This is a genomic window from Paenibacillus chungangensis, assembly GCF_042675905.1.
GTDB lineage: Bacteria > Bacillota > Bacilli > Paenibacillales > Paenibacillaceae > Pristimantibacillus > Pristimantibacillus chungangensis.
Genome location: NZ_JBHTJZ010000005.1, coordinates 862,030 through 909,140 on the forward strand (window position 1 = coordinate 862,030; position 47,111 = coordinate 909,140).

44 protein-coding genes and 3 pseudogenes (1 of these 47 running past the window's edge) are annotated in these 47,111 nt (G+C 47.6%); 19 read left to right on the top strand and 28 right to left on the bottom strand.

Features of this window, described 5'->3' with window-relative positions; genetic code table 11:
• The 4 genes and pseudogenes from ACFQ2I_RS06565 to ACFQ2I_RS06580 all read left to right on the top strand — a co-directional run.
• Positions 1-416, top strand: partial view of an ABC transporter permease gene (locus ACFQ2I_RS06565; protein WP_377562893.1) — the 3' end only. It extends 481 nt beyond the left edge of the window; only the last 416 of its 897 coding nucleotides appear in the window; its start codon lies off the left edge, out of view; the stop codon is at positions 414-416.
• Positions 417-434: 18 nt separating this feature from the next.
• Positions 435-1,316, top strand: coding sequence for a carbohydrate ABC transporter permease (locus tag ACFQ2I_RS06570; protein ID WP_377562894.1), 882 nt, complete (start codon positions 435-437; stop codon positions 1,314-1,316).
• Between the two features lie 346 nt (positions 1,317-1,662).
• Positions 1,663-1,989, top strand: coding sequence for a hypothetical protein (locus tag ACFQ2I_RS06575; protein WP_377562895.1), 327 nt, complete (start codon positions 1,663-1,665; stop codon positions 1,987-1,989).
• A gap of 209 nt (positions 1,990-2,198) precedes the next feature.
• Positions 2,199-2,291: pseudogene (locus ACFQ2I_RS06580) on the top strand (phosphotransferase); the annotation flags it as partial.
• Between the two features lie 165 nt (positions 2,292-2,456).
• On the opposite strand, the gene ACFQ2I_RS06585 reads toward ACFQ2I_RS06580, so the two are convergent.
• The 4 genes from ACFQ2I_RS06585 to ACFQ2I_RS06600 all read right to left on the bottom strand — a co-directional run bounded on the left by ACFQ2I_RS06585 (position 2,457) and on the right by ACFQ2I_RS06600 (position 8,413).
• Positions 2,457-3,317, bottom strand: a complete 861-nt coding sequence (locus ACFQ2I_RS06585) for a carbohydrate ABC transporter permease (protein WP_377562897.1) — start codon at positions 3,315-3,317, stop codon at positions 2,457-2,459.
• A gap of 13 nt (positions 3,318-3,330) precedes the next feature.
• On the bottom strand, positions 3,331-4,248 hold the full coding sequence (locus ACFQ2I_RS06590) for an ABC transporter permease (RefSeq protein WP_377562898.1): 918 nt from the start codon (positions 4,246-4,248) through the stop codon (positions 3,331-3,333).
• 55 nt (positions 4,249-4,303) lie between these two features.
• A complete protein-coding gene (locus tag ACFQ2I_RS06595; protein WP_377562900.1) occupies positions 4,304-5,938 on the bottom strand; it encodes an extracellular solute-binding protein in 1,635 nt (544 codons plus the stop codon).
• A gap of 159 nt (positions 5,939-6,097) precedes the next feature.
• Complete coding sequence (locus ACFQ2I_RS06600; RefSeq protein ID WP_377562901.1) at positions 6,098-8,413, bottom strand: helix-turn-helix domain-containing protein; 2,316 nt, start codon at positions 8,411-8,413, stop codon at positions 6,098-6,100.
• 612 nt (positions 8,414-9,025) lie between these two features.
• Between ACFQ2I_RS06600 and ACFQ2I_RS06605 the strand changes: the two genes are divergently transcribed.
• The 10 genes from ACFQ2I_RS06605 to ACFQ2I_RS06650 all read left to right on the top strand — a co-directional run bounded on the left by ACFQ2I_RS06605 (position 9,026) and on the right by ACFQ2I_RS06650 (position 16,256).
• A complete protein-coding gene (locus ACFQ2I_RS06605) occupies positions 9,026-9,427 on the top strand; it encodes a GNAT family N-acetyltransferase (RefSeq protein WP_377562903.1) in 402 nt (133 codons plus the stop codon).
• Positions 9,428-9,493: 66 nt separating this feature from the next.
• Positions 9,494-9,814, top strand: coding sequence for a hypothetical protein (locus ACFQ2I_RS06610; protein WP_377562904.1), 321 nt, complete (start codon positions 9,494-9,496; stop codon positions 9,812-9,814).
• A gap of 184 nt (positions 9,815-9,998) precedes the next feature.
• Positions 9,999-11,231 (top strand): MFS transporter, encoded by a 1,233-nt coding sequence (locus ACFQ2I_RS06615; protein ID WP_377562906.1) that lies wholly within the window; start codon positions 9,999-10,001, stop codon positions 11,229-11,231.
• Entirely contained in the window at positions 11,197-12,009 is an 813-nt protein-coding gene (locus tag ACFQ2I_RS06620; protein ID WP_377562908.1) for a GNAT family N-acetyltransferase, read from the top strand. The genes ACFQ2I_RS06615 and ACFQ2I_RS06620 overlap by 35 nt, the downstream gene beginning before the upstream one ends.
• Positions 12,010-12,115: 106 nt before the next feature.
• Positions 12,116-12,913 (top strand): PhzF family phenazine biosynthesis protein, encoded by a 798-nt coding sequence (locus ACFQ2I_RS06625; protein ID WP_377562909.1) that lies wholly within the window; start codon positions 12,116-12,118, stop codon positions 12,911-12,913.
• A 261-nt stretch (positions 12,914-13,174) separates the two neighbouring features.
• The gene (locus ACFQ2I_RS06630) at positions 13,175-13,510 is read left to right on the top strand and encodes a hypothetical protein (RefSeq protein ID WP_377562910.1); all 336 of its coding nucleotides are present in this window, start codon (positions 13,175-13,177) and stop codon (positions 13,508-13,510) included.
• Positions 13,511-13,603: 93 nt separating this feature from the next.
• Positions 13,604-14,371 (top strand): DUF3891 family protein, encoded by a 768-nt coding sequence (locus tag ACFQ2I_RS06635; protein WP_377562911.1) that lies wholly within the window; start codon positions 13,604-13,606, stop codon positions 14,369-14,371.
• 56 nt (positions 14,372-14,427) lie between these two features.
• Positions 14,428-14,901: a GNAT family N-acetyltransferase gene (locus tag ACFQ2I_RS06640; protein WP_377562912.1), complete on the top strand. Its 474-nt coding sequence runs from the start codon at positions 14,428-14,430 to the stop codon at positions 14,899-14,901.
• Between the two features lie 90 nt (positions 14,902-14,991).
• The gene (locus tag ACFQ2I_RS06645; protein WP_377562913.1) at positions 14,992-15,714 is read left to right on the top strand and encodes a YebC/PmpR family DNA-binding transcriptional regulator; all 723 of its coding nucleotides are present in this window, start codon (positions 14,992-14,994) and stop codon (positions 15,712-15,714) included.
• Positions 15,715-15,977: 263 nt separating this feature from the next.
• Positions 15,978-16,256 carry a zinc-binding dehydrogenase gene (locus ACFQ2I_RS06650; RefSeq protein ID WP_377562914.1) on the top strand — a complete coding sequence of 93 codons (279 nt, stop codon included), beginning with the start codon at positions 15,978-15,980 and terminating at the stop codon, positions 16,254-16,256.
• Between the two features lies 1 nt (position 16,257).
• Here ACFQ2I_RS06650 and ACFQ2I_RS06655 read toward each other — a convergent pair whose 3' ends face one another.
• Complete coding sequence (locus tag ACFQ2I_RS06655) at positions 16,258-17,193, bottom strand: NAD(P)/FAD-dependent oxidoreductase (RefSeq protein WP_377562915.1); 936 nt, start codon at positions 17,191-17,193, stop codon at positions 16,258-16,260.
• Between the two features lie 116 nt (positions 17,194-17,309).
• Here ACFQ2I_RS06655 and ACFQ2I_RS06660 point away from each other — a divergent pair, with 116 nt between their 5' ends.
• A complete protein-coding gene (locus ACFQ2I_RS06660; RefSeq protein WP_377562916.1) occupies positions 17,310-17,876 on the top strand; it encodes a YhcN/YlaJ family sporulation lipoprotein in 567 nt (188 codons plus the stop codon).
• 103 nt (positions 17,877-17,979) lie between these two features.
• Positions 17,980-18,267: a hypothetical protein gene (locus ACFQ2I_RS06665; protein WP_377562917.1), complete on the top strand. Its 288-nt coding sequence runs from the start codon at positions 17,980-17,982 to the stop codon at positions 18,265-18,267.
• A gap of 69 nt (positions 18,268-18,336) precedes the next feature.
• On the opposite strand, the gene ACFQ2I_RS06670 is transcribed toward ACFQ2I_RS06665, so the two are convergent.
• The gene (locus ACFQ2I_RS06670; RefSeq protein ID WP_377562918.1) at positions 18,337-19,464 is read right to left on the bottom strand and encodes an SGNH/GDSL hydrolase family protein; all 1,128 of its coding nucleotides are present in this window, start codon (positions 19,462-19,464) and stop codon (positions 18,337-18,339) included.
• A gap of 298 nt (positions 19,465-19,762) precedes the next feature.
• Here ACFQ2I_RS06670 and ACFQ2I_RS06675 point away from each other — a divergent pair, with 298 nt between their 5' ends.
• A complete protein-coding gene (locus ACFQ2I_RS06675) occupies positions 19,763-19,960 on the top strand; it encodes a GapA-binding peptide SR1P (RefSeq protein ID WP_377562919.1) in 198 nt (65 codons plus the stop codon).
• A gap of 197 nt (positions 19,961-20,157) precedes the next feature.
• Here the strand turns inward: ACFQ2I_RS06675 and ACFQ2I_RS06680 are convergent, their stop codons facing one another.
• From ACFQ2I_RS06680 to ACFQ2I_RS06725, 10 genes are all read right to left on the bottom strand, one after another.
• Entirely contained in the window at positions 20,158-20,295 is a 138-nt protein-coding gene (locus ACFQ2I_RS06680; protein WP_377562921.1) for a hypothetical protein, read from the bottom strand.
• An 832-nt stretch (positions 20,296-21,127) separates the two neighbouring features.
• Complete coding sequence (locus ACFQ2I_RS06685) at positions 21,128-22,177, bottom strand: NAD(P)-dependent alcohol dehydrogenase (protein ID WP_377562922.1); 1,050 nt, start codon at positions 22,175-22,177, stop codon at positions 21,128-21,130.
• A gap of 214 nt (positions 22,178-22,391) precedes the next feature.
• Entirely contained in the window at positions 22,392-23,387 is a 996-nt protein-coding gene (locus ACFQ2I_RS06690; RefSeq protein WP_377562923.1) for an HD domain-containing protein, read from the bottom strand.
• A 148-nt stretch (positions 23,388-23,535) separates the two neighbouring features.
• Complete coding sequence (locus ACFQ2I_RS06695) at positions 23,536-25,023, bottom strand: serine hydrolase domain-containing protein (protein ID WP_377562924.1); 1,488 nt, start codon at positions 25,021-25,023, stop codon at positions 23,536-23,538.
• A 270-nt stretch (positions 25,024-25,293) separates the two neighbouring features.
• On the bottom strand, positions 25,294-26,232 hold the full coding sequence (locus ACFQ2I_RS06700; RefSeq protein WP_377562925.1) for a hypothetical protein: 939 nt from the start codon (positions 26,230-26,232) through the stop codon (positions 25,294-25,296).
• 309 nt (positions 26,233-26,541) lie between these two features.
• Entirely contained in the window at positions 26,542-27,252 is a 711-nt protein-coding gene (locus ACFQ2I_RS06705) for an FAD-dependent oxidoreductase (protein WP_377562926.1), read from the bottom strand.
• Between the two features lie 11 nt (positions 27,253-27,263).
• Complete coding sequence (locus ACFQ2I_RS06710; RefSeq protein WP_377562927.1) at positions 27,264-29,516, bottom strand: ATP-binding cassette domain-containing protein; 2,253 nt, start codon at positions 29,514-29,516, stop codon at positions 27,264-27,266.
• Between the two features lie 39 nt (positions 29,517-29,555).
• Entirely contained in the window at positions 29,556-29,954 is a 399-nt protein-coding gene (locus ACFQ2I_RS06715; protein WP_377562929.1) for an SRPBCC family protein, read from the bottom strand.
• Complete coding sequence (locus ACFQ2I_RS06720; protein WP_377562930.1) at positions 29,951-30,280, bottom strand: ArsR/SmtB family transcription factor; 330 nt, start codon at positions 30,278-30,280, stop codon at positions 29,951-29,953. The genes ACFQ2I_RS06715 and ACFQ2I_RS06720 overlap by 4 nt, the downstream gene beginning before the upstream one ends.
• A gap of 230 nt (positions 30,281-30,510) precedes the next feature.
• Positions 30,511-31,383 (bottom strand): SDR family oxidoreductase, encoded by an 873-nt coding sequence (locus ACFQ2I_RS06725; RefSeq protein ID WP_377562932.1) that lies wholly within the window; start codon positions 31,381-31,383, stop codon positions 30,511-30,513.
• A 1-nt stretch (position 31,384) separates the two neighbouring features.
• Here ACFQ2I_RS06725 and ACFQ2I_RS06730 point away from each other — a divergent pair, with 1 nt between their 5' ends.
• Positions 31,385-31,780, top strand: a complete 396-nt coding sequence (locus tag ACFQ2I_RS06730; RefSeq protein WP_377562933.1) for a MerR family transcriptional regulator — start codon at positions 31,385-31,387, stop codon at positions 31,778-31,780.
• On the top strand, positions 31,777-31,944 hold the full coding sequence (locus tag ACFQ2I_RS06735; protein WP_377562935.1) for a hypothetical protein: 168 nt from the start codon (positions 31,777-31,779) through the stop codon (positions 31,942-31,944). Before ACFQ2I_RS06730 ends, ACFQ2I_RS06735 begins: the two co-directional genes overlap by 4 nt.
• 37 nt (positions 31,945-31,981) lie before the next feature.
• Here the strand turns inward: ACFQ2I_RS06735 and ACFQ2I_RS06740 are convergent, their stop codons facing one another.
• From ACFQ2I_RS06740 to ACFQ2I_RS06795, 12 genes and pseudogenes are all read right to left on the bottom strand, one after another.
• Positions 31,982-32,218 (bottom strand): hypothetical protein, encoded by a 237-nt coding sequence (locus ACFQ2I_RS06740; protein WP_377562936.1) that lies wholly within the window; start codon positions 32,216-32,218, stop codon positions 31,982-31,984.
• Between the two features lie 236 nt (positions 32,219-32,454).
• Entirely contained in the window at positions 32,455-33,216 is a 762-nt protein-coding gene (locus tag ACFQ2I_RS06745; RefSeq protein ID WP_377562938.1) for a GNAT family N-acetyltransferase, read from the bottom strand.
• Between the two features lie 56 nt (positions 33,217-33,272).
• Positions 33,273-33,600 (bottom strand): annotated as a pseudogene (locus ACFQ2I_RS06750) (NUDIX hydrolase).
• Positions 33,601-33,679: 79 nt separating this feature from the next.
• Positions 33,680-35,428, bottom strand: coding sequence for a Rieske (2Fe-2S) protein (locus tag ACFQ2I_RS06755; protein ID WP_377562939.1), 1,749 nt, complete (start codon positions 35,426-35,428; stop codon positions 33,680-33,682).
• Positions 35,429-35,573: 145 nt separating this feature from the next.
• A complete protein-coding gene (locus tag ACFQ2I_RS06760) occupies positions 35,574-36,374 on the bottom strand; it encodes an inositol monophosphatase family protein (protein WP_377562940.1) in 801 nt (266 codons plus the stop codon).
• 498 nt (positions 36,375-36,872) lie between these two features.
• Positions 36,873-37,457: a class I SAM-dependent methyltransferase gene (locus ACFQ2I_RS06765; RefSeq protein WP_377562942.1), complete on the bottom strand. Its 585-nt coding sequence runs from the start codon at positions 37,455-37,457 to the stop codon at positions 36,873-36,875.
• Positions 37,458-37,516: 59 nt separating this feature from the next.
• Positions 37,517-38,056 (bottom strand): HAD-IIIA family hydrolase, encoded by a 540-nt coding sequence (locus tag ACFQ2I_RS06770; protein WP_377562943.1) that lies wholly within the window; start codon positions 38,054-38,056, stop codon positions 37,517-37,519.
• A gap of 23 nt (positions 38,057-38,079) precedes the next feature.
• Positions 38,080-38,820, bottom strand: coding sequence for a UMP kinase (gene pyrH / locus ACFQ2I_RS06775; RefSeq protein ID WP_377562944.1), 741 nt, complete (start codon positions 38,818-38,820; stop codon positions 38,080-38,082).
• Between the two features lie 201 nt (positions 38,821-39,021).
• Entirely contained in the window at positions 39,022-40,407 is a 1,386-nt protein-coding gene (locus tag ACFQ2I_RS06780; RefSeq protein WP_377562945.1) for an extracellular solute-binding protein, read from the bottom strand.
• Positions 40,408-40,545: 138 nt separating this feature from the next.
• Entirely contained in the window at positions 40,546-41,550 is a 1,005-nt protein-coding gene (locus ACFQ2I_RS06785; RefSeq protein ID WP_377562996.1) for a zinc-dependent alcohol dehydrogenase, read from the bottom strand.
• 33 nt (positions 41,551-41,583) lie between these two features.
• Positions 41,584-46,266: a hypothetical protein gene (locus ACFQ2I_RS06790; RefSeq protein ID WP_377562946.1), complete on the bottom strand. Its 4,683-nt coding sequence runs from the start codon at positions 46,264-46,266 to the stop codon at positions 41,584-41,586.
• A 297-nt stretch (positions 46,267-46,563) separates the two neighbouring features.
• Positions 46,564-47,062 (bottom strand): annotated as a pseudogene (locus ACFQ2I_RS06795) (ArsB/NhaD family transporter); the annotation flags it as partial.
• Between the last annotated feature and the right edge of the window lie 49 nt (positions 47,063-47,111).

Sequence of the window (47,111 nt, forward strand, 5' to 3'; positions counted from 1 at the left end):
CACTCGTTATCTCGAATGAATGGAAGGAGTTCGGCTTCAGCACAATTGTCTATTTAGCGGCGCTGACTGGAATCAATCCCGCTTTGTATGAGGCAGCTGTTATGGACGGCGCTGGTCATTGGAAGAGAATGTGGCATATTACCTTGCCGGGCATGCTGCCGATTATCATTCTGATGGCTACGCTCAGTCTAGGTCAAATATTGAATGCAGGATTCGAACAAGTGTTCGTTCTTTACAGTCCGCAAGTTTATGAGAGCGGAGACATTATCGACACGATGGTATATCGCATGGGCCTTGTCAGTGCGCAGTACAGCTTTGCTACAGCTATAGGCTTGTTCAAATCCGTCATATCGTTGTTGTTGATCAGTATTTCCTATTGGATGGCATATCGATATGCGAACTACCGCATTTTCTAGAGAAGGGAGGACGGGACAATGGTGGAATCGATGCTATGGAGCCGTAAGCTGTTCGTTGTCTTGAATTATATGCTATTGTCCATGCTTGCCTTTCTCTGCTTGTTTCCTATCCTGCACGTACTGGCTATATCTTTCAGCTCGAGTACGGCAGCTAGCAGCGGCGAAGTCGTCCTATGGCCTGTCGATTTCAATACGGCTGCCTATCAATATGTGCTCGACAACGATGCTTTCATGCAATCCATGGGAGTATCCCTGAAGCGTATCGTTGTAGGCTCGGCCATTCAAATGTTATTAATCGTCCTGACGGCTTTTCCATTGTCCAAGGAAGCTCGCGTTTTTAAGTGGCGTACGCTTTATGTTTGGTATTTTTTCGTCACACTGCTGTTCAGCGGCGGACTTATCCCCACCTACATGGTGGTCAAGGATACAGGACTGATGGACTCCATCTGGGCGCTGGTTCTACCTATAGCCGTGCCCGTGTTCAGCGTCGTTCTGCTCTTGAATTTTTTCCGGGCGCTGCCGAAGGAGCTGGAGGAGTCCGCGTTCATTGACGGGGCAGGGTATATGGTAACGCTGTGGCATATTTTCGTCCCCTTGTCCAAGCCGGCTATGGCCACACTATTGTTATTCTCGCTAGTGAGCCATTGGAACGCCTGGTTCGATGGTCTGATCTACATGAATTCACCCGAGAACTACCCGCTTCAGAGTTATCTGCAGACGGTTGTCATTCAGCATGATCCGGCTCTAACTGATGTAGACGAGAACTTGATGTCTCAATTGTCGGACCGGACGCTGAAATCTGCTCAAATCTTTATTGGAGCGCTTCCGATCTTGCTTGTGTATCCATTCTTGCAAAAGTACTTTATGAAAGGCATTGTCATGGGCAGCGTGAAGGAATAGCGAATCAATGAGAATAGCATAATTTGAAATCCCTGAAGCCGCCCAATTGGGCGGTTTTTTCATTTGTTCATAGAACGACTGGAAAAAGATGATATAATAGGGGATTATAAAATCAGAATTGTGGGAGGGCAAGCAGCTTTTCTAAGTAATCTGAAATGAGGATATGGTATGCATCAAATCATTGAAATGTTTTATTCATTTATGATCGCCTTGTTTTTATGCGCTCATTCGATGTAGATGATCTTATTCTGAACACTGTCGGATTTTTCTTTGGCTATGTTATAAGGGAGTGTATAGAGAGAGTGTTTTCTAAGAGCAGGGAGATTGTGCGGAAGGAGATGTGACAATGGTTATTACAGGTGTGATTATCGGGATTGTAATTGCATACGTTTCTTTCATGATTCTGGGTGAATACGGCGTATTCATCATGCTTGCCATTCTATTCGGAATGTTTCTAAGCATCTATCTGAAAACGAAACAAAATTACGAAGACCTTCAGCTTATTAAGAAACACTTGGGGATTAAAGCTGAAGAAGAGCGTATTGAAGGGCAGGAAGAGGACTATGCCAACTTGGAGAAGCTGGAAAATGACAATGCGGTAATGACAAAGTTCAATAAAAAAATTGATGAAGAATTGAAAAAGTACACTTCCAAAACAGAAAATAAGAATTAAAAGGATACCGGGAGGATCAACTTTACTTGCAGCACTATTTGGCAGGTTGGCGCTTAAACAAGGTGGTTGAGGGGGCTGTGATTCAGTGGGAAATAGGAGAGTCAATGCAGCTTCCTATTCATGAAGTCCATTGTGAGAGCTCGCTGGAACGCCCGTTCTTCAGCAGATTGTGAACGATCCGTCGAATATTGAACGCGGAGAAGGATGCTGTGCTGGGTCATCTAAAATGCTTGCCGGACGGGCTGCAGCTGTGTCACGGCGATTATCATCCTGGCAACGTGATTACTGGACGAGTGTCTTGGGTAATCGATTGGATGTCGGGCAGAAAGACCCTATGGGGGAAGGACGTGGAGATTGATCACAGGCTGAAGGTGATCATCACGCATGACAATCCCTCGCAGCCTAATCAGACCGTATGGGTGAATGAGACCGGCATCGTGGAAGCCGACGAGTCGGTCTCTTGCAGCCTATCCCTTCACGGAACCAAGCATCGCGCCTTGAACGAAATACTTCTGCACGAACGGGTACAGGCAGATGATGGGCAGAATGGCGACGTATACGGTCGCATACTTGATATTCAAGCTCATAACGGCCAGCTCTTCCGCTCCTGTTGTCGTCGTCTGAGCAGCCATGTCGCCCTGTATCACGATGTTGCGGAGAATAATCTGCAGCGGGTACAGGGCTTTCTCGTTCAGATAGATTAGAGCGGGGAAGAAGCTGTTCCAATGAGCGACGGCATAGAACAGGAACATGGTGGCCATCACCGGCAAGGATAACGGCAGCACGATTCGGATCAAGGTGCGGAATTCGCCCGCTCCGTCAACAGTCGCCGACTCATGCAGTGAATCCGGAATGTTCTGGAAGAAGGTGCGCATCAGAATCATATTGAATACATTAATGGCCGTCGGGATCAGAATCGCCCATACCGAGTTCACCAGGCCCAGTGAGTGGACGACCATATAGCGTGGGATAAGACCGCTGTCGAAGAACATCGTCAGCACGACGAACAGCGAGATCAGGGAGCGGCCGTACATATACCCCCGCGATAACGGGTATGCGCATAGCGCAGTCATGATTAAGTTAATCGCGACGCCGCCGGCTGTATACATAAGTGTATTGGCGTAAGAACGCAAGATAGAGGGATCAGCCAGAATGACATCGTAAGCTTGCAAGGTAATATCCTTGGGCAAGAAGTAAACCTCGCCGCGCGAGACGGCATCCCCGGCGCTGATCGAGACGATTCCCATGTAATAGAGCGGATAGAGCGTAATTAGAATGAGGAAGAGCATCAATAGAACGTTGCAAATATCGAATATTCGGCCGCGCATGGAATTCCCTCCCTTAGAACAGCTTCGTGCCGCTAATTTTCTTGGCGAACTGGTTCGCCGAGACGACGAGTGCGAATGCGATCACGGACTGAAAGATGCCGACTGCGGCGGCATAGCTGAAGTCGCTGTCGATAAGCCCCCTGCGGTAGATGAACGTCTGGATAACGTCCGCCGTCTCATAGGTCGGTCCGCTATACAATAAGATGATCTTCTCGAACCCGACGGACAGCATATTGCCCAACGTGAGCAGCAGCATGATCGTTACGACGGTAGAGATGCCGGGCAGCGTAATATGCAGCATTTTTCGCCAGCGGCTTGCTCCGTCCATCGTGGCCGCTTCGTACAGCTGCGGGTCGATGGACGTCAACGCAGCCAGATAGATGATGGAATTCCAACCCATGCCTTGCCATATCTCGGAGCTGATGAAGATGGTCCTGAACCATTGCGGCATGGACAGGAAGGTCAGAGCCTCGCCTCCGAGCCATTTGATCAGACTGTTGATCAGTCCGTCAATGGACAAGAAATTCACGAGCATACCTGCAACCACGACGACTGACAAAAAATGCGGCACATAGGTGACCGTTTGAATAAACCGCTTAAACAGCTGCAAGCGAAGCTCATTCAGCAGTAAGGCGAAGATGATAGAGGAAGGAAAGAAAAACAAGAGCGAATACAGATTGATCAGCAGCGTATTGCGGAACACCTTCCAAAAGTACGGATCGCCGATAAATTGCCCAAAATACTTGAAGCCTGCCCAAGGGCTCTTGAAGAAGCCTTTCACAATGGAGTAATCTTGAAACGCCATCAAATTGCCTACCATCGGAGCATAGTGAAATGTGAGAAAGTAGATGATGGGCAAGGAGATCATCACATAAAGAGCCTTGCTTTTATTGAGCTTTTTCTTTATTTCTACCGCAGAGAGCATACCCATCGACCTCGCTTTCCTAGCCGGGAGAAAACGGCGAACGTCTTCCCCCGGCCAAAGCCTATTTTACGCGATCCAACGCCGCGTTATAGATACTGACGAGCTCATCGGAGCCCTTCTTCTTCAGCTCCGCGACGAAGCCTTCCCAATCCTTCATTGAGCCTTCTATCATAATGAACTTATCCATGTTCTGTGTCAGATAAGCATCCAGTTGCGAACGTAGCTGTTTCAGCCGTTCCCGCTCCTCCATCGTGAACGGAGGATCGCTGACGAAGCGGATATTCTCGCCCGCTTGCTCAGCTTTAGCTGCCTTATCATCCCAACGGATGGATTCTTCGGTCTGCCAGGTCATGCCCATGCGATTGTCCTCATACAACCCGAAGCCGAGGTAGCCGAGACCTAGCGCGGAGGCAAGCGAGTAGTAGGGGCTTTGCTCATCTTTATACTTGTTGTATACGTCATCCGACATCTTGTACTCGCCGTTCGTGAGCGTATAATCCTTGCCTTCAATGCCGAGACTGGTCAGGCTGGAGCCTTCCTCGGAATACAACCAATCTATGAATGCAATGGCTTTCTCCGGATTTTTCAGCTTGGCGTTCAGGACATAAGACTCTGACAGATGCCCCTTCGGATAGATGAGATTCCGCTTGGCGCCGCTTGGCGCGGTCAATGTGTCCAGCATATCGAATTGATACTCCGGGTTCACCTTCTTCAATGTGACGTTGAAGGAGCCGGCGAAGCCATGATTATCCTGGAAGTAGAACGATTTACCGGAGCTGAGCTTCTCTTGCCAGATCTGAGAGGTGGCTGTTGAATAGTCGGGGTCCAGCAGCTTCTCTTTATAGAGCATATGGAGCCATTCTACCGCTTGCTTAAATTCCGGTGATTCCGGTCCGAACTGATATTTCCCCGTCTCGGGCTCATAATAGACCTTGGAGCCGTTGAAGGTGGTGTAACCGCTTCCAAATCCAAAGGTAATCGGATTGAGCAAATTCTCCGTGCCCGTCAATCCGTTCGCTGCGCGGGCTGTGAAGGGAAAGGAGTCCGGATTAGCTTCCTTCATTTTTTTCAGCACCTGGTAGAGCTCATCATAGGTTGAGGGCTGATTTAACTCCAAATTCTCCAGCACATCGATCCGCATCATCGGCAGTTGTCCGCCCGATCCGGATTTTTTGGCTGCGAGCGGGAATCCGTACAGCTTTCCGTCGATTTTGTTCTTGTTAATGTCAGGCTGCTCTTCGATTACTTTCTTGAAGTTGGGCATATTGTCCAGGTGTGGTGTCAGGTCAAGGAAGATGCCCGAATCCGCGAAGTTCTGAATATCGTCCTGCTTCACCAGCAAGACATCCGGCATCGTGTTAGTTGCGATCAATGTTTTTTTCTTATCATCGTAGTTGCTTTGGGGCACGCCTTGCACGTTCAGCTTCACATTTTGCCGCTTCAGAAATTCTTGTACAGCAACGGAATCGGACAGCAGTGCTTGCGAAGGATGCTCATACCTCATCCACGTCAATTCAAGCGGCTTGTCGTCTTTACCGGCTTCCTCTTTCTTGCCGCTGTCGGCCTTGGCCGTTGGTGACGGGCTTGATCCGCCCGATTCGGTATTGTTGTTGTTCCCGCTGCAGCCCGCCAGCAAGCTGAGTACCATTGCTATACAACATACCCACAACCAGCCTGTTCTACTTTTTCGGTGCATAGTAATAACCCTCCTCAGCAATCCTCTATTTTCTTTCACTCTCCACGATAGCACTGGGCCACTCGCATATGTAGAGCCAAAAAGGAACGATATGCACCGATATCCCTTCTTTCTGGAAATGTTTCACTTTTCCACCATGCGCTAAAAAGGCGCCGACGACTATATGCTTTGCTTGCGTGCGTGAAGCTGACGATAGTCAAGCGGTGATAGACTCTCATGCTTCTTGAACAGGCGAAGGAAGGTTGTACGGCTAGTAATTCCGATGCGCTCCGATATTTCACTCACCTTCAAATCCGTTTGCGCCAGCAGTTCCTTGGCTTTGGATATACGGACGAGACTAATGTACTGAGTAATGCTCGTACCGGTCGTCTCCTTGAACAAGCGGGACACATATTTGGGAGACAGGCCAATCTCATCGGCAATCGTCTCCAAGTAAATGTTATCGGTATAGTGCTGTTCTATATATCGGGTGATATCCGAGACGACGGAACCTGACTTGCTCACGCCTATTGCCATTGTTCTCGATACGATTCTCCGGTAGAAGTCCAGCAGCTGCACTGTCCGCTCATGCAGCTCTCCGGGGGACAGGCTGGGTCTGACAAGCACCGCATATTGATCATCGCTCAGCAGAGGGGGAAGCGGCAGCTGGCGATCGTGCACGAAGCGAACGCCTGTGTGCATCAGATCCGTCAGCAAGGCGCCCAGATAAGTGTAGGATACGCCAATGTTCTTATTCGCTTGAAGCAACTGTTCTACTTCAGCGCGCAGCAGCTCCATATTACCCGCTTTCAGACCGTTGACGATTTTGTTCTCGTCCAGGAAGGAATAGTAATAGGTCTGCTCAATTGCAAGATCAGCAGCATCCGTCATCGTTACGCTGGATGAGCTTTTGTCATTAACGATGGCAGTGATCGCATCGCTGTACGATTTCACCATATCGCCCGGCTTGTCATAGAGCTTGCCGATTCCGATGGACATCCTGCAGTAGATCATGTCATATTCGAAGGTTGTCTTAATCTGTTCCAGCGCTTCATCGAACTGCACCCGATCCCGCATCTGCTTCAGGTTGATGATGCCGGCATACAGATTAGGCTCCGCTTCCAGCACATAACAGGATACGTATCGGCGCAGCAGTCCCCATATGACATTCTTCATTTTATCCTCAATCATTATCCGATCAGATTCCTGCACTTCCTCGTAGAATCTCTCCTTGTACTGAAAGTGGAAGCAGCAGCATATATAATAGCCGTCCTGGAACCTTAATTCATCCAATATTCGGCTAGGCGGTTCTTGCTGTGCCCACACGCTTCCTTTCATCATATTGGTGAAAAACTGGTCCAGCAGCTCGCTGGAATATTCATTCAGCTTGATCGAAGCGTCGCGGTTATGCTGGACCAGCTGGCGAATCATGCTGCCGATCGCCGTCAATTCATCATGCTGATCCTGCGTGCTGCCGTTCACCATTTCTTGCTCGCTGCGCAGCAGAATGTTCTTAATGTTGCGAATGGGATTATACAGATTAACACTGAAGATGAAGGAGAAGACAATCCCGATCAAGATAAGGCTGATGCAAATCCAGATGACGAGGCCCAAGATGCTGGCCGCTTCTCCGCTGAAAGCGGATAGGGGCGTAATGGAGATATAATTCCAGCCGAAAGCATTAGACGGAATACTGACAATAAGAGCGTCAATGCCGCCAACCTTCATCATTCGGCTGGACTGGCGATTGGAAAGCCCATTCAGCATGGAAGAGATGGCTTCGGGCTTCAACTCACTGCTAGTTAGAATAAGGTCGCCATTGCTGTCGGTGATGAGGTAAGCAGTAGAAGGGTAGAGCGCGTTGTTTTTAAGCGCAGAAGCGATAGCGGGAACGGAAAGTGTCGTGACAAGCGTTACTCGGTTGCCATTCACGTATTGTGTCGAAATGCCGATGACTTCAGTGGCTTTACCCTTCATATGGCTGCTCGCTTGGGTGGGGCCAAGTAATTGAAAAACGCTTGTTGCATGAAGTCTCTCTTCCCAATAACGCTTGTCATAACCGTTGAGGGAGTAGAATTTATCGAAGAACGTATTAAACTCGACAAGGCCTTCGTTGGAGAATACACGTTCGTTGTCTGCGTAGAGGAAGATATGATCAATGAAGGAGCTGATTTCATTTCGCTTTTGTGCGATCGCCCTTATTATGAGCTGCAGCTTGACCCGTTCCGGATCGGTTAATTGGGGATAAGGCGTCAAATGCTGCTGGATTACATCGCTTAGCAATAAATTATTGTTCATCGTATGCGCCATGCCCAGATAAATGTCAATTGTACCCGACGAGAACTTTAAATTGGCCGAGAGCTTATGCGAGACGTCGCGCTTGGCCATATGATCCACGTTCAAATAGACAATGCATCCGATGACGATGATAGGGATGAGCAGAGAGAGGAAGTACAGGAGTATTTTCAAATAGAGTTTATTTTGCAGCATGTACATATCCGAAGTCACGCTCCTTTTTTATCTCCATTTGGGACACTCTACCTTGCAACAGAGTTTTTATTCTCTTGGATGCTAATCCTGCTCATCCGGTTAGATAATTACATTAGAAGTCAGTATTCTCCTTTTCACTTCTATTTCCTGCAGATACACTTCAAATTTAAGCGGTGTACCATGCACCGGCCATAGATGGATATCGGAGTGAATCCCTGCGGTCGATAGCTGCGGAAAATGATACGAGCATCAGAATCATCTTATGCAGTGCATAAGCCGAACAGTATGCCTGATTATGTGGAGAAAAATCTCCCTGACGCACCTTCTTCATATGTGGTAAACTTCACCATATACGATTCCATATACATGAAAGTGAAGAAAGGGCGTATGGAGGCTAACTAAATCGACCAGTGAAACAGAAGGAAGGAGTGGCCAATACACATGGTACTAATCCTCGTCATTTTGCTCGTTATCAATTTAATATTATTATTCATTATTAATAGCAAGCTTCCTCCTCGTCCTCCTCGTGACTATGTGAAAGAAGCCTTGCAGCGGGATAAAGAGAGAAGGTCGAGTGAACGGCTTCATTAAGGTGAAATGAATAGGGAGAGATTGCAAATGTCCAATATTGTGTATAGGGAAAATGCACAAGTTACGCCGGATAAGCTCGCTCAAGTATTCAAAAATTCGGGAATTCGGAGACCTACTGATGACATTGTCAGGCTTCATTTGATGATTCAGCATGCTGACTTGCTCGTTACAGCATGGGATGGAGAAAGGCTTGTCGGAGTGGCAAGAGCGCTGACAGACTACAGCTATTGCTGCTATTTATCAGACTTGGCTGTAGATCGCGCCTACCAGAAGCATGGGATCGGAAAGAAGTTGGTTGCCATCGTGCAGGAGCGCATTGGCGAATCTTGTTCCTTTGTGCTCTTAGCAGCGCCGGAAGCGGTGGACTATTACCCAAGACTGGGATTCGAGCGAGCAGATAAAGCTTATTTGATCAAACGAAAGAGATAAAGTGTAGCAGTAAATGAAGGTAAATCATCCATGATCGACAAATGACATGAAAAGGAATGGAATACGATGCGCAAAAAAACAATAATCATTACATTGACCGCAGGCTTGCTGTTCGCAGCGATGTTCATCCCCATATCTGTTGCGCCTTCGGATGAAATCAGAATTGTTGTGGATCATACTAACGAATACTTTATCGCTCCACCATGTTTTGAGCAAGCGAAAGGCTTGACTAACCATCTGTCCGACACGACATTAAAAGAAGCTCTAGCGAGCGGTTACAAGCCGGAATCTGCTTGTACAGCTGAGAAGGTGAATGAGAAAACGAAAACAGTTGGCTACTGGATCGGTCACCAGTTGGGACTGGTTTCTGGCGATTGGGATTGGTAGGAGATTGTCATCAATAACTCATTAGCCCCATAAGTCATTAACTTCATTAATTAAATAGAATGGCGAATCGATTAATGGCATTAATCGAATTAGTTGATCTACTATGGAACGCTCATATTCATAGTCAACATCCCATGATCACTGCTCGTTATCACATACTATCGTTACCGGAGGAGAGATTGGTTTGAGCATTTGGTCTGACATGAGGACTTTCAGCACCGTGCCGGGTGCACGCAGATTGCTAGGCGCACTGTTTTTCTATGGTATTGGACTTGGCATTCTGGCGCCAATGAATTCCATTTATTTGAGTGACAGTATTGGTCTTGTGAAAGGAGAAATCGTCTCGATATTCTCCATATCGGCCTTGCTGAATATGATCGTTACTATCACCGTAGGAGCTTACAGCGACCGTATGAAGCATAAGAAGCCCATTGCGCTGACTGCAGCTGTCATTTGCATGATAGGCTTGCTTGTTTATATGAGGGCGGATGATTATACAGGAGCTTTAATCGGCATGTGTATTGCCGCAGCGCCATCTGGACTTATCATGGGGCAGCTATTCGCCATCTCGCGACATCATTTCACTCAGCTTGCGCCTTCTCTTGTGGAGATGGCGCAAATTTGGCTGAGATCGTCGCTTAGCGTCGGTTTTTTCAGCGGCTTGCTGATTGGAGCTAATCTATACGTGCTAGCTACTTTCCAAGGTGTGCTGTGGGGGAATATAGGGGGCTATGCCGCTTTGGTGCTTCTGCTGACGCTTCATCGCGAGTTGGATTCCACGACGAAGAAGGAGAACAGCTCGTCGAATAGCGTGACAGGAGAACCATTCTCGCTACTTATGCTTCTTGCTATCCTACTGATTGCTTGTGCGGATTCCATTCGCGGATTGTACTTGCCGCTTGTCGTGAAGGAGCTGTTCGGCAGAGCTGAGATTGCCTCCTATATTTGGAGTGTGCAAGCAATATTTGAGCTATTGTTAATGACTGTATCGGGCTATTGGGCAGCAAGGTATGGAACGAAGCCTATCCTTATTATAGGCGGCGTCAGCGCTATCATTTGTTACGCCGTGTATGTCTGGTCTCCTCCGCTCCTGCTGTTCTTTCTGGTTCAACCGCTGTATTCCTTGTTCGTTTCGATCAAATTCGGCGTAGCAATGGGGTATGTGCAGCGCATGTTCCTCGCCCGCAGCGGCTTCGGAGCCAGCTTGTACGAGTGCATCATTCTTATGGCGACGCTTGTCGGCTACGTGCTTCCATTAATCATAGACGGCTATCATCCATTCCTGTTCTATATACCTATGAGTATTGTTGTAGCGGCTTTGCTTATGATCGGTTGGACCATGATGACGGAGAAGCGGAATAATCTGGTTAGGAGGAAGCGGGATGATGCATCTACCTTCAGAGCAGCTGGTTCATGAGATCGAATCGTCCGAAATACAATATATGTTGGACAGAATGACGGCTATTCAGAGCAAGGCAGGCAATCCGGAAGGAATTGAAATGAAACATTTTGGCAGTACGCTGTGTTTATATAGTGAGCGTATGCCATGGGCCATGTTTAATACCGTGAAAGGAATGTCGAGCGCAGATGCAGAGTACATAGATGACATCATCGCATTCTACGAAGCCAGAGGGAGAGCGGTACAATTCGAGCTTGTGCCGTCACGCGCAGATCACAAGCTGTTGAAGCAACTGGCAAAACGGGGACTGTACCAATCCGGATTTCATAATTCCTTATATGTGGATTCCTTACAAGCTGATATGGCGCATATTCCGAATTCCATTACGATCCAAGAGCTGCAGGAAGACGAATTTCAGCTTTACGCAGCTATTCACTGCAAGGGAACGGGATTGCCGGACAACGGAGTTCCTTACATAGCGGCCAACAATGAGATTATGTACCACCGGCCGGGCTGGAAGTACTTCCTCGCTTATGACGATCAAGTGCCTGCGGCGGTAGGGGTCATGTTCATACAAGGTGCAGTTGCTTCACTCACGTTCGCAGCGACACTTCCGGAATATCGGGGGCGAGGGTTGCAGCAAGCATTGCTCAAGCGAAGGATATGGGAAGCTATGGAACGCGGTTGCAGACTCGTAGTGGGTCAATGCGCTTACCTGTCCCAAAGCCATCGCAATATGGAGAGAGTCGGCATGAAGCTTGGATATATAAGAACGACTTGGAGCAAGCAGGATTAGCCTGCATGAGGAGGGTTACAAACTAACTGACTTCAGGCTTATGCGCAAGAATTGATTAACATAAATATAGTTATGTAAACTAGTGTGGCGTCAAGGAGAGAAGAAGATGAACATATACATAGTGGACGCTTTCTCGAACGAGCCCTTTCGGGGCAATCCCGCTGCTGTATGCTTGCTTGAGGAAGAGAAATCGGAGCAATGGATGCAGCAGGTCGCCTGTGAAATGAACTTATCGGAGACGGCGTTCGTATTGCGAAGAACTGAAGGAGACGGCTTCAAGTTAAGATGGTTCACACCAGTGGCTGAAGTTGAGCTATGCGGACATGCAACCTTGGCAAGCGCGCATGTCCTGTGGGAGCAACTGGCGCTAGACGAACAGCGGTTATCCTTCCATACGAAGAGCGGAATGCTTCACGCAACAAGACAAGGAGATTGGATTCAACTGAATTTCCCCTTGGAACAGGAAGAAGAATGCGTTCCTCCACCGCAGCTTATCGTAGGATTGGGAGAGAGATTTCATTATATCGGCCGGAATCGAATGGACTATCTTATCGAAGTGGAGGACGAGGGCGTGCTAAGAGCGCTGAAGCCCAACTTTCAGGAATGGTCGACGGTGAAAGCCAGAGGCATCATCGTAACCTGCAGAGCGAAGCGGCCTGATGTTGATTTCGTATCCCGCTGCTTCTATCCCGTCATTGGGGTTAATGAAGATCCTGTAACCGGATCAGCCCATTGCTGTCTTGCCCCTTATTGGCAGAAGAGGCTCGACAAGAACAGCTTTACGGCTGTACAGCTGTCGAAGCGGGAAGGATTGCTTATGCTGCGCATTGAGAATGACCGGATTCTCATGTCTGGCCAAGCGATTACAACGTTAGCGGGCAAGCTGCTCAATATGCCATCATAATTCATCGCTTACGGAGCTTGGCAAGAATCAGGCTGTCTGGCACGGAGAAGCGCTGCAGGGAGATACTTCCCACTATCGAGATTGAGACGAATAAAGATATTTCGATATGAACGGATTGGGGGAGTGTTCGTGCGGAAGGACCTATCAACTCTATTTTCTTTAGTGACTTTATGTCTCTTCTTAAGCTCTTGCTCAGTGCTTGATCACAAAAGCATCAAAGAACCTTCCCCGCCTTATCCCTTTCCAGTGGAGTTACATGCTTTGCTGAAGGTGTCGGAAGTCAGTCCAGAAGCAGAGTCCGCCACATTGCTATTAATGAATAAAGTCCAGCGGAACTCCGAATTGTACGACACCGTTACGTTAGATTACGAAGTTTATCTGTACGAGAACGAACGCAGTACGCGATTGATAGACAAACGACTGCTAGATCAAAATATAACACTGTATGAGAAGAAAATCGTGAATGAAGCGATTAGGCTTGACAAGTATGGTGAATATACTATTAAGACGGAAGCCTACTACGGTTCCTCGGGACAGCAGCATCAATTCGTCATCAGCTTCGGTTCCGATGGAATCAGCGTGGAAAGATTGCAGTAAGTCTAGCGACGATATAGACAAGCAACAGGAATTGAAGCTAATACTGACGAATTATTGTAAGGGATGGTACGTAACACGTGAGGAGGGACATTCATGATTATTCGGGAAGAAGCGCAGCACTTCATTATGATTGCTCAGCATGATCATGGTCGCTTGTCCGGAGACATCGCCAGTTCTATCAAGTCATCCTATTTCATTGATGAGATGATGAGAGATACAGTGATTCAAACCATCTACGAGCACGACCGTGGTTGGATCAAGCTGGATGAGACGCCGATCTGGCACGATGCCGCAAGTCGCCCTTTCACATTTGAAGATTATCCGATCGCTCCCAAGCTGCACTTTTACGGATTAGGCATAGATGAGGTCGAAGAGATGAGTCCTTACGGCGGTCTTCTTTGTTGTATGCATTTTTCATCCTTTGAACTGCTCCGCCAAACGGATCAGGAGGATTGTGTTGCTTTTTGTGCACGGGAGGACGAGAGACAAGTTCGATTAAGGGAGCAGTTGGGCAGTTTGAACGAGGAAGCGCTTACGGCTCATTTTAAAATTCTTCAGTTTTGCGACGATTTATCCTTGTATGTATGTTTGAATGATGCCGGAGCGACCAAGGAAGAGGAGCATCCGTGGTTCAGCGGCGGCTTCAAGCACGCTGACTATTTCACCGGCAGATCGGATGGCGTTCTTCTGGCTCGATGGCTGAATGAAGAAGAGATTAGGGTAACTCCGGAAGTGTTCGCAAGTTCCTTCCAGACTACGCTGCCGTATAAGCGAGTAGCGAAGGAAGATATAGAGCGGAGCGGCATTCACGACGCTTACTACCAGTCGCCAATGTTAGAGCAGAGGGTGAAGTTCGCTTGAGCGATGAGGGAATGTTAAAATCCTTTGTAATGGCCTTGAAAAAGGAGGAAATCCTTATGGAGTATGCGGAAATCTTACGAGTGGAACAACTGGCAGTGGGTGATGAACCTCCTTACGAGCTGTTATTGTTGGCCGACCCTTCGAAAGCGTTGGTCGACACCTATCTCCAGAGAGGAATTTGTTGCCTGGCTTATCTTGGAGACAAGTTGGTGGGGCAATACCTATTGCTGGAGAGTGAGCCCGGCGTGATGGAGATTGTGAATATAGCGGTCGATGAGTCCTATCAAGGCAAGGGGATAGGCAAGCTGCTGATTCATCATGCGATTCAGGAAGCTGCGCGCATGAAAGCTGCCGTACTGGAGATTGGGACAGGTAATTCCAGCATCAATCAATTGTTGCTCTATCAAAAGTGCGGTTTCCGTCTCCATCGCATCGACCACGATTTTTTCGTTCGCCATTATGAGGAAGAGATCATCGAGAATGGAATCCGCTGCAGAGATATGATAAGATTGCGCATGCCGTTGGACTAACGAGCGTATTTCATACGAACGCATTGCAAGAACGTTTTTATTTCGTGTATGATAGTGGATATGATTTGATAGAAGGAAGTGAGAGTCAGCATGGGACGCAAGTGGAATAATATTAAGGAAAAGAAGGCTTCGAAGGACGCGAACACGAGCCGTATCTACGCCAAGTTCGGTGTTGAAATTTATGTGGCCGCTAAGAAAGGCGAGCCGGACCCGGAATCCAACCGCGCATTGAAGGTCGTCTTGGAGCGAGCCAAAACGTACAACGTGCCGAAGGCAATAATCGACCGTGCGCTGGATAAAGCGAAGGGCTCTGGAGACGAGACTTATGTCGAGCAACGATATGAAGGCTTCGGCCCGAACGGTTCCATGGTCATTGTGGACGCGCTCACGAACAACGTCAATCGCACGGCGCCGGCGGTGCGAGCCGCATTCAACAAGAATGGCGGAAGCATGGGCGTTACAGGTTCCGTGTCTTACATGTTCGATGCGACAGCTGTGTTCGGCGTGACAGGCAAGTCGCTGGATGAAGTGATGGAGATGATGCTGGAAGCAGATGCCGACGTGCGTGACATTATTGAAGAGGATGACGTCGTCATTGTCTATGCGGAGCCGGATCAATTCCATAATGTGCAGGAAGCGTTCAAGTCCTCCGGGATTGAAGAATTCTCCGTTGCCGAGTTGACCATGCTGCCGCAGAATGAGGTATCGCTGCCTGATGAGGATGTCCAGGCACAATTCGAGAAGCTGGTGGATGCCTTGGAAGACTTGGAGGATGTGCAACAAGTCTTCCATAACGTCGATTTAGGCGAATAATGCCAATAAGACCTTCATTTATCGCATCTATTATTGCGGCAAATGAGGGTTTTTATTTTAGTCATCGAACCTGATAGCAAGCTGCGCCTATTCGGCCTGCTAGGACCAGATACGATAGAAGAGGTGACAACGATGAAAGCGATCTTTCACGATCAAAATGTCCTATATATTAGTGATGCGGCGGAGCCGTCTATCGAAGACCGTGCATGCAATCAATTACAAGGAGGGACCATTCGAGCCTCGAATCCGTAAGATCACTGACGGTGCTGGCGTACACTTTGTGCTGGATTTCATCGGCGCACTTTATTGGGATCAGAATATCGCGTCGCTTGCAGGTGATTGGCACGACGCTGCGCTCATTGCCATTGGATCGGAAAGCTGCTCTGACAGCTGCCTTCATTAGGTATGCATGGCCTCGATTCACGGATGGACGGCTTATGCCTGTGATCGATTCCGTCTGGAACTGGGAACAAGCGGATGAGGCGCATGCATATATGGAAAGCAATCGAAGTATCGGCAAAATTGTTCTGCGCGTTACATAGCTTAATGCAACCCGCTCTTCTTCCATTCCTGTTCAAGCAGGTCGTTGTTAATGATCTCTCCGACAATGTATCCGTCGTTCGCCGCTCCGACTAGGCCGGAAAATATCGTTCTCGCGTCTCCGATAATGTAAAGGCCCTTCACTTCGGTTTGACCATGGTGTTCCGTCTCATAATGTCCCGCAGCCGTAAGTGCGATACCTAATTTTTCCGGTATGTTTGTCGCCTGCCGTTCATTCGTATCCAGCAGAAATCCGCCAGTCCGGGCGATATTATCGCCGTCACGCATATTGACATGTGTCAGTTGCCCGTCTGCTGTGTGCTGCAATTGACTAATCTTCCCTTCCTCTAAACCGATTCCGCGAATTTGCAGTGCTAGCTTTTGCTCTTCATTCAATTTGGCAGTCCCATCAGTGAATACAATCAAATCTTTGCTCCAGCTATAGATCTTCCTGGTAAAAGCATAAAGATTGTTGCCATTGCCGAATACGGCTAACGGCTCGTCGCGCCGTTCCCATCCGTCGCAATAAGGACATAAAAATACAGACTTACCATATACCTGTACCATTCCTTGCCATGGCGGCAAGTTATCCTTCACTCCTGCCGCAATTATGATATTCCGACTATACAGCTTGCATCCCCCGTAGGTGCTGACCAGAAAGCGGTTCTGTTCCTTAAAGGCTTCCGTTACAACATCTTCTATTCTCCATACCGAGTCGTACTGCGCTAATTCTTCATACGCCGCATGTCTGAAGGCAGCAGGTGAAATTCCGTCTCGAGTCAGATACCCATGGGCTTGCTTCGTAACGCTGTGGCGTGGCTTCCCTTCGTCGATTAAAGCAACCGATCTGCGGGATCTGCCCAGTATAAGGGCTGCACTTAGCCCAGCAGGCCCTCCGCCTACTATAACAACATCCCACAGCTGATCATATCGCATCATAAGCGCCACCTTACACACCTTTCGCATTCAGGGTTACGAATGTAGTGTGCACAACTATGCGGATATAAAACAAAACAATCGGCATACTAAGAAAAAATGCAAAGGGGTGTATTAGATTGAAAAGAAGCTCAGTCTTGCTACTGTGCCTTGTCGCGTGCCTGCTTATTGTTGCACCGGCTTGCACCATGAAAACGAAAAATAACAACGGTGTCAACGATAATGGGATGGAGGCCCAAAATTATCGCAACAATGCCATTAATAAGCGTGGGTACGACAAGGGAATGCGTGGGTATGACGGCAACCGCGATTACATGAATGAGAATTATACAGGAAAAAATAACAATTCAATGAATGAACGCGTCGATATAGCGGAAAAAGCGGCAGACAGCATCACTACCATTAACGGTGTGAAAAGCGCAAATGTATTCGTGACACGCAACAATGCTTATGTAGCGGCCTTGATGGATACCGGGAAGGATCTGTCGAAGGATATGGAGAAGCAGATTGCGGACAAAGTAAGAGAGACAGACGCCAATATTCACAACGTATATGTGTCTACAAATCCAGAACTGATGGACCGCATGAATACGTACATGAAGGACGTTCGCGAAGGTAGACCGGTATCGGGATTCGTTCAAGAGTTCAATGACATGATTATGCGCATATTCCCGAACGCTGAATAATCAGTACAATAAAGCCGATGCTTCAAGCGTTATGCTTGGGTATCGGCTTTTTTATTGTATTTTTTTCCATTAGCCATTAGGATAGTGGAGAGGAGGCTGTAAGATGACATGGAATAAACATTATTTTATCGAAGCTGTTGTATTTGCTCTACTTGTTCTCGTCCTTTGCCTGACATGGCAGGTTGCACAGGGCATGGTCCTTACGGCCGACTATGTGCCAGCTATCATCGAGAGCTATGAATCGGTCGAGCAGCTGGATAAATCCGTCACGGTTGGTCACACGGCAAGCGAACTCTGGGGTTGGTCTACAGTAGCCGCTTTTGCGGTATTTGTGGGATTGGCAGCAGGCTATTACATGATTCGTTATCACATGAGAAACAAAAAAGCCTAATCAGTATGTGATGAGCAGCCCCTGCCGAATGGGGTCTGCTTATCGTTCGGCATGGCATCCCGCTTATGCTTACTCTAACTCTCTACTGAGCAATTGTTGGAAAGTGGGAGTTAAGGCATCTGCCATCCGTAGAAAACCTAGGTCAGTGGGATGTGAGCCATCGACGGTACATTCGTGGGCATCATCACCGCCGAACATATCGCTGCCGTCGAAGAAGTGGATGTTGTGATCGCCTTGTTGCTTATATTTCCCCACGACATCGATCGCGATCTGTCTCATGCGGAGCCGGCGCTGCAGCGCCTCTGGATTGAAATTCTCCAGCGCGTATCGGAATTTCGATACGACCAATATGGGTACTTCGGGATGCGCTTCCCGATAGATTCGGATGAATTCCGGCAGCGTCTGACTATACAATTCATGACTGACTGCATTCGCTTCGTAATCCAATACCAGTAAGGCGGGATCTTGAATTTCACTAATGATCCCTGCGACTTCGGGTTCGCCGCGGCCATTGCCGGAGAAGCCTAGATTAATGAACTGCATAGGTATTCTGCGACTTATAATGTTCGGATAAGCCATCCCCGGACGGTTGGCACAGCCGCCTTGCAGGATGGAAGTGCCATATAATACCACTTTCTTATTGCTGGCATATGGAGTTGGGGGGAGCACTTCGCTGGCGCTCTCCAGTCCTATGGATACCGACTTCACACCTTGATAGAGCGGGAAGTTCAATGTGACCTCACGCATAGTGCTCTCCGGCAATTCGAATAATATACACTCATAGGATTGCTCACGATGGTCATATCGGGAAGTTGCAATGTAGCGATGCTCTCCCGGCGTTCCAATATAAGCGTCGAAGCCGCATTGTCCGGTCGCCGGCATATGGTACATATCCGCAGCCGCTACGAGTTCTACGGAGACCGCAAGCCTAGGCGAATTCGTACGGAAGCTGATCTGTCCGCCTGCGGTGCAGTTCGCCAGATAGTCGACCGCTTGAGGCAGCTTGCCGCTATCATTAACAGGCATGCGGCGGAACAAGCGCTCTTGATCATACCAGGCGAATCCCGACAGTCGGAATGGTGCTTCGACAGGGGAATGCCAGAGAAGTCCGAGTGGCCCCTTTTCCTCCAGTTTCATGTTCTCATCCAATGACTGTACATTTATTGTTGTGCTTCCACGTGCAGTTGCTTCTGACATGGCACAAGACCTCCTCACATGATTGGAAACGCTTAACATCGATTTTATCACATCTTGTATAGAAGTCGCTTGCTTTTCTAAGCTTAAAGACTTTTATGTTTACATAACATTTATTATGTATAGTTTTGAGGTGTAAGAAATATACAACGACGCATACATGAATTGAATTAAAACATCATATTATGAAAGAGGACGACATAACCTTTCCATTGAGGCACATTATATCGTAATATAGTGTACATAATAAGTTATTAAATGTATACTTAATTCAGATTCAAACACGAAAGGTGTGTATCATATGACAGATAAAGCGTTGGATTTGGGAGTCATTATTTGCAAGCATTGCATGACCGTAATCGACACACTGCCTACAGAGCGAGTATTGCGTTACTATTCGGATTGCCAGGAGCTGGATTGTCTTATGACCAGAGTGAAGGAAGAGCAGTCATCTTATGCAGCATCTCCTCATACGCTTGCAGCAAGTAGACAATCCTAAAGTGATTTTGAAGCAGCCGGTCGGCTGCTTTTTATCTGTATAAAGAACGAATTTACAACTGACTGATGAAGGAGTCACAATCCGATGATGCCAACGAGAGGTTGTTGATGTGGATGGGGGAGCGCTATAAGCGGGCTGCTTGTTCCATGTAACATCAACGCATTACGAGCAGCCGAATATCGACTGCTCGTAACCGATTAACAGCTAGACTTGTCTGCGTTCCCTTTCCGGGAAGCTTTCTTGTTGTCATGGGCGAACTTGTCTCCGAATTGCTCCAGCCGCGAAGGGCTTGAAGCCGGGCCGTTATTCTTTGGCTTGCTGTTGCGTCCTGACATCGCTATCACCTCCAACCGTCATAGGATAAGCCAGGAGGACGGAATTATGCATACTGCAGCTTTTTATAAGGGTTGGGTTGGATTTGTTTGTATACAATAATGTAAAAAGATATTATTGAAGTCATAGTATTGCCAGTCAATTGTCTCAAACAAATAGACCAAACATTCGTCTGCAAAGCTGTAGAAAAAATAAGTAAGAAGGAGTTCGGAATAACGTTTGATCCCAGTTTATAAAGTTAATTTGATCTTAAAGTCATCGCTAAAAACTAGATACAATCATCTAATCATAAATGAAATAGCCTGTAACAAAATCCCGCCAAATCATGAAGGTGATTGTGGAATTTTTATGTTTGGAAACAAAGTGAGGTCTGAAGTGGAAACAAACAAATGATGCTATTGAATGATTTTGAAGGATAAGCATATAAATTCGGAAGAAAACGGAATTCGCCTATTCGCGTTCCGTATACTTTTACACAAAACTCGTATTTTGTACATAAGTCAATCGCTTATAGTGGCGAAGATCTCGATCACTTAAAATCCATAGATTGACACAAACATACCCCATTCGTTAAATGGATTGGAATATGTTTGTGTCAAATGAAGCCAATTAGTGCAACCATCATAATCCAGATGCCCTTCTTAATCATCGCGTTCCCACCCTTCTATACCTTTAACGATACGAAGTGGGAAAATGTTGTAACCGGCAAACAACTTTGATTTAACACATTCAGCTTTAAGGGGGAGTTGCCAACATTTATTACCTACATTTTCATTCCATTTAAATCAAGATTTCTTGAATACTGATCATACGATTTACCTGCAAGTCTAAGTCTTATGCATTATTCATAGTACTAATGTCAATTACAAATCTGTACCGTACATCTGAAGCCAGCACACGATTCCAGGCCTCATCAATCCCATTAGCGGGAATAATCTCGATCTCCGGAGCAATGTGATGTTCAGCGCAAAAATCAAGCATTTCCTGCGTTTCGCGAATACCTCCAATCATCGATCCGGCAAACGACCTTCGATGGGGAATAAGCGAGAACACTTGAACAGGCAAGGGCTCTGATGGTGCGCCGACATTGACCAATGTGCCATCGAGCGCCAGCAACGATAGATATGCGTTAATATCAATCTTTGCACTCACAGTATTCACGATAAGATCAAACGAGCCCGCCAATTTCGTAAACGTATCGGAATCGTTCGTGGCATAATAGTGTGCAGCCCCAAGCCGTAAGCCATCTTCTTTCTTCTTCAATGACTGCGAAAGGACAGTAACTTCCGCCCCCATGGCATGAGCAAGCTTCACAGCCATATGTCCCAGCCCGCCTAATCCAATAATAGCGATCTTCTTGCCGGGAGCGGCTCTCCAATGCCGTAATGGTGAGTAGGTTGTGATACCTGCGCATAATAACGGTGCAGCAACGTCAAGCTCCATTTCATCAGGAATTCGAACTACAAAGTCCTCAGTGACTACGATGTGAGTGGAATAGCCACCCTGCGTATATTGCCCGTACCTGTCAATAGCACCATAAGTACCTGTATTCCCGTTGCTACAGTACTGTTCCTCTCCCCTATTGCAGTTATTGCATTCCCTACATGAATCAACCATGCAGCCTACTCCCACTCGATCCCCTACGTCGAATTTAGTAACTGCCGAACCAACTTGAGTCACTATACCAGCGATCTCGTGACCTGGCACGAGAGGATAGTTAACCGGTCCCCAATCGCCTCGAGCGGTGTGAATGTCAGAGTGGCAAATACCGGCGTATTTTATCTCGATGAGAACGTCATGATCTTGCAGTTCCCTGCGCTCAATGGTAGTTAATTCGAACGGACCTTCCGGACTAAAGGTGGCTCGTGCATGTACTCTAATCATCTAACTCCTCCTATTCAAAGGTACGATACCATGATAGTGCTATATGCTTCAGCTCTATCTCATTCAATTGTAATCGATTAAGAATAGGAATACCATGCTTCCTATCGTTGGCTATATCATTAAATATGTCGTGTAAAGCACCCACTACCCGTTCATTCACAACTTTGTAATACTGCTCCAAGTCATTAGCTGTTCTTTCTGGTCAACATACTCGTTATTCCCAACTTACATAGTACGTGCCTAGCAATTCTTGCATATCTTCAACTGATGTTAAGATATCAGGGAATGCTTCAGTAATTGGAACACCACCTTCTATCAGGGGCATTGCTAAATACAGCTTTTTCAAATTTGTCGTTTCTGCCTCAGTAAAAGGCTTCTTTCGTGTCACACGTATTCGCCATGATTCCATGAGCAGCATGTCATATTCTTCTGCTGTACTCTCCTCATCACGCAGCAACTGTTCGATATGCGCATCCGTTATAAATGGCAACATAGCAATATCAAGCTTGTCATGGAGAATTAATTGGCGTACTAATTTCCTCATTATAGCGTTTACACCTATATTAGCTGGGGATCCATGCATAAGGGCTTCTTCCAGAATGAGCGTGACAGCGTGCCGGCCAGCCTCCGGCGTAAATAGAAGATAACCATCTGAGTACTGCATCCCGCTTACAAGTTCTTCAGTAGATACAGGCAAGTAGCCGCCAACGAAGGCACTTCTCACCCATGAGTCCAGATGATCAGCCTGGAGCACTCCATCCTTGTTCCGCAGCAAGCTTCGCGTAGATCCGTCGATATAATCCATGACTTCGGAAGGCGAAATTCTAGCACGGGAAAGGATGCTAACGATCTCATTCGAGAAAACCACTTCCCTGGTCCACTGGTGATGATCCACTCCATCTAGCGAATCAAGCGTATGACTGAATGGAGCGTGTCCTGTGTCGTGCAGTAGCGCCGCCGTTCTTAGCGTCCGATTATCCGGATCAAAGTGGGCTGCAAGTGCAAATACGCCTAGTGTATGCTGCAGTCGACTGTAAGTATGATGGGAATTGACGAAAGACGCTCCGCCATGTCGAATAAAATGAAGTCGACGAACCGCTTTGCTTCTCAGCAATGCTTGTTCTTCATGAGACAGCCTAATAGGCAAACGCCATAAAGGCTCCCATATCATGTCGAGTGCTCCATCCAGTCTCAACCGATAATCCAACATTTCTTCATTCCTCCTGTTGTTGCATGGTTGATTCCCAAAAATTATACCCTCATTCTGATTGAGTATCCAGAGAATCCTGGAATTCGAATGAGGGTAGGCGACACTTATGAACATTAGTCGGATGCAGATTATACGATTGAAATGAAACTTAGAGTGTGTGTTGTTCTTCTCCTAACTGAACCCCGGCTGCAAAGCCTTGGTATTCATCCAGAAACCATTCGGCCGTTTTGAGCATATGCACAGAAATCAGGTTGTCTTCGAAAGCGAACGATGCGGTAAACCTGCCCAAATAATTATCAGTGATGTAGACCAACATATTAAGCTTATGCTCTTCGACCCATGCAGCGGAAGCTAAGCATTGATAACAACTGCCCGGGATGACACCGATCTGCTTCCCGAAATAGTTGTTCTGTGGGAATGGGCCGTCAACATTTTTGCCGACACCGAACGCAAGCCGATGCGCTCCGGATGCATTCTCATATTCCCAAACACCTTCGTCTCCATTGAACATGAAACGCATACGGGAGATTCCCATCGGATTATTATGTAAGATATACCACTGACCGTGAATCTTCTGCGCATAGGAAGATGACCGTTCCCCCCGTTGCGGCAGAATCTGCAGGTTCCCGATATAGTTCTGAAGCTTGGCATACGCTTCCGTATCTTCAGGCAGAGGAGAATCCTCGATCTGTGCCCAAATCTCTTCTCGGAATGCCGCTCTGATCGCCGCCTCACCGTCAGCCTGGCCCTGGGTATCGGAGATGCAAGCAAAGAGCAGTTCCCGTTGGGGGTAGCACAGCGCGAGCTGCGATCCCATGCCTCTGAAGGAGAACCCGCTGTCCTGCTCTATCCATATCTGATACCCGTAACCGTATTGGCCTGCGAGTGAATTGTCGATCTGCTTCGATGTCGCTTCGCATATGTAATCTTCTGAAATCAATTGAGCACCGTTCCATGATCCTTTATTCAAACACACATATGCTAGTTTGGCCATGTCCTTCAGCTTGCAGATGACGCCGGATCCGCCCCATGAAGTATCTTCCGGCGTACGTATGCACCAGGCTTCCTTCGTAAATCCAACCGGATTGAGCAGACGATCGCGCATATATTCCAGGAAAGGGACGCCGCTTATGCGCTCCACGATTGTATTCAAAATGACCGTAGCAGCAGTGTCATACGAAAATAGTGTTCCCGGTGGATGTGAAGGCTTCTTAAGAAAGAACGTCTTGGCAAAATTCGCATCTGTTCGCGTGTAGGAAGTGGAAGAATGTGGGGTTGACATCATCAACAGATCCCTCACAGTTGATTCGGCCAAATAGGGATGCAAGTCTTCTGGTATCAAATCCTCGAAGTAACGTGCCACCTTTTCATCCAGCCGCAGTTTCCCCTCGTCAATCATCAAACCGACGGCCAAGGATACGAAACTCTTGCTCACCGAATACATCCGGTGCATGCTATCTTCTGTGTATGGCGCCCAGTAGCCTTCAGAGGCGATCCTCCCCTGTCGCAGCATCAGAAAACCATGCATACAAATCTGCTCTCTGTCTATCCGCTTAAGGAAGTTCAGGATTGCTGACGATGGAACGCCCAATTGCTCTGGAGAAGCCGCAAAAGAAAACACTTCATTATTTTTCATCACTATTCACTCCTTATGTCTCGTTATTGTTCCTTGTGATAATTCTGATTACCAACTTCAACGGCATTAGGAAATCGATTTCTTTCAGAGTATATCACGAAAGTATTTTCAATACAATTCATGTTACTATAATTGTTGCCTGATATAGAAGCGTTCGGCCCCCCTTGTCATTTCTGCGACAAATCTGATAAAGTAAACCCTCAATCAGATAAAGTATCCAGAAAATCCTGGAATTAGATTGAGGGTGGAATTGTGTATGGAGTGTTCTCCCTACAATTCAAAAACTTCGCCATTCTTCAAAGTAACCGTCACCTTAAAGCTGTATTCCGGGAAATCATTATGATCGACCTCTGCACCGGTCTCTGTATGCAGCACGGTTACCATGTAATGACCGGACTCCACGCCGTTATCGTCAAGAGAGGCTTGGTTATACTCCTGATCAGGCAATGTCGCAGGATCCATTTCTCCTGAAGCGATCATCAGCCTCATTTTGTCTCTTTCTTCAGCATTCACAATGCTGTTAGCCGTAACATCTTTCGTAAAGACTTCCTTCTCCTGATAGAATGCTTTCACAATGACACTTTGGATCTTGAATTCAGGCTCGCCGAATGTTTTATTGTACATTGAAAATGAATACTGCGCTCTTTCTTTATTGGTGCTAGTTCCCGATTGCGAGAGGCTGACTCTGTTTTGAAATTCCCCTTTCAAATGGTTCGTGTATGAACGGGTATTCAACTTTTTATTGCTCCCGTTGGCAGATTTTTGGAATATATCAAGGGTATAGTCGTGTTTGTAAGATAACGCCGCTACACAAACATATTGCAAGCCATTTTCCGTCGCACATTCAAATTGCTTATCTTCTGAATTTTCAAGCGTAGTTGCCTGAAGAGAAACTGTTGATCCAGCCTCAGCTTCCTTTAGTGTAAATTCGACCAGTGTATCAACCGTCTCCTTCTCTGCATCTACACTCGCATAAGAAGACTTAAAATCCTCGACAACACTTTGCTGCTGGATCAGCAAATGCTCAACTCGATCGACGATACTGTGTTGCAGATTATTGATGCCTTGATTAAGATTGGCTTCCATATTTGTAACGCGATTATGCATTTGCTCAAGTTCCAACTTTAGCTTAACATTGTGATAAATACTCAGGACGAACAATAGGATTAATCCGATTATGATAGTCGTTAACTTTCTGCTGTTTTCCAACGGTCTTCTCCTTCCTTATTACAAATAGTAGCTCGAATGCTTCTTATTATTGAACAAAAATAAAGCAATAGGTATGGCAATCAATAAAATGTATAACCCAAGAAATAGCGGTATAGGGAGGATGCCCGTTCGTTCGAGGATCCCCTGGTTAATCTGTGCATACATTCTCTCCCCCCCCTTTCGCCTCATATCTTACCATATTTCACATATTCTCGTATTGGATATCCCATTTCGGAAGTGCTGCCATGCGCTATGAAAAATGTAAGAAGCCCTCTTAGCCTAAACATGCTTAGAGGGCTTCGTTCTTGCCTAATACCCGAAAAAGGCGTCTTTTCTAATGTTCCGTTTCGAGATTTTCTTAGACTGCATATATGCGGCAAGCTCACTTACCATCGACTTTGGTCCAGCGATCAAATACTGTCCGTCGTTCTTATACTTGGCGGCCAGTTTATCGACCTCTTGATGCAAGTCGTCTCTTGTATCCAGATATGCAACCTGCAGGGATAGATGCTGGGTCAGATCATCAAGCTCGTCCTTGAATAGATAGGACTTCTTGCTATCCAGATAGAGCAGATGAATGGCTCTGCCTCCTCCCCCGCCTTCCATCTCTAACTGCTTCAATATCGAGCGAAATGGTGTAATGCCAATACCACCTGCGATCATCACCAGAGGACGGCCAGTGTCGCTGGGATGAAATGTTCCAACCGGTCCAGTCATACTGACCGTCATACCCGGCTTCAATTCCAGCATCGCTCGTTTAAACTCACTCGGGTTTTGACTAATGCGCATGGTCAATTGAATAGAATTCTCCGTCGGAGCGGATGCTACTGTGAATGGTTTCAGCGCATTTTTAATTTTTTTATGCGTAATACTGAACAAACCGTGTTGTCCGGCGATCCAGTTGACTTCGCTATCTTTTTTAAATCGGAATGTATACACATCCTCCGATTCCTTATAGCTTTCCACAAGTACGACTTCCCTTTTTTTGAACATTTTCAAAAAATCCCGGAAAAAGCTCACGTCTTCTCCCCCTAAGTGTTCAAATACTTACCCGTAATCGACTGATCCGCCTCGATAATCTGCTGTGGAGTGCCTACGAACACGACCTGACCGCCCTTGCTGCCGCCATCCGGTCCCATATCGATAATCCAATCCGCTTGGCTGATGACATCGAGATTATGCTCAATTACGATTACCGTATTACCGGAATCCACAAGCCGGTTCATAATCCCCAGAATTTGGCCTATATCCGACATGTGCAGTCCGGTCGTCGGTTCGTCCATCACATAGATGCTGCCCTTCTTATGCAGCTCGCTTGCCAGCTTGATACGCTGGCATTCCCCGCCTGACAGCGTACTGAGCGGCTGACCGAGCTTAATATAGTTCAAGCCGACGTCACTAAGAGCCTGGAGTCTGCGCACGACCTCCTTGAGATCGAAGAAGTCCAACGCGTGCTCCACCGTCATCTCCAGCACTTCCGCAATGGACTTGTCGTTCAGCTTATACGCGAGCACTTCTTCCTTGAACCTTCTGCCTCCGCATACTTCACACGGGAGCTTCACGCTGTCGAGGAACGACAGGTCGGTATAGACAACTCCCAGCCCTTGACAGTTCTCGCAGGCACCCTTGGAATTGAAGCTGAACAAGCCTTGATTCACCTTATTCGCGGATGCGAATGCCTTCCGCACATCGTCCATAATGCCTGTATAGGTCGCGGGATTTGAGCGTGTCGACACGCCTACAGCCGATTGGTCGATGACAATCGCATCCGGATGCTGGCCGAGGAATACGTCGTTAATGAGCGTACTCTTGCCTGATCCCGCGACACCTGTTACGACTGTCAGCACCCCGGTTGGTACATCTACACTTACGTCACGCAAATTATGCAGCGTAGCGTTCTTGATAGTCAGTTGTCCGGAAGGCTGCCTGCAATTCTGTTTCAATTGTAGAGGCCGCTTCATATGGGTTCCCGTTAACGTGTCTACCTCCAGCAGTCCTTCGTAGCTGCCTTCATATACAATCGTACCGCCACGTCCGCCAGCGTAAGGCCCGACGTCGACGATATGATCCGCTACCTTGATCACATCAGGGTCATGCTCGACGACAATGACGGTATTGCCCTTGTCGCGAAGCTTCTGCAGCAATTCATTCAGCCTGTGTACGTCTCGGGGATGCAGGCCGACGCTAGGCTCATCGAAGATGTAAGTGACATCCACCAAGCTGCCGCTCAGATGCTTCACCATCTTGACGCGCTGCGATTCGCCGCCGGACAGCGTATCCGTCTCCCGGTCCAACGTCAAGTAGTCAAGTCCGATATCCACCAGATGCTGGAGTCGCTCTACTAGCGACTTCACGACCGGCGCAGCGATCGCATCGTCAATCTCCCGAATGACGCGAATGAGTTGACCGACCTCCATTGCAGACATCTCCGCAATGTTGCGTTCGTTAATCCTGCAGCTTAACGCGGCCTGATTCAGCCTTGCTCCGTGGCAGCTGGAACATGTCCCTTCCGTCAAGAACGGAGCAACCGCTTTTTGCGTGCGCTCGGACTTCGTCTTCACATCCTGCTTGATGTATTTGTTGGTGAACTTCTCAATTACACCCTCTACGGTAATGTTAGTTGCCTTGCCGGCGAAGTCCATCTTCACCTTCTTCGCCTTGCCGTACAGCAGCTGCTCCAGCTCTTCTGCCGCATAATCGCTCAGCTTCTTGTCGGGATCGAAGGAGCCCGCTTGCACGATAATGTTCCAATCCCAGCCCTCTACCTTATAGTCCGGCAACAAGATGGCTCCTTCATTCAACGACTTCGACATGTCGAACGCCTTGTTCATATCGACGCCAAGTCTGCGACCAAGCCCATTGCACTCGGGACACATGCCGAGCGGATCGTTGAATGAGAACATACTCGCCGGGCCAACTTGAGGCTGACCGACTCGGGAAAAGAGCAGACGAAGAATCGGAGAAATGTCGGTAATCGTGCCCATCGTGGAATGGGAGCCGCCGCCGAGACGTTTCTGATCCACAATGACAGCCATGCTCAGGTTTTCGATGCCATCCGTATCCGGCTGCGGTACACGAGGCAGGAAGTTGCGCACGAACATGCTGAAGTTCTCATTCAGCAACCGGGTGGATTCGGCGGCGATGGTGTCGAATACGATCGACGACTTGCCGGAACCCGATACCCCGGTGAAGATCGTAATCTTCCGTTTCGGAATGCTCAAGGACACGTTTTTCAGATTGTTTTCCCTGGCCCCCGAGATGACAATTTGATTTGATTCAATCATGAATGACACCCTTCCGATGGTATTTATCGTGAGCCTATATTAAGCTCCCAGCAGCTTTTCCAGCTCGCCGCACCAATTGGACCAGCCGTACTTAGCTCCACCCAGCGCCTGTTGATTAGAGATCCCGCTTTGCTCAAGATGCAGATTAACTTTCCCTTCTCCTAAATCCTGTAGCGTCCATACGACCGTATGCTTCTCGTCTCCCGTGCCCCACGTATAAGACAAGCGGTTCGGCGGGTCCACAATAAGCACTTCGCCTTCCACGATGCCATCCCAGTATTCAGTCGGCTGCGCGCGGAATTGGAATTGATAGCCTACAATAGGCTTGAAGTTGTTTTCCATCGTCCACTTGGCCAGCTTGCCCGAGTCCGTTAATGCCGTCCACAGCTTCTCCAATGTGGTATTATACTGAAAATCCAGGGTTAAAGTCAGGCTCATTCTTCTTCCTCCTCTAATAGTTGCTGCAGACGCAGCATATTAGTACTCCAGAACTTGCTGTAAAATGCCAGCCAATCTTGCACTTCCCTGAGTGGCGTAGCATTTAATCTATATCGGGTTTCTCTGCCGACCTTGCGGTCAACGACCAGTCCGGCTTCTTTAAGAACAGTCAGATGCTTGGATACCGCTGTCCGGCCCATTTGAAAATATGTCGTTAACTCATGAAGCGGTTTCTCCTCTGCTTCTGCCAGCAGACGAATCAATCTGCGCCTTGTAGGATCGGCAATCGCGTCAAATACATCTCGCAACCGGTTGTCCTCGCTCACAACAATCGCTCCTAACCATTTTTAACCCCTACATCCGTTAGTTTTACCACCACCTTGAACTATGCGTATTCTCTCATTCAGATGAGCATACACCCATTATAAAGTTTTAATTGGACACCTTTCAGTGACGCAATTAATATACGACACCATTTGGTGTCCTGTCAACGGTTTTGAAAAAACTGTCCTTTACATCGATTGCAGCAGGTACGCCGTCCTACATCCTACATCCCTTACAAGCAATCAGGCCAATGAAAGCCCGTCGCCTCTTCACTCCACGACCAGAATCGGCTGGCTTGCGCAGCGTCATTTGCCCTTACAGAGACTGGAGCAGGCTTACTCCGATAATAATATTCGCCACATGCATCCCGAACGTCTGCAGAAGTCGCCAAATAAACGGCAGTAGCAGAACCTTGCTCAGGCGTCAGGAAGAACGGACGAAGCAGACGATGCACGAAATTACCGAAGCCGGTTTGGCGGTTCACGCCAATCTGAGTGGACACTGCTCCGGGATGAAGAGCATTGACGGTAATGCTCGTCCCCTTCAGCCGTCGTGCGAGCTCCTTTGCAAACCAAATATTGGCCAGCTTGGAACGTCCATATGCTCCCCAAACTGTAAAGTGTTTCGTTAGTTGCGGATCGTCGTAATCCATTCGTCCGATTTTATGCGCATCTGACGATACGACTACGATCCGACCCGCATCACTTCTGCCGAGCAGAGGCAAAAGCAATCCAGTTAAAACAAAATGGCCGAGGTGATTCACACCTAGTTGCCGTTCGAAACCATCTTCCGTCTCCTCTCTTCGCAAGGTTACCACTCCTGCATTGTTAACCAGTACGTCAATCTGTGGACATACGGCGCTCAACTCCGCTGCAGCTTTGCGAACACTTGCAAGCGAAGCCAGATCACACAAGATCAGTTCCGCATCGTTCCTGCCGCTGGCGAGATTGACTTCACGAACGGCTTGCATCCCCTTCTCTCGATTTCGCGCCAACAAGTAGACTTTCATCCCATGCTCGGCTGCGAGCAAGGCTGCCGTGGATTTGCCTATGCCACCGCTAGCCCCGGTAACGACCGCAATCGCTCTAGTTTCATTATCGGACATTATGTATCATTCACTTCCTATTCGCAAAGTTTACAAGTGCTTGCTTGACAGCTTAACCGACAATACAGCAACGTTCAAGCTGTATGCTTTAATTGTGAAACTGCAAACCCTCCATTATATCCCCAGACTCTCACATCATGTTATCCTTGAGGAACGGAGGTGTAATCGTCTACTGAATACCTACAAAACTTCAGAGATTGCTAGTTCTGTTGGCATACATCCCAATACAGTTCGACTCTATGAGGACCTGGGATTCATTCCTAAGCCGGAGTGGAAAGCCAATGGTTATCGACTATTTACGGAATTTCATAGGGAACAACTTAAGCTCGCAAGAACCGCACTCCGAGTAGAAATGGTGCAAAGCGGTCTAAATCACGAAATTACAAGGACTTGTTGAAACAATTCGGCTTAGCCGATATGCAGAAAAAACGAGTAGACGAGCTTTCTGGAGGACAAAAGCAAAGACTTTTCATCGTACTTGCATTGAGCAGAGCGTGCTCCTTTAGAATCGGCGTCTGCTCATTCAACTGCAATCTCAGTCATTTGAATTCGACTGAATAGGGGATAAAAAAACGTGCTTCCGTTCTTCTGAATACGGCTAGGCAATTGCTCCATCCGGGCAAGATCGGATACAATCGACTTCTTCCAATCTGCACCGTCCTTCTTCAGAAGGTCTCCTCCGCTTGCGACAAGCCCCCCCCTGACTGTCGAACACGATCAATCCGCTGCTTGCCTTCGGCAGCGTCCGCTCAACCATTTCCATAAGTCGAACCATATCGAGATGCAGCACCAGTATGCCTTTGGGCGATGAAGAATAACGGAATGGGGCGCACAATCAGCAGATCTCTCTGCCCCTGGTAGGTATGAGGTGGAATTTATAAAACGTATTGCCTGCCCATTGCAACTTGCGTATTTCACTATTCGGATACTCGATTTGGCGCATAATGCCTTCAGTACGCGAATACACGGCGCCAAATTGATTCTAAGCGCTTTCGTCACTCCCCCCTTGATCCTGTACGTCCTGCCCCTTCATCTTCCCGTGATGCACGGCTTGATTGAAGGCTATATATACTAGCGGGCATACAGTTGTACCCATGCTGGCCAATAACCCAGACTAGTAGCCAATTGTCGCGATTGCAAGTGACTAACTTCAGTTGAATAATACGGGATTACGCCTTGATCAAGAACAGCCTTTGTTAAGGTACCAACTATTGCTTTCCCAATCCCTAACCCTTGATATCCCGGCAAGACGTCAACTCCGATTTGCCACATGCATTCGCAATCCTGTGATGCTCCAGCTATACCCACAATCATTCCGTCATATTCAGCTATCACAGCTAATCGATCAGGTCGTGGATGGTCAACTTGATAGGATAACGCATGCTTGAAGTTCAAATGCTCATAGAGCTCTACCACTTTACTTTCAGAATATATTGACACTTTGACACCTTGTGGAATGTAAAACTCAGCAAGATCATCAAAAGTACATACATGTTTCTGGTCTGGTCCAGCAATAATTTGCAGATCTCTTTTTACGTATTCTTCTAATATAGCAATCGTTTGAATGGAGAAAATTTGATCTCTGGTCAAATGATCAAGAGCAGATTTTACCCATTGGAGTCGTTCCTGATTGCAGGAGACGACGACTCCTTTTCCCATCGTCACGATACTCAAAGATTTCTCTCGTATCGGAAATTGGAACCGTCCCTCTCGTATTTCAGCTCTATTAATCGATACGATGTCTTCGAGGAAATCCGTCTCGTTGCAAGCCAGATCCGCCGCTAATACTCTCCGTACCGTTTGTAAGGCTGATTTTCTTGCAGACGTTGCCATGTCACACCTCGCTTCACAGGCATCTTAGCAGTAACTTGTTCAACTAACGTTCTAAGTTAGATCGAAGTCTTTTGATCAATATATTGTATTAAAAACGTTTTATCTTCTGGTAAGGCAAAGCTCAATTCATTCAGTTGCTCTGTCGTTTTCCATTCAATCTCGTAAATTAGTCCATCAGGATTGTGAATCGTTGGTTGACCGCCAAAAATTTCAATTTCAAAATAGGTAACATGGTATTCAACAGAACGAAACGATCCTGCAGTGATAACCTGTTTCCTCAAATACTTCTCTGATACAACACTGTTCCAGGGTTTCACCTTTTTCTTTCCCTCCGGACGGCAGCGACCATCGCTTTTCTTCTTCAGGTTTACCTTGTAGAACCATCCTGCTTCAGTAAGGCAAGAATCTTATGTTGCTATTGAGAAAACATCTATCGAACCCTTTCGAAGATGAGCAACTGCACTCAATTGTTGCTTATCTCGGCATCTTCCTCAAATAGTCTTTCGCCGCGGAACAAACGCCATGCTATCTTGGTCGTGTGCGGCAATTCCCGTGCAGTTGGAGCGTGGGCCGCCAAGTATCGGGTGCATGCGAGCAAGCAAGTCTCCTTGGCCTGCTGAGCAAATGCATCGGAACGCTCATCCCAATGATCGAATTCGGCAACAGCCGCCTCATAAAGCTGAAAGGAGTGAAATTCGGCGTCCTCGCGAAGCAGACAAAGCCCAAATGTTCCAAGCAGCTTCTGCGGGTCCCGCTGTTCAGCAAGATAACCAGCTACCCAGCTTGCAGCTTCATTCACTTGTTGCCTGCGGTCCAGAATATCAAGCAATTCCTCTGATGTAAAATTGCGGCCGCTGGCAGGCTCTGGCTTCCTCGCTCGCGGCACATTAAGAAACCGGTCATGGTAAATGGCCATTGCTCCGTAAAAAAGCGCGCGATGGAGCAACGGTTCCTTCGAGCGGCGCAACCGCTCATGCACGGCGTGAGCATAAGTAAAGGTATGCAGCACGGCTAACCAATCGCTGAATTCATTCTGAGTGTGAAAGCGCACGATCCTTTCGGCCGCAGCGAGGCAGATTAATTGGGCCAGACGTTCGGGTGCCGCTCCTCCGATTAGAAGCTGGGTTATCTGTTCGATCGTCTCATTGGCTTTGTCGCTGAGTAATTGATCCACGAATGCTTGTTCATCTAACTGAACGGTTTGCTCCGATTTCGAGGGTTGATCAAACTTCTCGAAAGCAAGCTGAATCGGAGTTACCAGATCGACCGGCGTTTGCCAGTGATGTTGCTCTTCACTTCGGGTGGGAGCAGCGAGGAGCTGTACAAGTGAAGCGAGAACTGGCTTCGTGAGCGAGGTCCCCAAGCTTTCCAGCGCCTCAAATGCTTTATTATGGAAATCAAATGTATGGCCGCCGTCTAAATAAAAATGGTCTGTCACCGAAATCAACATCATGTCCGCTAGCTGTACGGGCGTAGCTCCCTTCTCTATGGCCGTCAGCAACACTTTCTCTGCCCCTTGGGTGTCACGCACCTCTATACAGTTGCGATACCACTCTACCAGTCTGTCTACGGATGCTTGCGAGGAAGGCAGTGCTCCTAGCAGGTGACGGGGAGCTCGACCGGAACTGGCTCTGGCTACGTGCACCAATCCGTGGTACAAGGCAAGAGTTTGGCCTAAAGTATCGAGCTTGGGGAGTATATTTCTCATTGCGGTCAAGATGGTCAGACCTGCTCCCCAGCCATTGCCTTGCGATGTACCGAATTTGACGCCGATCAAGACAATTTCATCAGTCGGGACTCCGGATTCGATTAACGCGATTACGGCCTTCGCAATAACAATTCCGATGTTCTGCTCTAGACCTTCCCGCAAACGTTGTTTAAGCTTCTCAACATTACTTACGTTCTTGGGTATCGAGTTGACCCAAACATCATCTTTCTCGATCTTGACGTCATATGCAGGTACGTCGTCCGCCCAAGGATCCAATGTTCCGCCGCTGCAGATGTCGAAGCGGGCATTGTGCCAGTGACAGGTCAAAATCCCATTGCAAACGCTTCCCAAATGAAGTGGAAAACCGAGATGCGGACATCGATTGTCAATTGCTCTTACTTCATCCTCATGGTAAAGAACAACGATCCCCCCTTTGATCACTTTTGAGTTTGCCTGCTTCAACTCCTCCACAGTGCCGGCGTAAATCCATTCCGTTGTCCCCATAACATCGCCTCCATCCTTGTCTTTTCTTTCAGTATACAGTATTTGCATGTTTTTGAGAGAATGATCAGTGCGAGATACCCCGTATGAAGTTGAAGTTAACCGTACTCCTACCTATCAATTTCAATCTCTATCAACTACTCATACCCTAAAACAATCCCTCTCTAACAATTGTTAATAAGTCTTCTCGATGATTAGGATGACATGCGATAAGATACGGCTCATCACACATACCGTTAAATGAATGGCCTTCAAAATCCATGACCACTCCGCTAGCCTCCTGCACCATTAATATCCCTGAGTACAGATCATCGCCTTCAGAATTATAAAGGACTATGCCATCGATATCTCCCTTGGCGAGCATGCACCATAGCAATGTCGGTGCCCAAAGCCTCAGCATCCTTTTGAAACGAATATCCAGGAATTGTCTGAGCTTGACTGCTCTGCTGTCGTTCTGCACCTTATGTCCTTGAATCCAGCCTATATTTCCCCTGGATAAGTCTGAATGATATTTCATATGTAGCGGACGATTGTTACAGATTGTGCCATGTCCTACAGCAGATACAAACAATCGGTCCGTCATTGGTTCGTAGACAACTCCCAGTACAGGCTCTCTTCTGTACATTAACGTTATAGAGGTAGTAAATACGGCTAAACCAATTGCAAAATTATTCGTACCATCCAGCGGATCAATTAACCACAACCAATCGCTCTCAGAACCTACTATACCCGCTTCTTCACTGTGGATCTGATGACTTGGGAATGCCGATTTTATAGCATGAATAATAATCTCTTCCGCAAGAAGATCTACCTCTGTGATCACATCCCCATACTCATCCTTCGTTTTCAAATCTACGAATCGATCAAATTTCGATTTTGCAATTTGTCCTGCTTGGCGAATCACTTGTACAGATAATTCTTTAGCAAGTTGAATAGTAGTTTGATCCATTCCACACCTCATTAATGTCATTAATTATTGATTTGCATTGAGAATGATCGAACTGCTTATTGTCCACATCATTAGGGCAAATGCTATCCCACATACGTATTCAATTCCATATCGGCATAAATAAAATTGCAGAAAATGAAATGAGTTCCTCCATGAGTACCTCCTGTTAACCATTTATACGTGTTTCGCAAATCAATCCAAGTATTTTATATTTAGCCAGATTTATTATTAACATCGTAAATTATATTACTGGCTACGCCATTATCGGTTTGGTTCCACAGCCCATTATGAAGGTCATCATGGCATATGACTCTTGAGAAGTTTGCACCTCCTCCGATATCCGATGCAGTAGTTCATATTCTTCAGAATGCAATATCCCCTTTTCATATAATAGTCTAAACCTTAACACATTAAATTGCTCCCTGAATCCTTCTAAGCCCAACAGATCGCTATGCTATAGAGTTGCATCGATATCGATATCTACATAACCTGCTGCGCTTAACAATCTGGGGAGTGAAGCCCTAAGTAACGATTTCCCCAATGAGCTTCCTGATACTTCGCAATCTTGGTTAAGATGGTATGTAGTGACTCTACCTGCGGATGAATGACACCGAAGATCCCATCGTCAACGTCAATGATAACGAGTTTCCCTCCAGGCTTCAGAACACGATATATTCCCTTAGCCACTTCCACAGGATGATGCAAATGTAAAAACAGCAGTCTGGCTATAGCAAAGTCGAAAGAATTGTCTGGAAGTTCAGTCTGGTATACGGATGCCTGAACCAATTGCACTCTTCCCTGTGGTATGCTGCTCAGTGTTTGAGTTGCCTTATCCATCAGAATGGGGTCTATTTCCAGAGGCGTAATCTGACTTTTTGGAAGATTTAACGCCAACTTCTCGGTAAAGTACCCAGGTCCGCTACCTAACTCTAAAATATCCATTCCGTTCTGGAGTCCATACCATTGCAAATTGCGATATTCCTTTTCCCATCCCATTTGTACTTGTATTTTTAGTCGCTCTATTTCGCGCTCTACTCCAAGACTGGATTTTTGAATACGATACGTCGAATCTCTATTTTGCACAACATCTCACCTCTTGTATGGCATTTTCCTCGTTTCAGACCCTTAATCCTTTCGACAATTTATTCAAGATCATTCTTCACAATCCATTTTGCCGCGTCTAAGAGATTCTTTGCCACATAGTCCGGCGTTGCTTGCTCATACCACTTCTGACGGTATTTTCCTAGGGAATCCTTGCCCCATCCTGTCTCTACAAGAATTCTTCTTGCTCCAACTGCGGCAGCTGCAAGCATATCCGTGGAACCCACATCGCCAATGACCACACATTGAGTCAGATCTAACTCATGCTCTTCTGCAGCTCGAAGCAGCATGCCGGGAAGCGGCTTGTGACAGTTACAGCCAACCTCTGGTTCATGAGGACATATATAAGCGGCATCGAATCCATAATTGTCGAACTCATGAATAAAATCCAACTCTGTAGCCTTCCCTTTAGATATATTGTGTTGATTCGTAAGTGCGAACAATTTGATCCCTGTGTTTCTTAATAGCTGCAATGCTTCTAAGCTTGAAGGATATAACTCAAAATCGCGTGGATGAATAAAATGACCATGTCCGCCCAAAGTACCGTCTCGATCTACAAAGGCGGCTTGTATGTTTGGCATGCTCGTTCCCCCCAATCTATCCTTTAATCTTCCAACTCCAGAACCGATTCGCCGCTAATCATCGTCCCGTTATTTTTCCCTTCACAGATTTCTCTCATCGACCCTGGCCGATCGAAGTTAAATACATGCATTGGCAGATGATAATCCCTGGCCAGAATGAAGGCGGATTGATCCATAATTTTCAGGTTATGCTTCAAGACGTCGTCATAGTGAAGGGATTTGAACATTCGTGCCTCTGCATCAAGTTTTGGGTCAGCGCTAAGAACACCGTTAACTCCCTGTTTGGCCACTAACAAAGCGTCACAGTGAACCTCTATTGCTCTCTGAACAGAAGGATAATCCGTTGTCACATAAGGCTGACCATTCCCCCCCGCAAAAATGACGATATATCCCTTTTCCAAATGATGAATAGCTCTAAGTCTAATATAGGGCTCTGCGACTGAGGTAATCGGAATTGCGGTCATGACACGAACTTCTTTGTTCGTTTTCGCTTTGAGCACGCCTCGCATCATTAAACTATTGATCACCGTCGCCAGCGTTCCGATATTATCGGCTTCAGCTCGTTCAATGCCCCAGCTCTCCGCCATCTGCCCTCTGAATATATTGCCGCCCCCGATGACTAGCGATACTTCCACTCCCAAGTTCACGACCGACATGATTTCATTCGCAATGTGCTCCAGGCTGGCCGGTTCGAAGCCGAATTCCGATTGTCCCGCTACCGCACCGCCACTAAGCTTAATGAGTACTCTTCTGTACCTTGACATCTGATACACCTCCATCAAATAAAAAAACACTAAAGCAATGATTGCTCTAGTGTTTCTAGAAAAGTGGAATATGAAAATGGATAGGTTGCCTGATAAGCCTTCCGCTTCCGCCTCATATCTCCACTCCTTCCATAATGTGTCGTCCATTTATTCTATATGGTCCTTACACATATTGCAAGATCATTCCGATTTCGCAGAAATCTACTTTTTGTTAAGCAACTCCTCCAGGCTCATCGCAAGCCTCTCTTTGCTCTTTAGACCCGACCAATACAGCTTGAGCTCTCTCAGCACATCATCATGCTGTGAGAGCTTCAGATGCGTTGATTTGAACGAGCTGAAGCTCCGAATAATTTCCTTATGCATCTGAAAGCGGGCAGGGCGCTTCAGTTCCGTGTCCCCCCTACTTTGCGCAGCATGCATGTGAGCAGGCAAGGTGAACGTCTTCTGTGCAATAACCTTCTGGACATCGGATGATATCAGGAAATCGATAAGCTGCTTCGCAGCTGCTTTCACTTTTGATCTGCTGTTCATGCACAACCCTACCGTGACTAGCATCGTTTGGTTAAAATCGTGAAGATACGGCAATGGCGCAACATCGAATTGAAAGGGGGCATCATTCAATTCGTTCATCGCGAAGTATGATGTCATAATGACGGACACCTGTCCGTCACGAAACATGCGCTCCGCATCTGCATGACTTGCCGAGAGCATAATCGGATACAGCTGTGGCGTATAGATCATATCCCACACTTTCTCTATGCCGTCCAGCATGCCGGAGTCTCTCACGCGGTATGTCCCATCAGCTTGCGGCAGGAATTTGGCACCGCTTTGAATTAGGAAGATGAACCAGCGATTGGGATTCGTAAGATGGAAATAAAAACCGAACCGTTCATTTTTAACCGCAAGTCTAGTGGAATATGCGATCAAATCATCCCAAGACCAGCTGCTGTCTGGCTCCGGAAGGTTCAGTTCGGAGAAATGTTCACGATTATAACATAAGATAATCGGAGAGTAAGCGAACGGTTGCGCATACAAGCTATCGCCATACTGGAACGGCTCACTTAGAAACGGATGCAGCTCCATATTCTTCTCTTGCGCCTCAAGCGCATCCAGTCCTTGCTTCTCCACGAACTCTTCAAATAGAAAATGGTTCACGGTGAAAACATCAATCATGCCATTATCTAAAAAATCTCGCATGTATTCATAATTGCTGTTTTTTGGAATTTGTACCGTTTGCACACGGATGTGCGGATACTTCCGATGAAATTCCGATAGTAAATAGGTCAGCTCCGTCTGGTCGTTCAATCGTTGGAGACAACCCAATCGAATAATCGTATGCGCTTCTTGCTCGGGAGCTTTGACGCGATTTCCAACTCTGGGGATTTTCTCGATTAGGCCTTCATCAACCAGAACGTCCAATCCTTTACGTACTGAATTATTGCTGATCTGAAATCGGTTGCTCAAATCCAGTTCAGACGGTAAGTAATCCCCTGCCGCATAGTCGCCAGATAATATATCTTCCCGCAGTTGCCTGATCATTCGATCCATTCTTATCCGAAATGTCTTCCTGCTCTGTTTATCGGACACGTTACCGCCCCCCTCCTCTAGCTATTTGCATCATACACAAACTTCAAAATCGTTTCAACATCTCTTCCGTTTGATTCCATGCTCAGGAAGCAAGGAAGAGCCGTCTTCATAAAGACGACCCTTCACGATCATGATGGATTATGCATCATAGGCAATGAGTCCACCCAATATATTCTGCGGCTCATGGGCATAGTCTGCATACAATTCATGCGCCCGGGATAGCGGGACCTGCTTCGTCAGCAATGATTCCACTGAAATAAGCTTCTCTGACAATAATCGGACATACTCCCCAATATTGCGTCCTTCTGTCCATCTGACATATCCGATCGGATAATCCATGCAATCCTGCTCATATTGACGATCGTAGCGCCCTGGTCCGCCTGCGCGGGAGATCAATACTCTCGCTTCCTTGCCGAACATCTTGGCCCTGGTAAATTCCGGAGCCATGTCTCCGACAATGATGATCGTTCCTCGATCTCTCAGCCAATCGAAGCTGGTATCGAATAAGTCCTTCTGCCGGCCTGCCGCACAATGGAACACCGCGTCAGCGCCTATTCCTCCTGTAGCTTCCATTACGGCGGACGATACTTCGTCGATATGGGAACAGATCGTGATCCCTTCTATGTCTTGCAGCAGCTTGCGTCTGGATGCCAGCAGATCAATCGCAACAACCTTGATCGCCGCCGCATGAGCAATACGTGCGACTAGTTGTCCTATCATTCCTAACCCAACGATGACAGCACACTCTCCGAACATTAAACCCGATTGTCGCAATGCGTGGATCGCTATGGCTCCTAATCCCGCTGAAGCAGCCGAGCGCATAGCTACATGCTCTGGAACAGGAACAACCAGATGCTTCGGAACGAGTAAATACTCGGAATGATTCACATATGGTGCGCCATAACAAGCTACAGTATGGCCTACCTGCAATGCAGGAACCTCATCGCCAACGTCAATCACTTGACCCGAAGCGCTATATCCCAGAGGATGTGGCTGCTCTGACTGTCTTCGGATCGCTGTGATCTCTGTACCGGGGCTAACCATGGAATAATGAGTTTGCACCAGGACGTAGTGGGGCTTAATGACTGGGCGCTCTTTCTCGACGATAATTACTTCGCCTTGTTGTGTTGCGATGGATTTCATCAATGTGGTTTCCTCCGTTGTCTAGTTCATTGCTTACTTGCGTATATATACATCTCCGTTCTCCAATACGATCCAAGGATGAGTATGGCCGTCGCTAACCGGAATACCGATGATCCTTTCGCGGAACCTGACGGATTCCACGAGATCGCCATTCGTGCTAACGGTATAGAGCATGCCTTGATCATCCGCTGCCAAGTAATTCGCCATGCCTTGGCCATCCCGATCCCATCCTTCGACGTCAATGACTCTGCCTCCCAAGGATTGTCTGAAGCGAATTGTTCCATCATCGCGAAGCGCATACAGCTGATAGCCGTCCGTTCCTGCGAGCAGCTCAAGCGAGCCGTCTTGATCATAATCGCCGTGGGTCAAATCATTGACCTCTCCGCCGACATTCAACTTCCACAATTGATTCAATCCGGAAGCTGAGCGCACGATCCAGTGCACCTGATTCTGCTTCGTGCCAAGGAAGAACGCGGCCCTGCCTTCTTCCGCCCAATCTGGGATAGCATCGACTACCTTCCAGCCCGGCCCCTCTGAACCGCCTGCACGACCGAAGTTGCCTTCATTCCAATACACATAGCTACTGTATTCCATCCCGATTAGTCCTTCTTCCTTGCCGTCCCCATCCGCATCGGCGAACGCCATATCGTCAATGCCATAATGAGACAATACCGATTCGCTTACCACTTCGCCGGCTGAATTCAGCCCGTACAAATACCTGAATTGCGTGCCGACCATTATGAGAGGTTCGGCATCCATGCCGTTCACATTCGCCACTCTGACATTCGTAATACCAAGTAAATTTCCTTTTCGTTCGGCATGGGCTGGATCGCTCGGGAACTCCCTTCTCCACAGCTCCGCGCCATTCCTATCTATCGCATGTACGAACCAATTCTCTGTTGCGGCGAATACAGTAGGAGCACCGTTCACCATCTGTAAGCTAACCTCATTAATTCTTCCCGCAGCTTGGAAGGACCACAATTGGACCCCTGACCGATTGATCGCTGCCACGGTGCCAGCTTGACTGCCGATGATCACATCATCCATGCCATCACCGTCTACATCACCGATCGCGCTGTGGGTGATTTCCTCCTTAAACTCGACAATTCGCTTCCAGTCCTTATGCGGATTGTCGTTCGAGGTCTTCTCCTTGTGCCAATCGCCAGGCCTTCCCGGCCTTGTCACATCGCGAATAAGACTGTTCTGCTCTCTTCTCGTCCAATTCGCTACACCTTCTTGAAGCGGCTCTTCTCTTACTTGCTCGCCCGATTCATTATAACGCGCCACTTCCTTCTTGGTCGAATAGGCGGACCATTGGCCATTGGCAACGTTTAATCGGAACACGACAGGCTCGGTGAAGTTCAGCGCCTCGCCATTCACATTCATCTCCGTGACGCCCGCAGCCAGCAGCATATCATTCGTCATCCAATGAAATTCAGCATTGCTTGCCAGTTCGCTGGCCGTTATAGAACCTGTTACGGCCCACGCTGGAGATGAATCCTCCCTTTGCAACTGAATCGTTTGCTCATTGATTCTTCTGGCATTCACTGTGCCCTCTTCGTTCTTATGACTGGAGAGCACATTAATGAATTGGGAAGTTTCCCCAGACGCATAGACACTCTCCTGCTTCACCTCCGTCAGCACCGTTTCCGTATCGGCATAGGGATACGGATAGTCGGACTTCCAATACTTCTTGAAGTGACCGTACCTTTCATGTGTGCGCAGCTCCGATTCATCCAAGCTCTGCAGAACCATGTTGACGCCGTCTTGCTCTACTTGGAAGCGATTGCGGACAATGTCCGTCGAGCCGAGTGCTTGCCAAGTATTTTGTAACAGGTAATCACCATCTTCCCTGGCGGTCAGATCGTCTAGGATGAGATAATATTCACCGTCCGGACTGAAGATCGTCCGATCCCAGTCCATCCCATTATAGTCAGGGACGCGGCTGCGGCTTAACGCCAGTCCATCTATATCTGCGACCCACTTCAATTCCGCAAGCGGCGGCTTGGCGAGCTGGACGCCATCCTTCACGATCACAATACCGCTATGATGCTGCGGCGTCTTCTCGATATAGTCGCGATCGGTCAGGAATATGCGGCCATTGGCACTGTATTCCAGAATGGCGTTGCCATCCTGATGCCCATGCGCCCCTGCAGATAATCCGTCAAGCACCAGATAGCTATCATCCGTACCGAAGCCGTAGCGGAACGCGAGCTTATGGAAGGATAGCTCAAGAGGCACGCCGACATTCTCGTTCTCCTGCAGATGATCGTATAAGCCCTGATCCATCGGATAAGCGCTTACCTTGCGCGACTCCTCTTCGGAAGGTTCTTCTCCCAGTGTCGGGAATGCCATATAACGGTGAATCGGATAATCTAGATCGCCCATTTTTTGCCCGGGGAACACACCCGTATTCGCTTTCTCCTGCAAGTATTGATAGAGCGGATTCCCATAGAACCAAGCGGCGGCATTCATCACTTGCGAATGTCCCCAGGAGTATGCGTTGCTGTAGCCGAATGGATACGTATCCCCGCCTCCGGCCATGGAGCCGAGATTATTCATCATCATAGCGTTCAGATCGGCACTCGGGCGCAATGTTCTCGTCAAGTAGGTCAGATCTCCAGTCGCCATACCATAATCAATATTCGTCATCGGGACATGCATCAAGTAATCGGAGCCTTCATCCAAGCCGATCAGCGTCGTATTATTTCTGAAGATGCGATCGCCGATCGCCTTCCATTGCACAGCCTCAGGCAGCTGATGATAACGCTGGAAGTAATCCGCAGCGACCACGATAGACAGTGCAGGGAATACTTCGTGGTTGTAGCGTGCCCCCGATTCTTCGGCTGCGGTCAAGTAATGCGTAACCGAATTGGCTTCGAATGTTAAGTATAGCGCGGACAAGATCTGCTTGCGATCCATTGTCGAGAATAAGGGGAAAGCCTCAAGAACAGCCCAGTTATTGATTAATGAATCAGACGATGTCCACATATTCCGCCAAAAATTCAGCTGTTGCTGCGCCTGAGCAGGATAAGTATTCAAAAAATTGGCATAACCCTTTAATGTCTTCCGGTATACTTCCCCAATACCGGGATCCGCTGTTAGCAGGTAATACTCACCATAAGCCGCAACGGACTTAAGCAACTCGTACAATGCATTCGCATCCTCTTCATTGCTTGTCGTCGGCGCTAATTGCGACAGCATGACATCCACCTCGGCGAGCAGCTCAGCGATCTTCTCTTCGCTTACGTCCGCTCCGTACATGAAATACGAAGCTGTCTGCTCGGACATCCGAATGTCCGCCAGCCAAGGAATAACCGCTTCATTGCCTTCAGCCGCATGCTCAAGCAGGCGATCGACTGCCGCATTCGCGCCGCTTAGATCGCTCGCGGCCATCAGTACCGTATTGCCGCCCATGCCGAAGGGATCGACGATCGTCTGCAGACGATATCCGCCCTCTCCCGGGTAGATGGCATCTTCGTAAGACATCTGCATGCCATACAGTCTGGAGATCTGCCAGTTGTTCCCAAGACTGCCGAGCAGGAGTGTATGTCCTTCCCAACCCTCTTCGAACTTGGCCTGATCAGGCGCGACCACCTCAATATTCACGCCGCCCAGTGAACGAAGTCCATCCGCCAATCGGTTGCCAAGCTGCGTCCATGCTTCATCTTCCGGGACAACGATAGTTAATGTCTCCAGAGGTGTAGACCGATTCAACAGCCTTGGGGCTATGTGCTTATAAGGCGGCACATCGTTCTCGTCATAGATGGTGACGTCCGCTTGTCCTTGAACGCCTCCATATGAGGCGGTGATAACGGCTTCTCCTGCAGACACGCCTGTTATCCCATTACTGTCGATCATGGCAACACCAGGATTATCCGATAACAGAGCAGGCTCTCCCTGCAACGTCTTCAAGCCGCTGCCGGCATATTCGCCCAGCACGTTCACATCGATACTCTGCCCGACTGGTAGTTGAATAACAGAGGGATAGAATTGCAAGCTTTGCAGCTCACCAGTGCCATTCAGCGCTTCGTCACGAATTCGCACTTGATCGACATAGAACGTTCCCGTGCGATTACTCATCGTGACGAATCGGAGCCGGTTTGCGGAAGCAATGTCCGTTTGCTTGAATGCGGTATCCTTCTTCAACATAAGCAGATTCTGATCGTCAAAAATATAAAGGGTCTTCTTTTGTTCCGCTGCATCGAAGTCAATCCGGAAGCGATACCATTGATTCAATGCATATTGCAATTCCGAATAAATTCGCTCAGAACCATCAAAGTATTCGAAGTTCCCATAATTCGTAAAACCGAACCATTCCAGTTGCTTCACAGCACTCGTCTTTTGCTCAAGCAACGTAACCATTCGGTTTTTGGTTTCGGCTTTCGCCCACCATTCCACAAATCCCCTCTCAATCGGGGCGAACTCATACGCTGCATTTTCTGCTGTTACTGTGCTATCATCGACGATTCTAATGCTGTTCACTCCGCTTACGGCATATACGGCGTCTGTCACCGTAACGCCCTGTGAGGCATGCCAACCGAACTGACCATCCAAGGGACCGACATGAAAGCTCTCGAAATCGGTGGAATACTCTCCTGTGACTTCCTCTTCCGGTTCATCAAATGCAGTTAAGACTGGTGTGATCAGCATTGCAACGAGCATCCAGCACAACAGTTGTTGCCAGCGCTTCCCCTTGCCTTTTCTTTGATCCATCATCTCATCCTCCCATCGTTTCATTGAACTCTCACTACTTGACAGGAAATCCACATCTGCATAATATCTGATTGATATAATCATTATATTTTTGTCTTGCAAGCGCTGTCAACCTATTATTTTTCACTTCTGCATATTATCTAATTGATTTATTTCATTTCACATGTTCAATTAAATACTCACTCTTTCATATCAAAAAACCACATTCATGCTGAATGTGGTCCGTATCTGCCTTAATTAAACGACAGCTCAAGGCGCTTCTTTTACCAGCTTCCAGGTTTGTATCGTAGCGTTATTCCTCGAGGCGAGCAGGAATATGAAGGCTGCGATGCCTGCCATCACCGATACCGGTATGGCAAGCCATTCACTGACGAAGTACGCCAGCAACAGCGCAGCCAAGATAACCCAAGCCAGCTTGAACAACCGCCTATCTTTAATGGCTTCCGTCGGTCTCTTCAGCTCTGCGAAGTTGTAGCTCGCCGGAAGGCTTCTCCTGAAGAACAGATAGAGTACAATCAGGCTTGCCATGATGGAGAACAAGTAGCCCGTTCCCGCGTGCCAGCCTAGCCATGTGAAGCGCGGACCATTCAAAAAAGCCAATTGCATCAAGGATAAGAGAGATGATGATGATCGCCACAAAAGCAAGTGTAGCGTTCCAGACGATGCCGGCAACGGTGCCTACATCTTCGAAGCTCACCACGCCGAAAAGCAGCGCAAGAAGCGCCCCGACTGTTGCCGACTGATATGCTCCCATTATAGTAGACAGTAGAAAAAACAAAACCTCTACTTCTACCATGATGGGAGTTTTTGCTTTGTCAAAAAGGAGTCCAGTTTCATTAGATGTA

Bases quoted from the DNA above. Each gene is read 5' to 3' on its own strand.
- ACFQ2I_RS06695 (WP_377562924.1), bottom strand. From the start codon at position 25,023: ATGAAAAATAATGAAGTGTTTTCTTTTGCGGCTTCTCCAGAGCAATTG.
- ACFQ2I_RS06655 (WP_377562915.1), bottom strand. From the start codon at position 17,193: ATGATGCGATATGATCAGCTGTGGGATGTTGTTATAGTAGGCGGAGGG.
- ACFQ2I_RS06610 (WP_377562904.1), top strand. From the start codon at position 9,494: ATGCGCAAAAAAACAATAATCATTACATTGACCGCAGGCTTGCTGTTC.
- ACFQ2I_RS06790 (WP_377562946.1), bottom strand. From the start codon at position 46,266: ATGGATCAAAGAAAAGGCAAGGGGAAGCGCTGGCAACAACTGTTGTGC.
- ACFQ2I_RS06710 (WP_377562927.1), bottom strand. From the start codon at position 29,516: ATGATTGAATCAAATCAAATTGTCATCTCGGGGGCCAGGGAAAACAAT.
- ACFQ2I_RS06635 (WP_377562911.1), top strand. From the start codon at position 13,604: ATGATTATTCGGGAAGAAGCGCAGCACTTCATTATGATTGCTCAGCAT.
- ACFQ2I_RS06690 (WP_377562923.1), bottom strand. From the start codon at position 23,387: ATGTTGGATTATCGGTTGAGACTGGATGGAGCACTCGACATGATATGG.
- pyrH (WP_377562944.1), bottom strand. From the start codon at position 38,820: ATGTCAAGGTACAGAAGAGTACTCATTAAGCTTAGTGGCGGTGCGGTA.
- ACFQ2I_RS06730 (WP_377562933.1), top strand. From the start codon at position 31,385: ATGTATCATTCACTTCCTATTCGCAAAGTTTACAAGTGCTTGCTTGAC.
- ACFQ2I_RS06585 (WP_377562897.1), bottom strand. From the start codon at position 3,317: ATGCGCGGCCGAATATTCGATATTTGCAACGTTCTATTGATGCTCTTC.
- ACFQ2I_RS06640 (WP_377562912.1), top strand. From the start codon at position 14,428: ATGGAGTATGCGGAAATCTTACGAGTGGAACAACTGGCAGTGGGTGAT.
- ACFQ2I_RS06760 (WP_377562940.1), bottom strand. From the start codon at position 36,374: ATGGATCAAACTACTATTCAACTTGCTAAAGAATTATCTGTACAAGTG.
- ACFQ2I_RS06675 (WP_377562919.1), top strand. From the start codon at position 19,763: ATGACAGATAAAGCGTTGGATTTGGGAGTCATTATTTGCAAGCATTGC.
- ACFQ2I_RS06645 (WP_377562913.1), top strand. From the start codon at position 14,992: ATGGGACGCAAGTGGAATAATATTAAGGAAAAGAAGGCTTCGAAGGAC.
- ACFQ2I_RS06665 (WP_377562917.1), top strand. From the start codon at position 17,980: ATGACATGGAATAAACATTATTTTATCGAAGCTGTTGTATTTGCTCTA.
- ACFQ2I_RS06590 (WP_377562898.1), bottom strand. From the start codon at position 4,248: ATGGGTATGCTCTCTGCGGTAGAAATAAAGAAAAAGCTCAATAAAAGC.
- ACFQ2I_RS06715 (WP_377562929.1), bottom strand. From the start codon at position 29,954: ATGAGCCTGACTTTAACCCTGGATTTTCAGTATAATACCACATTGGAG.
- ACFQ2I_RS06625 (WP_377562909.1), top strand. From the start codon at position 12,116: ATGAACATATACATAGTGGACGCTTTCTCGAACGAGCCCTTTCGGGGC.
- ACFQ2I_RS06570 (WP_377562894.1), top strand. From the start codon at position 435: ATGGTGGAATCGATGCTATGGAGCCGTAAGCTGTTCGTTGTCTTGAAT.
- ACFQ2I_RS06680 (WP_377562921.1), bottom strand. From the start codon at position 20,295: ATGTCAGGACGCAACAGCAAGCCAAAGAATAACGGCCCGGCTTCAAGC.
- ACFQ2I_RS06785 (WP_377562996.1), bottom strand. From the start codon at position 41,550: ATGAAATCCATCGCAACACAACAAGGCGAAGTAATTATCGTCGAGAAA.
- ACFQ2I_RS06620 (WP_377562908.1), top strand. From the start codon at position 11,197: ATGATGCATCTACCTTCAGAGCAGCTGGTTCATGAGATCGAATCGTCC.
- ACFQ2I_RS06605 (WP_377562903.1), top strand. From the start codon at position 9,026: ATGTCCAATATTGTGTATAGGGAAAATGCACAAGTTACGCCGGATAAG.
- ACFQ2I_RS06670 (WP_377562918.1), bottom strand. From the start codon at position 19,464: ATGTCAGAAGCAACTGCACGTGGAAGCACAACAATAAATGTACAGTCA.
- ACFQ2I_RS06575 (WP_377562895.1), top strand. From the start codon at position 1,663: ATGGTTATTACAGGTGTGATTATCGGGATTGTAATTGCATACGTTTCT.
- ACFQ2I_RS06725 (WP_377562932.1), bottom strand. From the start codon at position 31,383: ATGTCCGATAATGAAACTAGAGCGATTGCGGTCGTTACCGGGGCTAGC.
- ACFQ2I_RS06755 (WP_377562939.1), bottom strand. From the start codon at position 35,428: ATGGGGACAACGGAATGGATTTACGCCGGCACTGTGGAGGAGTTGAAG.
- ACFQ2I_RS06745 (WP_377562938.1), bottom strand. From the start codon at position 33,216: ATGGCAACGTCTGCAAGAAAATCAGCCTTACAAACGGTACGGAGAGTA.
- ACFQ2I_RS06600 (WP_377562901.1), bottom strand. From the start codon at position 8,413: ATGTACATGCTGCAAAATAAACTCTATTTGAAAATACTCCTGTACTTC.
- ACFQ2I_RS06685 (WP_377562922.1), bottom strand. From the start codon at position 22,177: ATGATTAGAGTACATGCACGAGCCACCTTTAGTCCGGAAGGTCCGTTC.
- ACFQ2I_RS06770 (WP_377562943.1), bottom strand. From the start codon at position 38,056: ATGCCAAACATACAAGCCGCCTTTGTAGATCGAGACGGTACTTTGGGC.
- ACFQ2I_RS06595 (WP_377562900.1), bottom strand. From the start codon at position 5,938: ATGCACCGAAAAAGTAGAACAGGCTGGTTGTGGGTATGTTGTATAGCA.